The organism is Azotobacter bryophylli, assembly GCF_042643485.1.
Taxonomy (GTDB): Bacteria; Pseudomonadota; Gammaproteobacteria; order Pseudomonadales; family Pseudomonadaceae; genus Azotobacter; species Azotobacter bryophylli.
Genome location: NZ_JBHRSJ010000035.1, coordinates 1 through 54,359 on the forward strand (window position 1 = coordinate 1; position 54,359 = coordinate 54,359).

Genomic DNA, 54,359 nt, shown 5'->3' on the forward strand with positions numbered 1-54,359 from the left:
GTGTGGGGTTTCCCCATGTGAGAGTAGGTCATCGTCAAGCGCCTATCCCGAACCCCCGACTGGCACCTGCCGGTCGGGGGTTCGTCTTTGCGCCGGGAAAAAAGAGCGCAGCCCACCCGAGGTGACGGCCTCCATGGCTCGCCGTGTCGGCGGAGCAGACAAGGCCATCCGGAGATGGCCTTGGCGGGAGCATGCGGAATTATTCCTGGATGAGTTCGATCTTGTAACCGTTCGGATCGGTAACGAAGGCGATGATGGTGGTACCATGCTTCATGGGGCCAGGCTCCCGGATCACATTACCACCGCTTTTCTTGATGTCTTCGCATGCTTTAAAGATGTCATTGACGCCAATAGCGATATGACCGAACCCAGTACCTAGTTCATACTCCTCTACTCCCCAATTGTAGGTTAGTTCGAGAACGCTATTCTCTTCTTCTCTTCCATAGCCGACAAAAGCCAGTGTGAATTTGCCTTCAGGATAGTCGTGCTTTCGAAGAAGGGTCATGCCTAGGATTCGTGTATAAAAGTCGATGGATTTATCGAGATCGGCAACGCGAAGCATGGTGTGAAGAATACGCATATTAATCCCCAATGTCTGATCCAACTTGGGTGGATAATATATCGCATGAAAAGCAAATCCGAGGAATGCCTCGGATTTGCGTTCAGTCTTCTAGCCCTGGGGCTAGAGATGAGAGGTCTCTTATGGAGGAGAGGAAACTGACAGTCAGATATCGAAATCGTAATCGGCAATATCTTTCTGGAGACGACGTTCCTCAAGGTAGTTGTCGATAATCCGGCGCTTGGTCAGATTAGTCTTGGCAACTTCGACTTCACTTTCGGTGTCCTCTGCATCGTCAGCAACAAAGTCATCATCGAGTTCAATTTCGGCTTTGTCAGTGGCCATATTTTCACTCCTGGCTACGGGCGCTATGGCGCACCTTATAGCGACAAAGTTAGAGTGGGTAAAAAAGATTTTTTCAATTGAAATCTGCTGGTTGTAAAGAAAATTCAATCATCGGATGTCTTGTGTTTGTACTCGCAGAGATCCTCGATGCGGCAACTACCGCATAACGGTTTGCGAGCCTTGCAGACGTATCGGCCATGGAGAATGAGCCAGTGATGGGCATCCAGCAGGTACTCCTTGGGTACCAGCCTCACTAGCTTGCGCTCTACTTCTAGGACGTTCTTGCCTGGCGCGATGTTGGTACGGTTGCTGACTCGGAAAATATGCGTGTCCACGGCCATGGTGAAGTGTCGGAAGGCCGTGTTGAGCACGACGTTGGCGGTCTTGCGACCTACCCCGGGCAGGGCTTCTAAGGCCTCGCGATTGTCCGGCACCTGGCTGCCGTGCTTCTCGATCAGGATGCGGCAGGTCTCGATGACGTTTTTCGCCTTGCTGTTGTAGAAGTTGATGGTCTTGATGTACTCGCTCAGGCCCTTGACCCCAAGGGCATAGATTGCTTCCGGGGTATTGGCTATCGGAAAGAGCTTGGCGGTTGCCTTGTTGACTCCCACGTCGGTTGCCTGGGCGGAGAGGATCACGGCGATCAGCAGCTCGAACGGCGAGTTGTAGACCAGTTCAGTGGTGGGGTGGGGATTGTCTTCCTGGAGACGGCGGAAGATCTCCCGACGTTTTTCAGCATTCATGAATCGTCAATACGCTCCGGGCTAGGACTGCATAAACATAAATAAGCTCTGCTTTCCACCCACTGGATACACGCCGTGGGTCATTCGATCACTCCGGTGACCCGAACCCGGCGACTTTCGGTTGTGGCGGGCCTGGGCTGGGGCTTGGCCTGTTCGGCCAGACGCTCGTCGATGCGGTTCTTCAGGGCGATCAGGAGGCCGAGGGCGATGAAGGCACCGGGAGGCAGAATCGCCAGCAGGAATCCCTGGTAATCGCCGATCAGGGTGATCTTCCAGCTTGCGGCCAGCGGGCCGAACAACAGTTGCATGTTGGCGAACAGCGCTCCGGTGCCGAGCAATTCGCGCAACCCGCCCAGAACTAGCAGAACCGTGGCAAAGCCGCAGCCCATCATCAGCCCGTCGAAGCCCGCCTGCAGCGGGTTGTGTCGGGCAGCGAAACCATCGGCCCGTCCGAGGATCACGCAGTTGGTGGTGATCAGCGGAATGAAGATGCCGAGGATCTGGTAGAGGTCGTAGGTGAAGGCCTGCATCAGGAGTTCGATGCAGGTGGTGAGCCCGGCGATGATCATCACGAAGACCGGCAGGCGCACTGCAGTATTGGTCACGCTGCGTACCAGGGATACGGCGATGTTGGAGCAGGCCAGTACCAGGATGGTGGCAAGGCCCAGGCCGACGGCGTTGACCGTGGAATTGCTCACCCCGAGCAGCGGGCAGAGGCCCAGCAGCTGCACCAGCGCCGGATTGTTTCGCCACAGGCCGTTGAGGCCGAGTTCGCGGTAGCTGGTATCGCTCATGGCTTGCTCCCTTGCGGCTCGTCAGTTGGTGGGTTGTGCGGGGCCTTCGCGCTCAGCAGCGTAGCCCGGTTGGCGGTGAAATACTCGAGGGCCTGGTGAACTGCCTTGACCACCGCGCGCGGGGTGATGGTGGCGCCGACGAACTGATCGAACTGTCCGCCGTCCTTCTTCACGGCCCAGCGCGCTTCGCCTGGATCGTCCAGGGACTTGCCCGCGAAACCGAGGATCCAGGGACTCTTCGCCAATTCGATCTTGTCCCCCAGGCCCGGGGTTTCCCGGTGGCCGATGACACGCACTCCCGCCAGTCGCCCATCGGTTAGGATGCCGATCAGCAGCTGAATGGCACCGCTGTAGCCGTCCGGGGCAGTGGCACGCAGGATGACGGCACTGGGTTGTCCGTCCTTGAAGGCGATATACGCGGACTGCGGACCCCGATGGCCGAGCATGGGCTCGTTGAGCTGGATGCTGTCGGCAAGCAGGTCATTGTCATAGCTGCCGGGCGGCAGGATCTCGCCCAGCGCCCGAACCTGGGCGTGGTGCTCGGCGGCACGGATGCGCTCGGCGGTGGCCTGGCGAAGCAGGGTGACGCTGCCGACCGTGATGATCGCGAACAGGCCCAGAACCAGGCTGTTCTTCAGTATCGAGCGGCCGACTTCGGGCATGGGCATGGCTTAGTCTCCCAGCTTGAAGCCGCGTTCGGGCTTGCTGTGGCCGTAGGTGCGGGGGCGGGTGTAGTAGTCGATGGTCGGCGCGGCGAGGTTCATCAGTAGCACGGCGAAGGCCACGCCGTCCGGATAGCCGCCCCAGGTGCGGATCACGTAGACGAGGATGCCCACTCCGGCGCCGAAGATCAGCCGTCCACGGTTGCTGGTCGCGCCGCTGACCGGATCGGTGACGATGAAGAAGGCGCCCAGCATGGTCGCGCCGCTGAACAGATGGAACAGGGGCGAGCCGTTGGAATCCGAGCCCGAGCCGTTCCAGAACAGCAGACTCATGACGAAGAGTGCGGCGAGCATTCCGACCGGGGCGTGCCAGCCGAACAGCCGCTTGTGGAGCAGGAACAGGCCACCGGCGAGAAAGGCCAGATTCACCGTCTCGGCGCCCCATCCCCCGATCAGGCCGAAGGCCGGGCTCTGCCACAGCTCCTCGACGGTCAGGCTCTTGTTGGTCTTCAGCACGTCCAGCGCGGTCGCCTGACTCCAGCCATCGGGCAGTGCGGTAATGCCGAGGATATGCCGGATGCCTTCGAGCATGCCCACACTATGGGGCGTGGGCCAGGCCGTCATCTCTTGGGGGAAGGAAATCAGCGCCACGACATAACCGACCATGGCCGGGTTGAACGGGTTCTGTCCGAGTCCACCGTACAGTTGCTTGGCGAAGGCGATGGCGAAGGCACAGGCGACGCAAGTCAGCCACCAGGGCGAGTAGGGCGGCAGGGCGAGGGCCAGCAGCACGGCGGTGACCAGGGCGCTGCCGTCGCTGAGGAAGAAGCGCACCGGGCGCTTGCGCAGGGACAGCACCGCCGCTTCCGCACCCAGCGCGACGGCGCCGGCCCAAACCAGATTGATCAGGGTGCCGATGCCATACAGCCAGGTGAGGGCAAGCACCCCGGGCAAGGTGGCCAGCAATACCTGTTGCATGACCTTCTGGGTGCGGTTGCTGCCCTTGGTGTGGGGCGACGTGATGCGGGGCAGGGCCATTGGCTCTCCGGAGATTCAGTCTGTTCGCGGGCGGTCGATGCTTGGTTCTGCCAGGCAGGCGTCAGTCGCCCTTTGGATCGGCTTCAGTGTGGGCCTGCAGCCTGTGCTCGACACTGGCCAGTCGTGCCCGTGCGGCGTCCAGCGCGGCCGGATCGGCGTCCACCTTGCGCTCCAGCCTGTGCAGGTCGGCACGGGCGTAGGCCAGTTCGGTCTTCAAGGCGCGACTCGTTTCGTCGATCGGTCGTTTGTCGACGCGTACCAGTTGTGGCACCGGTTTGCCCGAGGCTTCCTCGGCGGCATGCAGAGCCTGTTCGGCGCTGGCGAGGGCCGCTCGCAGCGGGGCCCGTTCGGCTTCGTCGGTGCCCGCACGTTCGGCTTTCTTCAGCTCGCTCCGCCGCAGCGCCAGCTCGATCTTGGCCTTTTTCAGCGCCTCTTCGCCCTCGCTCCGGACGACCGGAGCCGGGCTCTGTGCAGCGAGGGCCCTGTCGACGGCGGCCAGTTGATCGCGCAACCGCTCCAGCTCCGCCGCCTGTTCGGCGCTCGGCTGTTCGAGTTTCTCGAGCTTGCGGACCTGCACGCGCAGCATCGCCGCCTCGATCTTGGCCTTCTTCTGCGCCGCCTCGTCGGCAGGCTGGGCTGCCGACGGCAGGGGTGGCGGCGCCTCCTGCATGGCGGCCTCGAGTGCTTTCCGTGCGGCTTCGGCGGCCTCGCGCAGATCCTTGACCTGGGCTTCCAGCTCGGCCGTGGCGTGCAGGGCCAGCTGCTTCTCGGCCTTTTTCAGGGCGACCTGGGCCATGCTAGCCTCGATCTTCAGCTTCTTCTGCCGCTCGGCCAGCTTGTCCGGAACTGAGGCGACGGTGTTCGGCTGATGCGGTACGGAAGCGCTTTCCGCCTGGCTCGCCTTGACCCGGGTGGCCCGCTCGGTGCGTGCCTTGCGCTCGGCCTCCTTCAACTCCTCGGCCTTGCGCAGGCGCTCCTGGCGCGACTCGAAGCGCTGCCGGGAATGCTCGGCCTTCTGCTGGCGATGCTCCAGCTCGCGGATCTCCGCCTTGGCTGCGCGGTAGTACTGCACCAGCGGCAGGTTGGACGGGCAGACATAGGCGCAGGCGCCGCATTCGATGCAGTCGAACAGGTCGTGCCGCCGCAACTGCTCGTGTTCGTGGCCGAGGGCGAAGTAATGCAGCTGCTGCGGCAGCAGGCTGGCCGGGCAGACGTCGGAACAGTCGCCGCAGCGAATGCAGGGCAGAGCCGGCGGCGGAGGCGGCAGTTCGCTGCGGGTGGGCGCCAGAAGGCAGTTGCTGGTCTTGATCAGCGGCACGTCCATGGAGGGCAGGGTGATGCCCATCATCGGGCCGCCCATGATCAGGCGATCGAGCTTGCCCGGCTCCAGCCCGGCGAAGGCGAGCAGCTCGCCCACCGGGGTACCGAGCAGCGACTCGACGTTCATCGGCCGTGCCAGGGCTTCGCCGGTCAGGGTGACGATGCGCGAGATCAGGGGCCGGCCGAGGATGACCGCGTCGTGCACGGCGACGCAGGTGCCGACGTTCTGGCAGAGCATGCCGATATCCGTCGGCAGTCCGCCGGAGGGCACCTCGACGCCGGTGAGGACCTGGATCAGCTGCCGCTCGCCGCCGGAAGGATACTTGGTGGGAATCGCGCAGACCGCGTAGGGGCGTTCCCCGACCGCCGTGCGCACCGCGGCGATGGCCTCGGGCTTGTCGTCCTCGATGCCGATCAGTACCCGCTCGGGGCCGAGCAGGTGGGCGATGATCTCGATGCCGCTGACCAGTTCGGCGGCTCTTTCTCGCATCAGGACATCGTCGGCGGTGATGTAAGGCTCGCACTCGGCGCCGTTGACGATCAGGGTATGGATCTTTTCGTCGTGCGGCCGGGCCGCCAGTTTCACCGCGGTGGGAAAGCCGGCCCCGCCCAAGCCGCTGATGCCGGCCTGGCGGATCTTCTCCAAGAGAACTTCGGGCGCCAGGGCGCGGTAGTCGGCGCAGGGTTCGAGAGCGATCCACTCCTCTCGGCCGTCGCTGTCGATGACGATGGCCGGCGCGAGCATGCCGGAGACGTGAGGGTAGGGCTGGGGCCCGACGAAGCTCACGCTCCCCGAGGTCGGGGCGTGCAGCGGCGCGCTCACCAGGCTGCCGGCGGCGGCGATGGGCTGGCCCTTGAGCACGCGCTGGCCGACCTCGACCAGCGGCTCGGCCGGCGAGCCGACATGCTGGCTGAGCGGCAGGACCAGCCGGCGAGGCAGCGGGGCCCGCTGGATCGGCGTGCGGGTGGATTGTTCCTTGCACGACGGCGGATGGATGCCGCCATGGAAATCCCAGAGTCGTTGCCTGTCGCTCATGCCGCTTGCTCCCGATCGCTGGCGATCAGCCGGCCGGGCGGCAGGGGCTGCTCCCATTTCCAGTTCTGCACCGTGCCGGCCAGGGGAAGCATGTCGATGCAGTCCACCGGACAGGGCTCGACGCACAGATCGCAGCCGGTGCATTCGGCGGCGATCACCGTGTGCATCTGCCGCGCGGCGCCGACGATGGCGTCCACCGGGCAGGCCTGCAGGCACTTGGTGCAGCCGATGCACTCGGCTTCTCGGATGTAGGCGACCCGCGGCGGTCGCTCGCCTTCTGGCGCATCCAGCGGTTCGGGCACCACATCCAGCAGTTCGGCGAGTGCCTGTATGGTGGCCTCGCCGCCCGGCGGGCACTTGTTGATCTTGTCGCCGCCGGCGATGGCCTCGGCGTAGGGCTTGCAGCCGGGATAGCCGCACTGGCCGCACTGGGTCTGCGGCAGCAGGGCGTTGATCCGCTCGGCGATCGGGTTGCCCTCGACCCGGAAGCGCACCGCCGCATAGCCGAGCAGCGCCCCGCAGACCAGGCACAGCAGGAGCAGGGCGAGGACGGCGGTGAGGACCGGGCTCATGGCTTGATCAATCCGGAAAAGCCCATGAAGGCCAGGGACATCAGCCCGGCGGTGACCAGGCCGATGGCGGCGCCGCGGAACGGCTTGGGCACGTCGGCGATGGCGATGCGCTCGCGCATGGCGGCGAACAGCACCAGCACCAGGGAGAAGCCCAGACCGGCGCCGAAACCGTTGGCGGTGGCGGTGAGGAAGCCGTATTCGGCCTTGTTGGCGTTGAGCAGAGCCACCCCGAGGACGATGCAGTTGGTAGTGATCAGCGGCAGGAAGATGCCGAGTACGCGATAGAGCAGCGGGCTGGTCTTGTTCACCATCATCTCGGTGAACTGCACGACCACGGCGATCACCAGGATGAAGCCGATGGTGCGCAGGTACTCCAGGTCCAGCGGCTTGAGCACGTACTGCTGCAGCAGATAGCTGCATATGGAGGCCAGGGTCAGGACGAAGGTGGTGGCCAGGGACAGGCCGATGGCGGTCTCGATCTTCTTCGATACGCCCATGAACGGACACAGGCCGAGGAACTGCACCAGCACGAAATTATTGACCAGGATGGCGCTAACCATGATCAGGGCGAGTTCGGTCATCGCGATGTCCGGGGGCTGGCAGAGGGGCTGGGGTAAAGGGGATCCATTATCCGGAAGCGCCGGGGGGCGGACAAGCTGGCGCGGTCGTCCGCAAGGGCGTGCGGACACGCCCGGTGCCGGGTGGCGCGCGGGTCGGGCGAAGGAGGCCGACCCGCGTACGGGGCTTACATCACCCGCTGGCCCGGCTTGGCGCCGGCATCGGGGCTGAGCAGGAAGATTTCCTTGCCGCCGGGGCCGGCCGCCAAGACCATGCCCTCGGAAACGCCGAACTTCATCTTGCGCGGGGCCAGGTTGGCCACGTAGAGGGTCAGGCGGCCCTCCAGTTCAGCCGGGTTCGGATAGGCGCTCTTGATCCCGGAGAACACGTTGCGCTTCTCGTCGCCGATGTCGAGAGTCAGGCGCAGCAGCTTCTCCGCCCCCTCGACCAGCTCGGCCTTCTCGATCAGGGCGATGCGCAGGTCCACGGCGGCGAAGGCGTCGAAGTTGATCTGCGGGGCCAGCGGCTCCTTGAGCAGCTCGCCGTTGCCCTGCTTCGGCGAAGAGCCGGTTTCCGCCGCGGCCAGATCTTCCTTGGAGGCTTCCACCATGGCTTCGATCTTGGCCGGCTCGATGCGGGTCATCAGCGGGGTGAAGGCATTCAGCGGGTGGTTGGCCAGCGGGGTCGCCAGGTCGGCCCAGGTCAGCGGGGCAACGTTGAGGAAGGCCTCGGTGGCCTCCGCCAGCTTCGGCAACACCGGCTTGAGCAGGATCACCAGCTGGCGGAACAGGTTCACGCCGAGGGCGCAGATGGCCTGCACCTCGGCCTGCTTGCCTTCCTGCTTGTTCAGCGCCCAGGGCGCCTTGTCGGCGATCCAGGCGTTGGCGCGGTCGGCCAGAGCCATGATCTCGCGCATGGCGCGGGCGAAGTCGCGGGCCTCGTAGGCCTCGGCGATGGACGGCGCGGCGTTCTGGAAGGCGGCCCACAGCTCGGGCTCGGGATTGGCCTCGACCAACACGCCGCCGTTGCCCTTGTGGATGAAGCCGGCGCAGCGGCTGGCGATGTTGACCACCTTACCCACGAGATCCGAATTGACCTTCTGCACGAAGTCCTCGAGGTTGAGGTCGAGGTCGTCGACGCCGCGGGACAGCTTGCTGGCGTAGTAGTAGCGCAGGTACTCGGGATTCAGGTGTTCCAGGTAGGTGCGCGCCTTGATGAAGGTGCCGCGGGACTTGGACATCTTCTGCCCGTTCACCGTCAGGTAGCCGTGCACGTTGAGCGCGGTCGGCTTGCGGTAGCCGGCGCCTTCCAGCATCGCCGGCCAGAACAGGGCGTGGAAGTTGATGATGTCCTTGCCGATGAAGTGGTACAGCTCGGCCTCGGAGTCCTTGCCCCAGAAGGCGTCGAAGTCCAGCTCCGGACGGCGTTTGCAGAGGTTGGCGAAGCTGGCCATGTAGCCGACCGGCGCGTCCAGCCAGACGTAGAAGTACTTGCCCGGCTCGTCGGGGATCTCGAAGCCGAAGTAGGGCGCATCGCGCGAGATGTCCCACTCCTGCAGGCCGGCGTCCAGCCATTCGGCGATCTTGTTCGCCACCGATTCCTGCAGGGCGCCGCTGCGGGTCCATTCCTTGAGCATGGCCTCGAAGTCCGGCAGCTTGAAGAAGAAGTGCTTGGACTCCCTGAGCACCGGGGTGGCGCCGGAGATGGCCGAGCGCGGGTCCTTCAGTTCGGTCGGCTCGTAGGTGGCGCCGCACTTCTCGCAGTTGTCGCCGTACTGGTCCTCGGCGCCGCATTTCGGGCAGGTGCCCTTGATGAAGCGGTCCGCCAGGAACATGCCCTTTTCCGGGTCGAAGTACTGGGTCACCGAACGGGTGGCGATGTGCCCGGCATCGCGCAGACGGGTGTAGATCAGCCCGGCGAAATGGCGGTTCTCTTCCGAGTGGGTCGAGTGGAAGTTGTCGAAGTCGACCAGGAAGTCGGCGAAGTCGGCGCTGTGCTCGGCCTGCACGTTGGCGATCAGCTGCTCCGGGGTGATGCCTTCCTTCTCCGCGCGCAGCATGATCGCCGAGCCGTGGGCGTCGTCGGCGCAGACGTAGACGCACTGGTTGCCGCGCAGCTTCTGGAAGCGCACCCACATGTCGGTCTGGATGTACTCGAGCATGTGGCCGAGGTGGATCGAACCGTTGGCGTAGGGCAGAGCGCTGGTGACGAGAATCTGACGGGCTTCGGACATGGTGTTCTGCAGTCGGGATTGCGGGAGGAAAGTCGTCAACTATAAAGGCGCGACGCTTTTTTTTCATCCGCGGCCGCATTGGGCGCCGGCGCTTTAGCGGCTAAGATACCTGCCAGTTTTACTTGGTCTTTTGGGGAGTCACCATGTCCGTCACCCGCGAAGCGATCGAAGGCGCCCTGCGCCAGTACACCGATCCGCACCTGAACCAGGACCCGGTCAGCGCCGGCTGCGTCCGCGACATCGCCATCGCCGGCGACCAGGTGCGTGTGCACCTGGTGCTCGGCTACGCCGCCGGGCTGTTCAAGAGCGGCCTGGCCCAACTGCTGCAGATGGCCCTGGAAAAGATCCCCGGCGTGGCCCGGGCCGAAGTCCGCGTCGATTGCGTGATCGAGCCGCACAAGGCCCAGGACCAGGTACCGGCGCTGGCCAGCGTGAAGAACGTCATCGCCGTGGCTTCCGGCAAGGGCGGAGTGGGCAAGTCCACCACCGCGGCCAACCTGGCCCTGGCCCTGGCCCGCGAGGGCGCGCGGGTTGGTGTGCTGGACGCGGACATCTACGGCCCGAGCCAGGGCATCATGTTCGGCATTCCCGAGGGCACCCGGCCGCAGGTGAAGGACCAGAAATGGTTCGTGCCGCTGGAGGCCCACGGCGTGCAGGTCATGTCCATGGCCTTCCTCACCGACGACAACACCCCCATGGTCTGGCGCGGGCCGATGGTTTCCGGCGCCCTGCTGCAGCTGATCACCCAGACCGCCTGGAACGACCTCGATTACCTGGTGGTGGACATGCCGCCGGGCACCGGCGACATCCAGCTGACCCTGGCGCAGAAGGTGCCGGTGGCAGGCAGCGTGATCGTCACTACGCCCCAGGACCTGGCCCTGCTCGATGCCAAGAAGGGCGTGGAGATGTTCCGCAAGGTCAACATCCCGGTGCTCGGCGTGGTGGAGAACATGGCCGTGCACATCTGCTCCAACTGCGGCCATGCCGAGCACCTGTTCGGCGAGGGCGGCGGCGAGAAGCTGGCGGCCCGCTACAACGTCGAGCTGCTCGCCTCCCTGCCGCTGTCCATGGACATCCGCAGCCAGGCCGACGCCGGCCGGCCGACGGTGATCGCCGATCCGGACGGCCCGGTGGCGCAGATCTATCAGCAGATGGCGCGCAAGGTCGGCGCGCGCATCGCCCAGAGCGGGCAGATCGTCGCCCAGTCCATGCCGAAGATCGTGATCAGCGAGGATTGAGCCCCGCGCCCGGCCGCCGCTGCGCCGCACCGGCCGGGCTTTGAACCCGAGGGGCCGGCCCGGTAAGATGCGCCCTCCCTTTCGTCAACAGCCCAGTCAGGACCCGTCGCCATGAGCATCAAATCGGACAAGTGGATACGCCGCATGGCCCAGGAACACGGCATGATCGAGCCCTTCGTCGAGCGCCAGGTGCGCACCCAGGGCAGCGCGCCGCTGATCTCCTACGGCGTGTCCAGTTACGGCTACGACGTGCGTTGCGCCGACGAATTCAAGGTGTTCACCAACATCCACTCGGCCACCGTCGATCCCAAGCACTTCGACGAGAAGAGCTTCGTCGACGTGAAGGGGCCGGTCTGCATCATCCCGCCGAACTCCTTCGCCCTGGCGCGCACCGTCGAGTACTTCCGCATCCCGCGCAACGTGCTGACCATCTGCCTGGGCAAGAGCACCTACGCCCGCTGCGGCATCATCGTCAACGTCACCCCGCTGGAGCCGGAGTGGGAAGGTCACGTGACCCTGGAGTTCTCCAACACCACCACCCTGCCGGCGAAGATCTACGCCAACGAGGGGGTGGCGCAGATGCTCTTCCTCGAGTCCGACGAGCCCTGCGAGGTCTCCTACAGGGACCGCGGCGGCAAGTACCAGGGCCAGACCGGCGTCACCCTGCCCAAGGCCTGACCGGGCCGCTCGGCGGCCCGTCGGAATTCCCGGCGGGCGCCGGACTCTACCGACTGTAGCTCTGGGCGGCGCATCGCCCACAACCGTCGGAGGTCGTCATGGATATCCCGAACCCGTTCGAACCCCTCCTTCGCCAGTCCTGGCCGCCCGCTGCCTCGCCGCGCGATCAGCAGGAGCCCGGCGAGCCGACCCAGCCCACCGAACCCGGCGAACCCACCCGTCCCGACCAGCCGCCGCCGGCGCCTGTGGCCTGAGTCCTGGCATTCAGGCGGCGTGCTGTGCCTCGGCGAGCAGGTCGATCGCTTCCTGCTCGCTGGTTTCGGGGAATTCGGCATAGTGCTGGCCGACCGACACGAAGGGATCGGGCATGGCCAGGCAGATCGCCTCGTCGGCCAGCTGCCGCAGATCCTCGATGACCGCCCGCGGCGCCACCGGCACCGCCAGCACCAGATGCTGCGGGCCGGCCTTGGCCAGGCCGCGCAGCGCGGCGCGCAGGCTGCCGCCGTGGGCGATGCCGTCGTCGATCAGGATCACGCAGCGGTCTTTGGCCTCGGGCACCGGACGTTCGCCGCAGTACAGCTGGCGGCACTGCTCCAGCTCCCGCAGCTGACGCTGCGTCTGTACCTCCAGCCAGCCGGCCGGCGGGTGAAGCTGACGCATCACCTCCCGGTTGAGCACCAGTTGCGGGTCGGCGCCGTAGACCAGTGCCCCGATGCTTAGGGATTGGTAGCCGGGCGCGCCGATCCGGCGCACCAGCAGCAGATCCAGATCGGCCTCCAGCTGGCGGGCGACCTCGAAGGCGACCGGAATGCCGCCCGGCGGCTGGGCGAGTACCAGCGGATGTTCTTCGGCATGCGGCGCCAGGGCTTCGGCCAGTTCCAGGCCGGCGCTGCGGCGGTCGCGAAACCGGTGGGGAAGAGGGCCGTTTCCGGGCATGTCCTTATTCTCCGAACGGGTAGGTTTCGGCTTCCCCCGCATGCGGCCGGCGCGGCCCCAGGGGAGTGACGGCGTGGGTTTCCTCCAGCCAGATCCAGGCATCGAACTGTTCGGCCAGCACCGCTTCGAAGTAATGGCTCTGGCGCTCGCTCTCGGGCCGGTAGATCACGCCGATGGCCCGCTCCAGCAGGGTCTCCGACAGGACGTCGCGCAGCTCGTCGCGGCCCTCGCCGCGCCAGTCGGTGAAGGAGGCGGACAGGCCGGTGCGCAGGAAGCGCTGTTCCCAGCTGTCCCGCCGCGAGGGGCGCACCCACTTGATCTGCATCGGTTCGTCCCAGTTGCTGGCGGCGGCTACTTCGCCGCGGTCGGTGCCCATGCCGATCAGTACTGCCTCCCCGCCCCAGGCCGTGCGGCAGAGTTCGCCGATGTTGAATTCGCCGGCCCAGCCCATGGCCGTCGCGCCGGCATTGCCGATGTGCGAGTTGTGCGCCCAGACCACCGCCCTGGCCTGCGGGCCGCGGTGCTCCAGGAGGCTGCGCAGGGTGTCGAACATGTGCCGGTCGCGCAGGTTCCAGGAGGCGGTCGAGCCGTGGTACATGGTCCGGTAGTAGTGCTCGGCGGCCCGCACCACGCGGGCATTCTGCGCGGCGTCGAAGAACGCCTCGCCGTTGTGGCCGAGCCGCTCCAGGCGCTGTTCGAGCAGGCTGCGCAACTGCTCGACCACCTGATCCTCGCAGGACTGCTGGCCATACAGCACGCTGCGACCGTATTGCGCGGGGGTGTCCTGCCAGGGCGTCAGGCAGCCGTAGCGCTGCCGGGCGGCCTGCGCCGCCTGCGGATCGATCTTGTCCAGATAGGCCAGCACGGCTTCGATCGAGGCGCCCAGGCTGTAGACGTCCAGGCCGCGGAATTCGACGCGCCGCTCCAGGGGCAGGGCCTGGTTGTGGCCGGCCAGCCAGTCGCAGAACGAAGCGACCTCGCGGTTGCGCCACATCCAGGTGGGGAAGCGTTCGAAGGCGTCGTACTTCCAGTCGGCCGGCTCCTGCCAGCGCACGTGGCGGTCGATCTGCGCGGCGTCCGGCCAATCCGCCTCGACGGCGACTATATTGAATCCATGCTGTTCGATCAGCCGGCGGGTGATGGCCGCGCGGGTGCGATAGAACTCGGAGGTGCCGTGGCTGGCCTCGCCGATCAGCACCACGCGGGCATCGGCGTAGCGGTCGAACAGTTCGGCGAACGCCTCGGTTTCGAGGGCGGGCAGGGGGCAGGCGCTGCGACGCAGGACTGCCAGGCATTCGTGCTCGCCGGGCGGAACGGCATACCGGGTGTCGGAACGAAGATTCATGGCAACCTCCGCAAGCTCTTTTCCCTGCTGACCGGGCCCGGGACGCAGGGTTCCGGGCAGTACGGGATTACCAGAAAAGCCTAGTCATTGTTGGCGGCTTGGCGAACCGATCGATTCGAGCGGGTCTAATCCTTGGCACCTGGCCGAGACCGGGAGCGTCTACATCAGGGGTTACAGCGGAGGAGCATGCTATGGCTAAGTGGACGATCACCTTCAACAAGGACGGTAATACGGTGAAGATGGAAACCGAGTCGGCGACCAAGCCCAGCGTTGACGAGGCCAACGTCAAGGTGCTGGAGCTGGCCGAACGCGAGGGCTACGAGCGGCAGGGCGAGGCGGAGTCGCCCGAGGCCGAGAAGGAACCGGCCGTGCGCCTGCTCGAGCGCTACGGCATCACCCTGACCGGCATCGCCGAAGCGGAATCCAGTGAGTGATTGAATGATAAAGAGGCCGGACAGCCTCCCGGCCAAGCCATGGTCGACGCCACTTGCTTTGCCGCTTCGTCATCGGATCAGAGGGTGCGCCGGGGACGCACCCTCGTCTGACGGAGAAGTCGCTCCCGGCGGCAAGCCCCTCCCCGAATCCGTCCCCTTCCGCCCGTCACCGTCCGGTCGGCACCAGTAGCAGCCGCCGAGTGCCGTATGCCTTGTCCAGGTTCTGCGCCTTGAAGGGGAAGCTCGCGTATTGCCCCTTGAGCCAGGCGTCGATGCCGTCGGCATAGTGCGGACTGGCCGGGTTGCCGGACTGGCCGGTGCCGATCTGGCCCAGCATGGGTTCCTCGCGGGCGAAATCGACGACCAGCCGCATGGACGGCGCCAGCCAGACGTCGAAGTCCTGGCCCCAGCGATAGGCCGCGGCGTTCAGCGTGTCCTGGTCGCCGCCGGCCGGGACCGGGCCGCGATCGAGGAGGCCGCCCAGCGCATGCAGTTCGCCGCGCTGGCCGACGCTCAGGTAGGGCGCCAGACGGGTGCCGTCGCTGATCCAGCGGTAGGGGTGCAGCTTGCCCCATTGCCAGGCGCTGTGCTGGCTGCCGAGTCGCTGCTCCAGGTATGCCGTGGCGGCCGCCAGGCTGCGCGCCAGGATGGCCGGCTTGTCTTCCTTCTGCGGGGTGCCGACGTCGTCCCAGAACGGGCTGTCCTCGCGGCCGAGCAGGTGGTCGGCTTGGGCCGAGTAGGAGAGGTCTGACATCTGCAGCAGCGCCTGCCAGGCGGCGCCGTCGTCCGGCCCGAGCTCGTCGAGGAATATCTGCCGGGCGCTCTCGCGGAGGAAGGCACTGTACAGGGCGGCATCGGCCGAGTCGGCGGCGAGCCGGCCGTCGAACGCCAGCAGGCGGGTCAGGGCTTCGCGGGCCTGGCCGGCCTTGGCCGGCGGCAGCGCGTCGATGGCCTGCCGCAGGGCTCCGGCCATGCCGGGGGCTTCGAGCATCGCCTTGAGCCTGGCGGCGAAGGTCGAGGTCTGGTCGTACTGCATGGCGATCATGCTCTGGGTGTCGTGGCGGCCGCGCCCGGCCAGTTCGGCGATGCGCTCGGCGCGCCCCGGCGAGTACCAGGAGTTGGACAGCTGCATGCCGTAGCCGCGCGGCACCGGGCGCTGGTTGGCGGTGCCCAGCCAGCCCTGCATCGGGTCCTGGTCGTAGGGGTGGAGCATGGGGTCGGCGAAGCCGTCCCAGTCGTAGCGGCCGTCCCAGCCGGGCGAGGGCAGCAGGCCGATCCCGGCGCGGCGGTTGGGATAGCGGCCGGTGACCTGCCAGCCGATGTGCCCGGCGTCGGCGAACACCAGGTTCAGGGCCATGGCGCGCAGCTCGCCGGCGGCGGCGAAGGCCTGGTCCACCGAGCCGGCCTGGGACAGGCGGAAGAAGGCGTCGAGGCTATTGTCGCCGTCGAACGGGATGCTCTGCAGCGCCAGACCGTAACGGCTGCTCAGCTGCAGTTCGTGCCTGCGCTCGCCGAGCGCATCGTTCAGCAGGGGGCCGTGGGCGGTCTCGTAGAAGGTCTCGCGGCGCGGCTTCTCGCCCTTGACGAGGAAGGTCTCCTGCCGTTCGCGCAGCGGCTGCCAGCGGTCGCTGGAGCGATAGTAGAGGCGTCCGCCCTCCTGCTTGAGCTGTTCGAGGAACAGGTCCTGGGTGTCGGCCATGACCATGGTCATGCTCCAGGCCAGCTTGCCGTTGAAGCCGGCGGCTACCGCCGGCAGACCGGCGACGGAAACCCCGGCGGCCTGGAATTTCGGCGAGCGGATCTGCACGAAGCTCCACAGCGAAGGCAGCGTCAGCGGCAGGTGGGTGTCGTTGGCCAGCAGGCTCTTGCCGTGGCGGCTCTTCTGCGGGGCGATGGCCCAGTTGTTCGAGGCGGCGACGCCGAGCGGGAGCAGGCCGGCGATCCGGGTCCTGGTCCGGCTCAGCTCGGCGAGGCCTGGAACCCGGCCGCTCAGATCGAGTCCGGCGAGCTTCTTGGCTTCCTCGAACGGCAGCGGCTCGTCGGGATAGCTCGGCGTCAGCCAGGCCAGCTTGTCGGCGCCGACCTTCTGCGCCAGCGACAGGGCGGCGAGCTCCTCCTGCAGGTTGGTCGACAGGCTGAAGTTGACCAGGCAGAACAGCAGCGCCGAATCCTGCGCCGTCCAGTATTCCGGTCGATAGCCGGTCGCGGCGATATCCGCCGGCAGCTTGCCGCGGTGCTGGTACAGGTAGGCGTTGACGCCACGGGCATAGACCTCGAAGACCTGCCGGGTCTGTGGCGAGGCGCTCTTCAGCAGCGCCTCGGCGCTGCGCTTGAGGCTCAGCGCGCGCATGAAGCGGTCGATCTCGAGCACGCCGGGGCCGTGCATCTCGGCCAGCCTGCCGCCGGCCAGCAGGCGCATGCCGAGCATCTGGCTCAGGCGGTCGCTGGCATGCACGTAGCCCAGGGCGAACATGGCGTCATGGTAGTTCCGGGTCTCGATCAGCGGCATGCCCTGGGCATTGCGCCGGACCGCCACGCTGTCGGCCAAGCCCTGGAGGCGCACGATGCCCTGTTCCGGCGGCAGGCTGTCGGCATAGCGCCGCTCGACCAGCGACTGGCAGCCGCCGATGCCGAGCAGGGACACGAAACCGGCGCCGAGCGCCAGGCGGGACAGGGGACGAAACAGGCGCGATCGCATGCAGCAAGCTCCTTGATACGGTGGGCTCGAGCTGTCGGGGAGAGGGGCCGGCCGCAGGCCGGTCTCGGCGGGCGCCTAAGGTAGGGAGCCGACGTGCCGCTGGCAAGCGGTACGGGGCTTTATTTGCGCGGCGGCAGGGCCTCCTCGAGCAGCCAGTGGGCGCAGTTGCGCGCGGCGGCTTTGTGCTGCAGTTCGAGGGCGTTGAACAGGGCCTCGAAGTGCCGCCGCTCGGCCTTGTCCAGGGCCGACCAGTCGGCATGGGTGGGCACGTGGGCGCTGGCCTCGTAGAGCTGCTGGAAGACCTGGCAGCGCTCGCTCTGGCTCAATTGCGGGTCGTAGTGATCGAGGAGCACCTTGATGCGGATGGCCCCCTCGATCAGTGGTACCTGCTCGTCCAGAAGACTGCCGGCGAGCAGGCGCAGATGACCGGCGAGCAGGGCGCGGCGCTCCTGCTCGGCGGCCGCCAGGGCGCTCTGCCGGCTCCAGACCTGACGCCAGAGCGCGAACGCCACGCTGCTCAGCGCCAGTACGATCAGCAGGGCGCTCAGCAACAGGCCGACGACCAGCGTGCTCATGCCGGCGGTTCAGTGGCGGTTCAGGCGCCGTGGCACTTCTTGAATTTCTTCTGGCTGCCGCAGGGGCAGGGATCGTTGCGCCCGACGTCCTTCAGCGGATTGCGTGTCGGTTCCTGGGCGTGGTTGCAGTCCGGCCCGTGCACGTGATGGTGGTGATCGTGGTCATGGTTGCAGTGCGGACCGTGGACATGGGGTTCTTGGCTCATAGCGGGGCCTCGTCGGTTATGAAGTCGCCCGGCATTATCTCTCCATTGTGGGTAAGCCGCACCGTACGTCCGAACAGCAGCCCGGTCTTGGCCTCCCCGCGCAGCCGGTAGGGGATCGGTCTGTCGCGGTCCTCCAGCAGTTTCACGATTGACCGCAGATGCCGCCAAAGGTTGGTTCTGACCGGCACTTCGAACTCTTCGTAGCTGCGGCCCGGGATGGTGAACCAGTGGCTCCATTCGCCCTCGGCCAGCTTGATGTCCTTCAGGTACAGGGTGTAGTTCAGACCGCGCACGAGCAGACGCCCGCTCCCCGGGTTGTCCATGCGAAAGCGCAGGACGAAGGACTGCTCGAGCAGGCGGGCCTTGACCAGCTCGACTCTGACCAGTTGCAGCTCCGGGTCATCCGCGCGCTCGGCAGCCCGGACGGCGCTGGTGCACATGCCCCAGAGCGTGCTGCAGAGCAGCATGAAGCCGAGTAGTCGCGAGATGTGCACCCGAAAAGACATGCAGAACTCCAAAGGGGACCTCAGTGTATCAACAAGCGGTTGCCTGATCGTCGTGCGCGTCAGGAAAGGACCCGGGCATGACTCGTGGGTCGGCTTATCTTACAGCATGGTAGCTTTTTGACGGCAGCGTGCCGCGTCAATGAAATGCTTCGCAGAACCTCGCTCCAGACGTGTTTGACCCGGCGGGACTGCGCCATACTTCCGGGCGAATGGGACAAGAGTATGACCATGAGCCGTTATCAGATCGTTTTCTCCGGCCAGACGGCCGCCGGCGCGGTGCGGGCGCAGGTCCAGGCCGACCTGGCGCGCCTGTTCCGCGCCGATGCCGCCCGCATCGCCACGCTGTTCTCCGGCCGCCGGATCGCCATCAAGGGCAACCTGGACGCCGCCGAAGCTGAGAAGTACCGCACCGCCCTGGCGCGGGTCGGCGCCCTGGTGGAGGTGCTCCCCGAAGGCGCTCCGGAGGCTGCGGTCTCGGCGCCGGCAGCTGCCGATGCCGGTCGGTCGGCGGACTCCGCACCGGTCGCGCGGGGCAGGCTGCAGGTGCAGCCGCGGGACGAGTACATGGCCGCCTTCGCCGCGGTGGACGCACCGGACTTCGGCGTCGCTCCGCTGGGTGTCGATCTGCAGGAGGCCCGGCCCGAGTCGCCGGCCCCCGAGCTGGACCTGGACCGGTTCAGCCTGGCGCCGGTGGGCAGCGACATGGGACAGGCGCCGGCGAAGCCCGCCGGGCCGCCGCCGGACATCTCCCACCTCAGCCTGCAGCGGCCCTGAGCGCTGGCGGCACAGTAGCTGGGGTCAGCTCGCGTGGCCGGCCGAATTGCAATGGATGCAGCCGCTGGCCGCCCCGTATCCCCTGGCCTTGGCTATCTGCACGGCCTGTCTGCCGGAGAGGAAGGTGCCCAGGAATTCGTACTCGTCGGGGAACTGTGGGCAGCCGTAGCGATGCACCCGGTAGTTCCCCTGTTCGTCCGGGCGAACGTCGACGCAGAACAGCTCGAAACGGCTTCGTCCGTTCATGGCTCGTCGTGCCGGGTTCCCTTGGCCTTCATCCGGTAAAGGCGAAGGCGCAACACTTCTTGAACTTCAGACCGCTGCCGCAGGGGCAGGGATCGTTGCGGCCGGTTTTCAGCGGCACGGTCGGGTCGATGAAGTACCAGCGGCCGGCATGCTGCACGAAGGCCGAGCGTTCGTGGTGGGCATGTTCGCCATGGACGTCGTGCCAGCGTGCAGTGAAGCTGACGAAGGCGTGTTCCGGCTGGCCGCCGATCAGCTCGGCGCTTTCCACCTCCAGCCCGAGCCAAGTGCTCTGCGTGCTCCAGGCGCGGATCGCCTCCAGGTCGAGGGCTGCCTGCTGGGCGGGCAGGGTGGTGTCCCGCAGATAGTCCACGTCGCCCAGTACGTAGGCGCTGTAGCGCGAGCGCATGAGGCTCTCCGCACTGGGAGCGTGGGCGCCGGCCAGGTAGCGGCCGCAGCAGTCGGCGTGCGGGTTGCCGCTGCCGCACGGGCAGCTCGGGCCGGGGAATCGCTCGGGGGATGTCATGGGCTTTTCACCACCAGTACTTGCCGAAGTTTTCCGGGTTGGCCCAGAACTTGGCGTTCAGCCAGTCCGGTACCTGCTTGTAGTCGAGAATGTCGTAGGTGAACAGGGTCAGGATCTGCTCATCGCGCTGGAAGCGTTCGCTGGCCTGCAGGCCCAGGGCGAACAGGTTGGTTTCCTTCCAGCCGCAGGCGGCCAGGTCGACCAGTACGGCCAGACGGCTGGCGTTCAGGTTGCGGATGCCGCCCAGCAGCTCCAGGCCGGTGCGCTTGGGCAGGTGCTCCAGGCAGTCGGCCAGTATCGCCAGCTCGAAGCGTCGGCCGGCCAGTTCGGCCGGCAGCTGCCCGGCCGGGCAGCGGGCGACCTGCGCCTGCGGGTGGGTCTGGCAATAGGCCGCGAGGGCGGGCAGGTCGGTGGCGCCGACCAGTAGCAGGCGCTCGGGGGCGTAGCGCTCGAGCAGGGCAGCGAGGGCCTGCTGGGGCGTGCGGGAGGAAAAACTGTCGGTCATCGATAATCCTCGGTGATCTGCGCAGACTAGCCTAGTGGCCGGTGGAGTGCGCGGTGGGGCGGGGCGGTGCCGGGGCCGGCTCAGAACTGCGGACGGGCGGCGGCGATGGCCACCACCAGCAGGCCGAGCAGCAGGTTGGTCCCCACCACCCGGCGAATCCGCGCCAGTGCCGCGCCGCCGGTCGGCCAGTCCTGCGCCGCCACCGCTCGGCGCAGCTGCGGCAGTTGCAGTAGCTGGACGCGCAGGAACAGGGCGAGCATGACGATGTACAGCCCCATCATCACGTGCACGTAGCGCGGCATTCCGCCGAAGCCGGCGAAGCGCAGGTGCAGCAGGGCGACGCCGCTGGCCGGCAGCAGCACCACCGCCAGCCAGACCCATTGGAAGAAACGGCGGAACACCTCGGGCCAGAGCGTCAGGCGCGCCGGCGCCTCCAAGGTGGCGACCGTGGCGGGGCGCAGGATGGTCCAGGCGAAGAACATGCCGCCGACCCAGATCAGGGCGGCCAGCACATGCAGGGCGTAGGCGAGGGCAAAGGGCGTCATTCGGCAATCTCCGGTGGCGGTCAGCGAAACCCGCGCTATCATAGCCGCCCATCGCGAACCCTGAAAATTTGTCCAGTCGATGCTCAGCGCCGAACTCAAGTCCCAGATCCAGGGGGCCTACTCCCGCTTTCTCGAAGCCAAGGGCTTGAAGCCGCGCTACGGCCAGCGCCTGATGATCGCCGAAGTGGCCAAGGTGCTGGGCGACATCCCGGTGGACGACGAGGGCCGCCGCACCGGCGAACCGGCGGTGGTGGCGGTGGAGGCCGGCACCGGCACCGGCAAGACCGTGGCCTACAGCCTGGCGGCGATTCCCGCGGCCAAGGCGGCCGGCAAGCGTCTGGTGATCGCCACCGCGACCGTGGCCCTGCAGGAGCAGATCGTCCACAAGGACCTGCCCGACCTGATGCGCAACAGCGGCCTCAGCTTCAGTTTCTCCCTGGCCAAGGGCCGCGGCCGCTACCTGTGCCTGTCCAAGCTCGACCTCCTGCTGCAGGAGGGCCAGGCGCAGAGCGCCACCGCCCAGCTGTTCGAGGAGGAGGGCTTTCGCATCGACGTCGACGAGGCCAGCCAGAAGCTGTTTTCCGAGATGATCGAGAAGCTGGCCGGCAACCGCTGGGACGGCGACCGCGACGCCTGGCCCACGGCCATCGAGGATGCCGACTGGGCGCGCCTGACCACCGACCACAGCCAGTGCACCAACCGCCATTGCCCCAACTTCCAGCAGTGCGCCTTCTACAAGGCGCGCGACGGCATGACCAAGGTCGACGTGATCGTCACCAACCACGACATGGTCCTGGCCGACCTCGCCCTGGGCGGCGGCGCGGTGCTGCCGGACCCGCGCGACACCCTCTACGTGTTCGACGAAGGCCACCACCTGCCGGACAAGGCCATCGGCCATTTCGCCCATTTCACCCGCCTGCGCTCCACCGCCGACTGGCTGGGGCAGATCGACAAGAACCTCACCCGACTGCTGGCGCAGAACCCGCTGCCCGGCGAACTGGGACGGCTGATCGAGCAGATTCCTGAGCTGGCCCGCGAGCTGCGCACCCAGCAGCAGTTCATGTCCGCCGCCTGCGAACAGCTCGCCGACTTCCGTCCGGGCGAGGACATGGAGGGCCGCGAGCGGCCGCGGCACCGCTTTGTCGGCGGCATAGTGCCGGCGCATCTGCGCGAGCAGGGCATCGAACTGAGGAAGGGATTTTCCCGCCTCTCCGACCTCTTAACCCGCCTCACCGAGCTGCTCAAGGAAGCGATGGACGGCGAGGCCGGCGTGGGCGCCGCCAGCCACCAGGCCGAGGAGTGGTATCCGCTGTTCGGCAGCCTGCTGGCCCGCGCCCAGGGCAACTGGGAGCTGTGGGGCGCCTTCAGCGCCGAGGACCCGGAGGACAGCCCGCCGATGGCGCGCTGGCTGACCCTGGTCGAGAACGGCGCGCTGCACGACATCGAGGTCAACGCCAGCCCGATCCTCGCTGCCGAAACCCTGCGCCGCAATCTGTGGAACGTCGCCTTCGGCGCCCTGGTGACCTCCGCCACCCTGACTGCGCTGAACAGCTTCGACCGCTTCCGCATGCGCGCCGGCCTGCCGAAGAACGCCGTCACCGCCGTGGTGCCGAGCCCCTTCGCCCACGCCGAGGCGGGCCTGCTGCGGGTGCCGGACCTGAAGGCCGATCCGCGGGACGCGCAAGCCCACACCGCGGCCATCGTGCGCGAACTGCCGCGTCTGGTGGAGGGCGCACGCGGCACCCTGGTGCTGTTCTCCTCGCGCCGGCAGATGCAGGACGTGTTCGACGGGCTCGACCGCGACTGGCGCAAGCGGGTGCTGATCCAGGGCAACCTGTCCAAGCAGGAGACTCTGAACAAGCACAAGGCGCGGGTCGACGACGGCGAGTCCAGCGTGCTGTTCGGCCTGGCCAGCTTCGCCGAGGGCGTCGACCTGCCCGGCGCCTACTGCGAGCACGTGGTGATCGCCAAGATCCCCTTCGCCGTACCGGACGACCCGGTGGAGGCGGCCCTGGCCGAATGGATCGAGGCGCGCGGCGGCAATCCGTTCATGGAGATCGCCGTGCCCGACGCCTCGCTGCGCCTGGTCCAGGCCTGCGGGCGCCTGCTGCGCACCGAGCAGGACCGCGGTACGATCACCCTGCTCGACCGCCGCGTCGTCACCCAGCGCTACGGCAAGGCGATCCTCAACGCCCTGCCGCCGTTCCGCCGGGAGATCGAGTAGCGCCGGAGCGCTCCGCCGGGATCGGACCCCGGCGCGCGGCATGGGTGGAGCAGGATCATTTCCGCCGGATCTGGTCTTCTGTAGGTTGCAATGGAGAGCTGACCGAATGATGCGCCCCCTGGCTTCCCTCTTTCTTGCCTGCTGCCTGACGGCGCCTGCGGTCGTCACGGCCGGCAGCGAGTCCGAGCAGACGCTGTTCAATCTCGCGCGGCCCACCGACGTGGTGCAGGTGTCCGGCAAGGACGCCTACCTGCCGGAGCTGACCGCGGAGAGCACGCCGGAGGGCGAAGTTTTGCGCCGCGTCGTGTTCAACCCGGCGCCCGAGCCGAGCCTGCGCCTGACGCCGCAGCAGGGCAGCTGGGACTGGTCGAAGGCCGGGGCGGTCAGTCTGCGCATCCAGAACGGGATGGACTGGGCGCTGACCCTGCTGGTGAGCCTCGAGAGCGCCGACGGCAAGGTCCTCAGCGGCAGCGTCGGCCTGCCTTCCGGACCGGCGCAGACCCTGCTCCTGCCGCTGCACGCCGTTTCGCCGCGGGCCCAGGGTATGCGCGCCGGCCCGCCGATGCCGCTGAATCTGGACGGGCGGCGGCTGTTCCTGGTCACTACCCTCGAGGGCGATCTGGACCCCGCTCGGGTCGTCTCGCTGACCCTCTCCCTGAGCCGGCCCGACGTGCCCCAGAGCCTGCTGCTCAGCCGTCTCGGCCTGCGCGCGGACGACGGGCTGCAGGCCGCCTACCAGGGCATCGTCGACCGCTACGGGCAGTACAGCCGCGGCGGCTGGCCGGAGAAGGTGTCCGGCGACGAGCAGCTGCAGGCCTCGGCGCGGCAGGAGCGGGCGCAGCTCGACCAGTGGCTGGCCAAGCCGGCCCAGCTGGATCGCTTCGGCGGTTTCCTGCAGGGGCCGGCGTTTCCGGCCAAGGGCTTTTTCCACACGACCAAGCAAGAGGGACGCTGGTATCTGGTGACGCCGGAGGGCCACCCGTTCTATTCCCTGGGCGTGAATACGGTCTCCTCCGACAACCACCGCACCTACGTGGAGGGCCGCGAAGCCATGTTCCAGGCCCTGCCCGGCGCGGACGACCCGCTGGCGGTCTTCTACGGGGCCAGCGACAGCCGCCACGGCAACGCCGCCGGCGAGGGGCGCGGCTTCGACCACGGGCGCTGGTACGACTTCTATCGCGCCAACCTCTACCGGGCCTACGGGCAGAGCTGCACCCCGGCACCGGCGCAGAGTTCCGCCGCGCCGGCCGGCGCCGCTACAGCGCTCGCCACCACCGCGCCGCCGCCCTGCGAGCCCCAGGCTTACGACGCCCAGCGCTGGCGCAGCCATACCCTGGACCGCCTGCAGGCCTGGGGCTTCAACACCCTGGGCAACTGGAGCGACCTGGCCCTGGGCGCCGAGCGGCGCATGCCCTACACGATCCCGCTGCTGATCCTGGGCGATTACGCGAGCATCCCCACCGGGCACGACTGGTGGGGCAGCATGCCCGATCCCTTCGACCCGCGTTTCGCCATGGCCGCCGAGCGGGCGATCGCCATCGCCACCCGCGATCACCGCGACGATCCCTGGCTGATCGGCTATTTCGCCGACAACGAACTGAGCTGGGCCGCGCCGGGAGTCGACCCCAGGTCGCGCTACGCCCTGGCCTACGGCACCCTGCGCCTGACCACCGATGTGCCCGCCAAGCGCGCCTTCCTCAAGCAGCTGCGCGACAAGTACCGCAACCAGCAGGGGCTTTCCGCCGCCTGGGGCATCGACCTGCCGGCCTGGGAACTGATGGAGGACCCGGGGTTCGAGGCGCCGCTGCCGAGCCCGGAGCACCCGGCCATCGAGGAGGACCTGCAGCGCTTCCAGCAGCTGTTCGCCGAGACCTATTTCAAGACCGTGGCCGACTCGCTGAAGTGGCATGCGCCGAACCACCTGCTGCTCGGCGGGCGCTTCGCGATCAGCACCCCGGAAGCGGTGGCGGCCTGCGCCCGGTACTGCGACGTACTGAGTTTCAACTTCTACACCCGCGAGCCGCAGCAGGGTTACGACTTCGCCGCGCTGCGCCAGCTGGACAAGCCGGTCCTGGTCGGCGAGTTCGGCTTCGGCAGCCGCGACCGCGGCCCGTTCTGGGGCGGCCTGCAGGAGTTGTACAAGGAGGAGGAGCGGGGACCGGCCTACGCCCGCTTCCTCGAACGGGCGCTGGCCGAGACCAGCATCGTCGGCGTGCACTGGTTCCAGTACCTGGACCAGCCGGTGACCGGCCGCCTGCTCGATGGCGAGAACGGCCACCTCGGTCTGGTCGGCGTCACCGACCGGCCGTTCGGCGGTTTCGTCCAGGCCGTGCGCCAGGCCAACCTGCAGGTCGGCAAGACCCTGCTGCCGGCGGCGCCCCAAGGCCAGGGAGGCACGGCCGGCGGCGGCAAGGGGGAAGCAGCCCCACCGCCGGCCGCGATGCCGGCTCGCTGATTCACAAGCAGGCCCCGGGCTGGGAGAATGCTTGCCAGACACTGGGTCCCAATGAGGTGAGACGTGCAGATTCAAGGATATTTCGATTTGCGGTTCGAGACCGTGGCGCAAGGATTCGCTGCCCTGTTCGACGATCCCCAGCAGCGCGGCGCCGCGCTGTGCATCCGGATCGGCGGCGAGACGGTGGTGGACGTCTGGGCGGGGGTGGCCGACAAGGACGGCCACGAGGCCTGGCATACCGACACCATCGCCAACCTGTTCTCCTGCACCAAGCCCTTCGCCGCGGTGACCGCGCTGCAGCTGGTGGAGGAGGGCCGTCTCGAGCTGGATGCGCCGATCGCCCGGATCTGGCCGGAATTCGCCGCCGCCGGCAAGGGCCAGATCACCCTGCGCCAGCTGCTCTGCCATCGGGCCGGCCTGCCGGCGATCCGCGAGAACCTGCCGGGCGAGGCCCTGTACGACTGGCAGGCGATGACCTCCGCGCTGGCCAACGAGGCGCCTTGGTGGGATCCCCGCAGCGGGGTGCACGGCTATGCGCCCATCACCTACGGCTGGCTGATCGGCGAGCCGATCCGGCGCGCCGATCGCCGCGAGCCGGGCGTTTCGGTGGCGCAGCGGGTCTCCCGGCCGCTGGGGCTGGATTTCCACATCGGCCTGGACGACGCGGAATTCCACCGGGTCGCGCACATCTCCCGCAGCAAGGGCAACCTGGGCGACGCCGCCGCCCAGCGCCTGATCCACGTCACCATGAGCGATCCGCATGCTCTGGCCACCCGCGCCTTCACCAACCCGCCGTCGATCATGACCAGCACCAACAAGCCCGAATGGCGGCGCATGCAGCAGCTGGCGGCGAACGGCCACGGCAACGCGCGCTCCCTGGCCGGCTTCTACGCGGCCCTGCTCGACGGCCGCCTGCTGGTGCCCGAGCTGCTCAACGAGATGACCCGGGAGCACAGCGTCGGCGAGGACCGCACCCTGCTCACCTCGACCCGCTTCGGCCTGGGCTGCATGCTCGACCAGCCGCGGGTGGCCAATGCCACCTACGGGCTCGGCCCGAAGTCCTTCGGCCATCCCGGCGCCGGCGGCTCCTGCGGCTTCGCCGACCCCGAGCGGGAACTGGCGTTCGGCTTCGTCACCAACAGCCTCGGTCCTTATGTGCTGATGGACCCGCGGGCGCAGAAGCTGGCGAGACTGGCGGGTGAATGCCTGGGTTGAGACCACTCGTCAGTTTTTCGATCCAAAACTTCTCCGTATCGAATGTTGCATCCAGAATTTCAACCGAAACATCAACTCGAGCATTCGATGCTCGGCACTTCGGCACCGGTCTCCACTCAACGCGAGTCCTCTCGATGAAACGGCTCCTTCTCAACACCGCCACCTTACTTCTCTGTGCGGGTATCGCCGCCTGCAGCTCCGTCAAACAGCCCGACGACGCCAAGTCCGTGGCCAGGGCGGAGCAGAAGGCGAGCACCAAGGCTTGGCTCGACGCCCAGGAGCCGCGTCTGCGCGACGCCCTCAGGGGCAGCCACTTCGAAGTGAGCCGCCGCGACGACCTGCTGGTCGTCACCGTGCCGGTGGACGCCTCCTTCAACCCGGATCGTCCGAGCATGCTGCTGCCGGTCACGCTCGGACCGGTCACCAAGGTGGCCAAGCTGGTGGAGAAGGACGGCAAGACCTCCGTGCTGCTGCTGGGGCACGGCGACAACAGCGGCACCGCCGCGGCCAGTCGCAAGCTGAGCGAGGAGCGGGCGCGGTCCGTGGCCGCGATCTTCCGCCTGAGCGGCCTGGGCGGCGACCGGCTGATGTACAAGGGCATGGGCTCCGATCTGCCGCGGGTCGGCAACGACAGCAAGGACGGCCGCGCGCGCAACCGTCGCGTCGAGATGCTGCTGACTCCGCGCGGGACGCTGCCGTCGGTGCTGGCTCAATACACCACGGCAGGGAAGAAGCTGGTTGTGGCAGATCAAGTCAAATGAGCCGGGGGATGGTTACACTTCTAAAAGTGTAACCATCAGAAGGAATCCGCCATGCCCCAGACTTTGGCCGATATGCGTCGCGACTATACCCGCCTGGGCCTCTCCGAGGACCAGGCGCCAACCGAACCCCTGAGCCTGTTCCGGCAATGGTTCGCCGAGGCGGTGAAGACCGAGCAGCTGCCGGTCGAGCCCAACGCCATGACCCTGGCCACCGTGGACGGCGAAGGGCGCCCGCACTGCCGGGTATTGTTGCTGAAGGGCCTGGACGAGCGCGGCTTCACCTTCTTCAGCAACTACGACAGCGCCAAGGGCCAGGAACTCCAGGCCCGGCCGTTCGCCGCCATGACCTTCTTCTGGCCCGCCCTCGAGCGTCAGGTGCGCATCGAAGGCCGGGTCGAGCGGGTCGCTCCAGAAGAATCCGACGCCTATTTCCAGGTGCGCCCGCTGGGCAGTCGCCTGAGCGCCTGGGCCTCGCCGCAGAGCCGGGTGATCCGCGACCGCGCCGAGTTGGAGGAACTGCTGGCGCAGACCGAGAGCCGTTTTCTCGACAGCGCGCCGCACTGCCCCGAGCACTGGGGTGGTTACCGCCTGCTGCCGGAGCGCGTCGAATTCTGGCAGGGCCGCCCCAGCCGGCTGCACGACCGTCTCAACTACCGCCTGCAGGACGGCGGCTGGCTCCGCGAGCGCCTGGCCCCCTGATTCCCCGCCGACTCCCTCGTCCCATCCGCCCCGTCGCCTCCTTCGGCCCGGCCCGCTTCGCCCGAACGCCGTCGGCGCGCCGGGGTCGGAATGGGTAAGCCACAGACGGCGGACCGTCCGGTCCGCGAGGAGCCGACGATGGGCTACGACTGGGATCTGATGGAGCGCCTGCTGCAGCGCGCCCGGGACTGCGCCGGGGTGAACTTCACGCCCCGCGCCTACGCCGAGGAACTCGCCCGGGAGAAGGAGGAGCGGGAGGGACGGATTCCCGGCGACATGGACGACATGCGCCTGCGCGCGGCGGATTACGAGGCCCTGCTGCTGGAGGGCGGCTTCATCGAGCCGCGCCCGCAGGCGCTGGGCGGCACTGGCGAGAACTTCATGCCGACCCAGCGGGGCGTCCGGCTGCTGGAGATGCTGCAGCAGCCGAACGGCCGCGCCCTGCTGGACGAGCAGGGAAACAACGCGCTGACCCCCGAAGTCTTCGACGGGCTCTCCGGAACCCGGCCGGTGGCCAGCAGCGGGCTCGGCTAGCCCGCCGCTCCGCTGGCGGCTTCACTCCCGCTGCAGGTAATGCACGCTGAACAAGCCCTGCGGATCGGTCCACAGGGCCAGGGGACGGAAGCCGGCGCCGCGGGCCAGATCGCGGAAGCCGTCCACGCTGTACTTGTAGGAGTTCTCGGTGTGCAGGCTTTCCCCCTCGGCGAAGCGGAAGCGCTCGCCTTCGACGCGGACCTCCTGCGTTCGCCGGCTGACCAGGTGCATCTCGATGCGCGACGCCGCTTCGTTGTAGAAGGCGCGATGGCTGAAGCTGTCCGGCTCGATGTCGCTGTCCAGCTCGCGGCGGATGCGCTCCAGCAGGTTCAGGTTGAAGGCGGCGGTGACCCCGGCTCGGTCGTTGTAGGCGGCTTCCAGCGTCCGCCGGTCCTTGCGCAGGTCGACGCCGATCAGCAGGCCGCCGTCTTCGGCCAGCAGGCCGTGCAGGTTGCCGAGGAAGGCCTGGGCTTCGTCCGGATCGAAGTTGCCGATGCTCGATCCGGGGAAGAAGGCCAGCGGATGCCGGCCGTCGAAGTCCTCCGGCAGGCGCATTGGCTGCGAGAAGTCGGCGCAGGCGGCGTGCACCTCCAGCCAGGGGTAGTCCGTGGCCAGGAGCTCGGTGCTGCGGCGCAGGAACTCCTCGGAGATGTCGATGCCGAGGTAACGGGGCGGGTGCAGGGCCTCCAGCAGCAGGCGCACCTTGCGGCTGGCGCCGCTGCCCAGCTCCACTAGGCTGGCGTCCGCGCCGGCGATTTCGGCGATGTCGTTGGCGGCCCGGCGCAGGATCAGTTCCTCGGTGCGCGTCGGATAGTACTCGGGCTGCCGGCAGATGCTGTCGAACAGCTCCGAGCCGCGGCGATCGTAGAAGAACTTCGGGGCGACGTGCTTGGGGGTGTCGGCGAAGCCGGCGAGCACCTCGTCGCGCAGGGAGAGGCCGGCCTCGGTCCGGCGCTGATCGTGAAAGTGCAGGGCGGCGGACACGCTCAGGCCTCCTTGGCCAGGCGCAGCCCGGCGAACGGCCAGCGCATGGCCGGGTAGAAGAAGTTGCGGTAGCTGGCGCGCACGTGCCCCAGCGGCGTGGCGCAGCAGCCGCCGCGCAGGACCATCTGCCCGCACATGAACTTGCCGTTGTACTCGCCCAGGCTGCCCGGCAGCGGGCGGAAGCCGGGGTAGGGGCGGTAGGCGCTAGCGGTCCATTGCCAGACGTCGCCGTACCATGGGCCGCCGCCGGCGACGGGATGCAGGAAGCCGCTCTCCAGGAAGTTGCCGTGCACCGGGGCGTCCTGCGCCGCCGCTTCCCATTCCGCTTCGCTGGGCAGGCGCGCGCCGGCCCAGCGGGCGTAGGCGTCGGCCTCGAAGAAGCTGACATGGCAGACCGGCGCCTGCAGGTCGAGCGGGCGCAGGCCGCCGAGGGTCATCTCCAGCCACTGGCCTTCCTCGCGCCGCCAGTACAGCGGCGCCTGCCAGCCGGCCTGCTGCACTAGGCTCCAGCCGTCGGCCAGCCAGAGCTCCGGGCGGGCATAGCCGCCGTCCGCGATGAAGGCGAGGTATTCGGCACAGCTCACCGGCCGGCTGGCCAGGCGGAAGTCCTCGAGGAACTGGCGGTGGCGCGGGGTTTCGCAGTCGAAGGCGAAGCCGGCGCCGGCATGGCCGATCTGCCGCAGGCCGCCGGGGAACTCCAGCCAGCGCAGCTCGCTCGGGGCGTGCCCGGCGGTGCCCAGCAGATCGTCGCGATAGGCCGGCTGCAGCGGGTTCTGCGCGAGGATGTGGAGGATGTCCATCAGCAGCAGCTCCTGGTGCTGCTGCTCGTGCTGCAGGCCGAGCTCGACGCGCCGGGCGATCTCCGCCGCGTGCTCGGCCGGCGGGCGTTCCAGCAGTTCCTCCATGGCCGCGTCGACGTGGCCGCGGTAGCGGTAGATCTCGCTCACCCCGGGACGCGAGAGCAGCCCGCGCCCGGCACGGGGAAAGGGCCTGCCGTGGGTCTCGTAGTAGGAGTTGAACAGGTGGTCGTAGGCCGGGTCCTGCTCCCGGTAGCCGCGCAGGAAGGGCTTGAGCAGGAAGGCCTCGAAGAACCAGCTGACATGGGCCAGATGCCATTTCGGCGGGCTGACGTCGGGCATGCTCTGGACGACGTAATCCTCGATCTGCAACGGTGCGCAGATCTCCTCGCTGAGGGCGCGGATCCGACTGTAGCGTTCGCTCTGGGAGGCTGGCGGCGGGGGGGAGGCGGTGGCTTGCGGCTTGCTGGCCGTATCGGGCATCGGCGTGCTGCTCCTATGGTCGGGGTCGCAGTAGTGGTCGCGTTCGGCCTTAGGTTTAGACGGATATTTCCGCCTCTGCCCGTACGTTGGTCAGTTTCCGCCGCGGCGCGCCGTCAGCCTCTGCGCATTTTCGGCCGGGCGGACGGCGGGGCAGGGGCCTCGCCTTGCGCGCGCTTCCCGATCGGGCCAGCATAGCGGCCCGCCATTCACCGGCCGGCCGCGACCGGCCCGCATCACGAGACGCCCGATGAACCAAGCCTCCGAGGATGTCACCGTCAACCCCGTCCAGCGTGCCCGCGAGGCCCGCGGCGACGTAGCGGTGATCCGCGATCTGCTGCCCTACCTGCGCCCCTATCTGGGGCGCATCCTCCTGGCCCTCGGCCTGGTGTTCGCCGCCAAGCTGCTCAACCTGGTGGTGCCGCTGGTGCTCAAGCACATCGTCGACGGCCTCAACGTCGAGCCGAGCCTGCTGATGCTGCCGGTCGGCCTGCTGCTGGCCTACGGCGGCGCGCGGATCGGCGTGACCCTGTTCACCGAGCTGCGCCAGGTGGTGTTCGCCCGGGTCATGGCGCGCACCTCGCGGCAGGTCACCCTCAAGGTGTTCCGTCACCTGCACGGACTCAGCCTGAAGTTCCACCTCGGCCGGCGCACCGGTGGCGTGGCCCGCGACGTGGAGCGCGGCGGCAGCGCCATCGCCGACCTGCTCGACTGGACCCTCTACTCGATCATCCCGATCCTGCTGGAGGTGATCCTGGTCACCGCGGTGCTGGTCTGGGCCTACGACTGGCGCTTCGCCGCCATCACCCTGGCCACCCTGCTGGCCTACGCCGCCTGGACCTTCGCCATCACCGAATGGCGCACCCGCTACTACCGCGCCTCGGTGGAGGCCGACACCCGCGCCAACGAGCGGGCGGTGGACTCGCTGCTCAACTACGAGACGGTCAAGTACTTCAACAACGAGGAGCACGAGGCGGCGCGTTACGACGAGAACCTGCGCCATCTGGAGAACGCCAAGGTCAAGGCGACCACCAGCCTGGCGCTGCTCAACCTGGGCCAGGCGGCCATCGTCTCGCTCGGCGTCACCGCGATGATGTGGCTGGCCGCCGCCGGGGTGGTGGCCGGCAGCCTGACGGTGGGCGACCTGGTGCTGGTCAACACCTACCTGCTGCAGCTCTCCGCGCCGCTGTTCCTGCTCGGCATGATGTACCGCGAGGTGAAGCAGGCGCTGACCAACATGGAGCGCCTGTTCGGCTTGCTCGACGAGCGCCAGGACGTGCAGGACGCACCGGGCGCCCGGCCGTTGAAGGCCAGCCGGCCGAGCGTGAGCTTCGAGTCGGTGCGCTTCGGTTACGACCCGCGCCGGCAGATCCTCCACGACCTCAGCTTCGAGATCCCCGCCGGCGGCACCGTGGCGGTAGTCGGCCACTCCGGCTCCGGCAAGTCGACCCTGGCGCGGCTGCTCTACCGCTTCTACGACGTCGACGGCGGGCGCATCGCCATCGACGGCCAGGACATCCGCCAACTGACCCAGGCCTCGCTGCGCGGCGCCATCGCCATCGTTCCCCAGGACACCGTGCTGTTCAACGACAGCATCTTCTACAACATCCACTACGGCCGGCCCGACGCCAGCCCCGAGGAGGTGGAGGAAGCGGCCCGCGCCGCGCACATCCACGACTTCATCGACTGTCTGCCGGACGGCTACCAGACCCAGGTGGGCGAGCGCGGCCTGAAGCTCTCCGGCGGCGAGAAGCAGCGCGTGGCCATCGCCCGGGCGATCCTCAAGAACCCCGGCATCCTGATCTTCGACGAGGCCACCTCGGCGCTGGATTCCCAGTCCGAGCGCGCCATCCAGGCCGAGCTGGAGCGCATCCAGGTCGGCCGCACCACCCTGGTGATCGCCCACCGCCTGTCCACGGTGATGAACGCCGACCAGATCCTGGTGATGGACCGCGGGCGCATCGTCGAGCGCGGCACCCATGCTGCGCTGCTGGCCAGCGGCGGGGTCTATGCCCAGATGTGGCGCCTGCAGCAGAGCGAGGCGGAGAGGGAAGAGGCCCAGCAGGCGCACTGAGGCCTGCCGGGTGCCCGCGGTTTGCGCCGCGGCGCCGATGGATGACAATAACCCTGCGGCCGAGCGCGGATGAGGGGGTACGGCCGGACGGACGTCTCACTGCCAATCGAGGGAAACGCATGAACGAACTGGAAACCATGCTGCTGGTGATCGGGATCGGCTTCGTCCTGCTCGGGGTCGGCTTCGCCAATCGCGCGCAGAACTGGGGCGTCGCGCTGATCGCCGTCGGCTGGGCCTGCATGCTGTCGACCATCGCCTACAAGATGTACATCACCTTCGGCTGAGAGCCGCTCCACGATCCGCTGCGCGGCGTCGAGATCGGGCTCTGGCTCTCTGGATCGCGACCGGGCTGAGAGGCGCAGAGGCCCGTCTCGGCCCGCTCAGAAATCCAGCTTCGCGTCGCTGAGCTTGACCCCCGGCGGGACGAAGTCGCGGTCCGGGTCGTAGTCGGGTTTGAGGTATTGCGACAGATCCTGCAGATCCTCCGGGCTGAGCACGCCGGCGGCCTGTTTCAGGCGCAGCTGGTTGAGGATGTAGTCGTAGCGCGCGTCGTTGTAGCTGCGCACGGCGCTGTACAGCGAACGCTGCGCCTCGAGCACGTCGACGATGTTGCGCGTGCCGACCTGGTAGCCGAGCTCGGTGGCTTCAACGGAACTCTGGTTGGAGACGATGGCCTGCCGGCGCGCCTGCACCTGTTCCACGTCGGTGTTCACCGCCCGGTGGAAGTTGCGGGTGTCCTGCACCACCTGCCGGCGTTGCCCCTCGCGCTGTTGCTCGCTCTGCGACAGGCGCTGGTAGGACTCGCGCACCTGCGAGCTGGTCAGGCCGCCGGTGGAGATCGGGATGTTCAGCTCCACGCCGATGCTGCTCTGGGAGACGGTGCCGCTGTAGTTGATAAAGCGGTTGGTGAAGGGGTTGTTGACGTAGCCGAGGCTATCGTTGTTGCCGCGCTCGTAGCGCGCCACCAGATCGACGGTCGGCGCGTGGCCGGACTTGCGCTGGCGCAGGGTTTCCTCGGCGCTGGTCACGGCGTACTGGCTGGCCCGCAGGTTGAGGTTGCTCTTGACCGCGATGTCGACCCAGGACTGGGCGTCGACCGGCGTCGGCGGCGCCACCGGCAGGGTATGGCGGATGCCCTGGACGAAGTGGTAGTCGCGATTGGTCAGGGTGGTCAGCGCCTGGAAGGCGTCCTGCACCTGGCGCTCGGCGACGATCCGGTTGGCGCGGGCGGTGTCGTAGCCGGCCTGCGCCTCGAGCAGGTCGGTGCGGTCCGACATGCCGACGTCGAAGCGCTCCCTGGCCTGCTCGTACTGGCGCTTGAACGCCGCTTCCTCGGCCTTGTTGGCGGCCAGGTTGTCCTGGGCGCGCAGCACCGCGAAGTAGTTCTCGGCGCTCTGCATGATCAGGTTCTGCTCCAGCGCCGCCAGCTGCAGCGCCGCCTGTTTGTCCACCGCCTTGGCGGCGCGCAGCTGGAACCAGCGGTCGGCGCGGATGATCGCCTGGTTGAGGCTGGCCTGGAAGAGCATGCCGTTGCGGTTGAGCGTGTGCCCGTACTGCTTCACGTCGTAACGGGTGTCGGTGTAGCTGCCGCCGGCGTTGATCTGCGGCAGCAGGCCGGCGCGGGCCTGCGGCACCACTTCCCGGGTGGCCTGGTAGTCGGCGCGGGAGGCGGCGATATTGGCGTTGCTCAGCACGGCCTCCCGATAGACGCCGATCAGGTCGGTCTTCTCCGGTGGTGAGGGTTCCTCCGCACGCAGCGGCTCGGGCAGGCTGCCGAGGGCGATGCTCAGAGCGAGGAGAAGTAGAGAGCCGCAGGTCCTGTTCATGAGGGCAGTCCTTGTCCGTTCACGGGTAGACAGACGCATGGTGCTTGGTTTCCTTGTACTGCTACTGCAGCGACTTGCGCAGCCGCGACAGCGCGCCGACGAAGAACAGCGAGCCGATCACGGCCAACGTCAGCAACTGCGGCCAGACGGTGGAGACTCCGGCGCCACGGAACAGTATGGCCTGCGCCAGCATGATGAAGTGGGTGGTGGGGGCCACCAGCATGATGTTCTGCACGAACTCGGGCATGCTCTCGCGCGGGCTCATGCCGCCGGAGAGGACCTGCAGCGGCATCAGCACCAGGACGTTGAGCAGGCCCAGCTGCGGCATGGAGCGGGCGAGGGTGCCGAAGAAGATGCCCATCGAAGTGGTGGCGAACAGGTGCAGGACGGCGCCGCCCAGGAACAGCAGCATCGAGCCCTGGATCGGCACCCGGATCCAGTCCTGGACGATGAAGCGCAGGGACAGGGCGGCGGCGACCAGCACCACCAGGCCCATGGACCAGACCTTGGCGGCCATGATCTCGAAGGGGGTCACCGGCATCACCAGCAGGTGCTCGATGGTGCCGTGCTCGCGCTCGCGGATCAGCGTGGCGCCGGTGAGGATGATCGACAGCATGGTGATCTGGTTGATCACCGCGTTGATCGCGCCGAACCAGGTGCTCATCAGGTTGGGGTTGTACAGGACCCGCACCACCGACTCGACCGGCGTCGGCGTCTCGCCCCGGTAGCGCTTGAGGAACTCGGCGATCTCGCTGGCGATGATGTTCTGGATGTGCCCGGCGCCGGTGTAGGCCTGGCTCATCTGGGTGGCATCGATGTTGAGCTGGATGGCCGGCTGGCGGCCGGCCAGCAGGTCCGACTGGAAGTCCGGCGGGATGCTCAGGGTGAAGGTGTAGAACCCCTCGTCCATGCCCTTGTCCATTTCCGCCAGGGTGATGTGCTCGGGCCTGAGGAAGTAGGGTTCCTGGAAGGCGTCGATGATGCGCTCGCTGACCGGCGAGCGGTCCTCGTCGACCACGGCGATGGTCGCCCGGTACGGCTCCTCCGGGGTACCGGTGGCCTGGGAGTACACGTCCAGGGTGAAGGAGTAGATGATCAGCAGCAGCAGCGCGCCGTCGCGGTAGAGGCTGCGCAGCTCCTTGATGCCGAGCTGCAGGATGTTGCTGGGGCGGGCCAGGCGCATGTCACTTCTCCTGCTTGCGCAGGCCGGCGATGCTGAGCAGGGTCAGCACCGGCACGGCCACCAGCAAGGGGACAAAGTAGGGATACAGGTCCATCAGCCCCAGCGCCTTGGAGAACACGCCGCGGCTGATGGTGAGGAAGTAGCTGGTCGGGTAGATGTGCCCGATGAAGGCGCTCATGCCCTGCAGGGTCGAGATCGGGTGGTACAGGCCGGAGAACTGCACCGCCGGCACCAGGGTGGCGATGGCGGTGCCGAAGACCGCGGCGGTCTGGCTGTTCAGGAGCGAGGAGATCAGCAGGCCTAGGCCGGTGGAGCAGGTGACGTAGAGCACGGCGCCGATGATCAGGGTCGGCAGGTTGCCCTTGACCGGCACGCCGAAGACGAACACCGCCAGTAGCGTCAGCATGAAAAAGTTGAAGATACCGAGGCAGATGTAGGGCAACTGCTTGCCGACCAGGAATTCCAGCCGGGTGGTCGGGGTGACGTAGAAGTTGGTGATCGAGCCCAGCTCCTTCTCGCGCACCACGCCCAGGGCGGTGAGCATCGCCGGGATCATCATCAGGAGGATCGGGATCACCGCCGGAACCATGGCCGGCAGGCTCTGCACGTCGGGGTTGTAGCGGTAGCGCTCGGCGATCTGCGCCGGGCGGGCCGGCAGGGGCTCAGGCGCCTCCCGGGCGAGTTCTTCCAGGTAGCTCTGGTGCAGGCCCTGGGCATAGCCGCGGATGGTATCGGCGCGGGTCGGCATGGAGCCGTCGATCCAGAAGGCCACCTCGGGCTGGTCGCCGTGCTTGAGGTCCTTGCCGAAGTTCGGCGGGATCTCCACCGCCAGGCTGATCTGGCCGCTGCGCATGCGCCGGTCGAGATCCTGGTAGTCGGTCAGCGGCGGCTGCTCGTTGAAGTAGCGCGAGCCGGCGATGTTCAGCGCGTATTCCATGCTGGCGGTGCTCTGGTCGCGGTCGAGCACGGCGTAGCGCAGGTTCTCCACGTCCATGTTGATGCCGTAGCCGACGATGAACATCAGGAGCACGGTGCCGAGCAGGGCCAGGGTGCCGCGGATCGGGTCGCGCTGCAGCTCCATGGCCTCGCGCTTGCTGTAGGTGAGCAGGCGACGCAGGCTGAAGCGGGAATGGTCGGCCGCGGCGTCGTGCTGGATCTGCGGCGGCAGGGGCGGCGTTTCCTGCGGCGCCACGGCGTCGCCGGCGGCGTCCACCAGATAGGCGATGAAGGTTTCCTCGAGGCTCTGCAGGCCGCGCTTCTCTATCAGCCGCCGCGGGCTGTCGCTGTCCAGCACCTTGCCGTTGTGCATCAGCGAGATGCGGTCGCAACGCAGCGCCTCGTTCATGAAGTGGGTGGAGATGAAGATGGTCACCCCGTCCTCGCGCGAGAGCTGGATCAGCAGCTCCCAGAAACCGTCGCGGGCGATCGGGTCGACGCCCGAGGTGGGCTCGTCGAGGATCAGCATCTCCGGCTCGTGGATCACCGCCACGGCCAGCGACAGGCGCTGGCGGATGCCCATCGGCAGGTCGCCCGGCAGGCTGTCGATCACCTCCTGCAGGGCGAAGCGCTCGACCATGGCGTCGATGCGCGCCTGGCGCCGCTCCTCCGGCACGTGGAACAGGCGGGCGTGCAGATCCAGGTTCTGCCCCACGGTCAGCTCGGAATAGAGCGAGAAGGACTGGGACATGTAGCCGACCCGCTGGCGGATCGACATGTCGCTGGAGTCGACCTCCTTGCCGAACAGCAGGGCGCGGCCCTCGCTGGCCGGCAGCAGGCCGGTGAGCATCTTCATGGTGGTGGTCTTGCCGCAGCCGTTGGAGCCGAGGAAGCCGAAGATCTCCCCGCGTTCGATGCGGAAGTCCACATGGTCGACGGCGACGAAATCGCCGAAGCGGCGGGTCAGGCCGTGGGCCTCGATGGCCACCTCGTTGTTCGCCGGCCGCGGCGGGATGACCAGGGCATGGTGCCCGTGGCGCTTCTCCTCCGGCATCAGGGCGATGAAGGCTTCCTCCAGGTCCTTGCAGGCGGTGCGCTCGAGCAGCTCCTGCGGGCTGCCGGTGGCGAGGATGCGGCCCTCGTCCATGGCCACCAGCCAGTCGAAGCGCTGGGCCTCGTCCATGTAGGCGGTGGCCACCAGCACGCTCATGCCCGGGCGATGCTCGCGGATGTGGTCGATGAGATCCCAGAACTGGGTGCGCGACAGCGGGTCGACGCCGGTGGTGGGCTCGTCGAGGATCAACAGGTCGGGATCGTGGATCAGCGCGCAGCAGAGCCCCAGCTTCTGCTTCATGCCGCCGGAGAGCTTGCCCGCCGGGCGGTCGGTGAAGGGGGCGAGGCCGGTGCTGCGGGTCAGCTCGGCGATGCGCGCCCGGCGCTCGGCGGCGTCCTGGCCGAACAGGCTGCCGAAGAACTCCAGGTTCTCGAAGACGGTCAGCGTCGGGTAGAGGTTCTTGCCCAGGCCCTGGGGCATGTAGGCGATGCGCGGGCAGACCGCGCGGCGGTGCCCGGCGTCGGCCATGTCGCCGTCGAGCACCCGGACCGTGCCTTCCTGGATCTGCCGCGCGCCGGAGATCAGCGCCAGCAGGCTGGACTTGCCGACCCCGTCCGGGCCGAGCAGGCCGACCATGCGTCCGGCCGGGATCTCCAGGCTCAGGGAGTCCAGCGCGCGGGTCTTGCCGTAGCGCAGGCCGACGCCCTCGAGCTGCGCCACCGTCGAGTGGGGCGCGCTCATGGCGACAGGTTCACCTGCAGCTGGGCGGGCCATTCGGCCTTCTCATCGAGCTTGACGTAGGCCACGCCGGGCAGGCCGGTCTTGATCTGCCTGAGGTGCTTGCGCAGCAGCTCCGGGTCGATGCGCGCCTTGATGCGGAACATCAGCTTCTCCCGCTCGACCTCGGTTTCCACGGTCTTCGGGGTGAACTGGGCGACGCTGGCGACGTAGGTCACCTTGGCCGGCAGCACGTACTGCGGTATGGCATCCAGCACCAGGTGCACGTCGCTGCCCATGGCCACCCGGCCGGCCTGGCGGGTCGGCAGGAAGAAGGTCATGTAGACGTCGGACAGATCGACCAGGTTGAGCACCTTGCCGCCGGACTGCAGCACTTCGCCGGGCTCGGCCACGCGGTACTGTACGCGGGCGGTGCGGTCGGTCTTCAACTGGCTGTCGTCGATGTCCACCTGCAGCCGGGTCACCGACGCCTGCATGGCGGCCAGGTTCGACTCCGCCTCGATCACCTGGGACTCGGCCGCCTTGATCGCGGACTGGGCCGAGAGCACCTGGGAGCGGGCGGCGGCCAGGGCGGCGCGGGCGCTGAGCATGCTGGCGCGGTCGTCGTCGAGCTGCTGGTGGGCCAGGGCGTTGCGCTGGACCAGCACGTCGCTGCGCCGGAAGCGCTTGTCCGCCGCGTCCAGTTCGGCTTCGCGCTGGAGCACCACGGCGACGGCGGTGTCCTTCTCGCTCTGGCGCTGGGCGACCAGGGCGCGGGCGGTGAAGATGGCGTTCTGCGCCTTGGCCACGTTGGCCCCGGCCTGGGTCAGCTGGGCCTCGAGGGACGCGGTATCCATGCTGGCGAGGATCTGCCCGGGCTGGACGAAATCGCCCTCGTCGACGTTGATGGCCGCGATGCGGCCCGAGAGCTTGGTCGCCACGTCGATCTCGGTCGCCTCGATGCGCCCGTTGCCGCTGGCGAAGCCGTCGCCGAGCCCCTTGGGGCGCAGCTCCAGCCAGGCGAAGACGCCCGCCGCGACCAGCGCGCCGGCGACGAGGAGCCACTTGAGCGGCACTTTCTTTCTTTCCTGCTGCATGCTCGATTCCTGGTACGGAGAGGGGCCGACGGCCAATGCTCGACCGCCATCCGGTCCGGCCGTCCGCGCCTGGACCCGGTGCCGTGGCGCAGGCCGGTTCGATCAGTGCTGCAAGAACGAGCTGCCAGAAGAGTGTCCGGCGGCGAAGGAGGTACTGCCGTGCCTAGTATATCGGCTCGCAAGGCCTCGCCACCATGGTCGAGTCGGACTGGCGTCCGGCCGCCGAAGTGCGACCCAGAGCGTCCGCCCGCCGGCTGGCGGAGTCGCGCGGGCGCTCCCTAAGGATCATTTGTAGCTCCAGTTTGGCGGTTCTGCCCGTGGGCGTCAGTTGTCGCGGACGCCAACGGCTTCGCGCCAGGCGTCAGGCGGGCGGCGGCCCTCAGTGCTCGGTCACGCGGTTGGCCATGGCTCCGGTGCGCCAGGCAGCGACGTTGTCCAGCGTGGTGGCGGCGATCGCCGCCAGGGCCTCGCGGGTGAGGAAGGCCTGGTGGGCGGTGACGATCACGTTGGGGAAGGTCAGCAGGCGCGCCAGCACGTCGTCCTGCAGGGGCTGGTCGGAGTGGTCCTCGAAGAACAGGCCGGCCTCTTCCTCGTACACGTCGAGGCCGAGGTAGCCCAGCTGGCCGCTCTTCAACGCGTCGACCAGCGCCGGCGTCTCGATCAGCGCGCCGCGCCCGGTGTTGATCAGCATGGCCCCGCGCTTCATCCGCGCCAGGCTCTGGTGGTCGATCAGGTGGTGGGTTTCCGGGGTCAGCGGGCAGTGCAGGCTGACGATGTCGTTGCCGGCCAGCAGTTGGTCGATCCCGACGAATTCGATGCCCAGGGCGGCCAGTTCGGGGTTGGGGAAGGGGTCGTAGACCTGCACCCGGCAGCCGAAGCCCAGCATGATGCGGGCGAACGTTGCGCCGATCTGCCCGCCGCCGACCACCCCGACGTGCTTGCCGTACAGGTCGAAGCCGGTCAGTCCGTGCAGCGAGAAATCGCCCTCGCGGGTACGGTTGTAGGCCCGCGGCAGGCGCCGGTTGAGGGCCAGGACCAGCGCCACCGTGTGTTCGGCCACCGCGTGCGGCGAGTAGGCCGGCACCCGCACCACCGGCAGGCCGAGGCGGTCGGCCGCGGCCAGGTCGACATGGTTGTAGCCGGCCGAGCGCAGGGCGATCAGCCGGGTGCCGCCGGCGGCCAGGGCTTCGAGCACCGGGGCGGAGAGGTCGTCGTTGACGAAGGGGCAGACCACCTCGGCGTTCGCCGCCAGGGCGACGGTGTCCCGGTCGAGCCGGGCCTCGAGGAAGTGCAGGTCGAAGCCGTGCTTCGGATTGGCGGCGACGAAGCTGTCGCGGTCGTACGGCTTGCTGCTGAACAGGGTGATGCGCATGGAGAGACCTCGGGGTGGATCGGGCGGGCCGCTGCGCCTGCCGGCCGTGCCAGCCGCCGACGTCGCTCAGGCGTTGTGGGCGCTGGTGAAGGTTTCCAGCAGGTGCAGGTAGTTGGCCCGGATGTAGTTGTCGTGCTTCTTCAGCCTCGACCAGCTCATGTTGCCACGGATCTGCGCCAGCGACTCCAGGCGGCGGGATTCCAGCCAGGCCTCGAGGTCTTCCAGCAGCGTGCGCACGTAGGTCGGTCCGTGGCGCAGGATCGCCGCGGCGAGCATCACCGTATCGGCGCCGGCGAGCAGGTACTTCAGCACCTGATCGACGTTCTCCACGCCGGTGGAGGCGGCCAGCGAGGCCTCGATCCGGCCGGCCAGCAGGGCGGTCCACATCAGCGGCAGGCGCATCTCCCCGGGGCGGCTCAGGACCAGCTCGCTGGACAGCTCCATGCGGGTCAGGTTGATGTCCGGCTGCAGGTAGCGGTTGAACAGCACCAGGCCATCGGCCCCGGCCTCGACCAGCCGCTTGGCCATGTGGCCGACCGAGCTGAAGTAGGGCGGCATCTTCACCGCCACCGGGATCTTCACCGTCTGCCGCACTGCGCCGAGTACGTCGAGGTAGCGCTGCTCGACCGCCGTGCCGGGCTCCTCGATGTCCACCGGCACGAAGTAGATGTTGAGCTCCAGGGCGTCGGCCCCGGCCTCTTCGAGCAGTGCGGCGTAACGGGTCCAGCCGCTGAGCGAGCTGCCGTTCAGGCTGGCGATCACCGGCACCGACAGTTCGCGCTTGGCCCGCATGACCAGCGCCAGATGGTGCTCCGGACCCAGGCCGTAGGGGCCGCTGTCGATCGGCGGCAGGTAGCTCTCCGCCTCCGGCGAATGGTTCGGCTGCTGCGCCAGCAGGCTCTCGAAGTCGCTCTGCTGCGCCTCGAGCTGTTCCTGGAACACCGATGGCAGGACCACGGCACCGATGCCGGCGTCGTCGAGCCGGCGCAGGTGGTCGATGTCGCCGTTCTGCGACGACGACGAGGCGATCAGCGGGTTGCGCAGTTCGAGGCCGAGATAGGGGGTGGCAAGGTTCATGTTCGGCTCCCGGGTTCGTCGGTGCCGCGACGGCCTGCTTGCCGGCGTGTCGCGGATCCCGTGGTAGACGTAGTCCTAGAGCGGCCTGCTCGGGCGCAGTGGGGCCCGAGGCAAGGGGGACATCAATTCAGTGCCGGGCCGGTTCGCCCGGCGCGGATGGCTCCGTTCGAGGAAAGTGTAGGGGGCTCGCCGCCGTGCAGAGCGCCATACGGCGGAAGGCCCCGCGCGGGGCCATACAGGCGGGGCCACCAGCGCGGGAGGCCCGGTTCGGCTCAGATGTCCAGGCAGATCTTGCCGAAATGGCGCTTGCTCTCCTCGTAGCGGAAGGCTTCGACCATCTCCTCCAGCGGGAAGTGCCGGTCGATGACCGGGCGCATGCCGGTCGCCTCCAGGGCGCGGATCATGTCCTGCTGCTGGCGCCGGTTGCCGACGATCAGCGCCTGCAGGCGCAGCTGCCGGGTCAGCGCCGTGATGACCGGCAGACGGGCTTCGGTCCCCGACAGGATGCCGATAATGGCGATGTGTCCGCCGATGCGCGCGGCGATCATCGACTGCTCCAGGGTCTCCGGGCCGCCCACCTCGATCACGTGATCGACCCCGCGTCCGCCGGTCAGTCGGCGCACGGTCTCGCCCCAGCGCTGGTCCTTGCGGTAGTTGATCAGGTGGTCGGCACCCAAGGCTTCCAGGCGGGCGAGCTTGTCGTCGCTGGAAGAGGTGGCGATCACCGTGGCTCCCGCCAGCTTGGCGAGCTGCAGGGCGAATACCGACACGCCGCCGCTGCCCTGTACCAGCACGCTGTCGCCGGGTTTCAGGCCGCCGTCGCACATCAGGGCACGCCAGGCGGTCAGGCCGGCGGTGGTCAGGGTCGCCGCCTCGGCGTGGCTCCAGCCCGCGGGCGCGAGGGTGAAGGCGGTGGCCGGCATGGACACCTCTTCGCGGGCGAAGCCGTCGATGCCGTCGCCGGGCACGGTGGCGAAGCCGTCGACTTCGGGCTCGCCGTCCAGCCAGGTGGGGAAGAAGGTGCTGACCACGTGATCGCCCACGGCGAACTCGGTGACGCCTTCACCAACCGCGATGACTTCACCGGCGCCATCGGAGAGGGGGATGCGTGGCTGGGTCGGCGCCATCAGTCCGGTGACCACGGCATAGTCGTGGAAGTTGAGCGAGCTGGCTCGGATGCGCACCTGGATTTCGCCGGCCTGCGGCTTGGCGGACTCGCCGACTCCCAGGGTCACGCGGTCGAAACCGCCGCCGGGCTGCACGTGGATGATCTTGATGCTCATGTCTTCCTCATCAGTCGCAATGGAGAATCTCGAGGCCCGTCCCGGGCGCTGCTCTCGGGCGACATGATAGCCCCCTTTGCGGGACTTTCCCCTCCAGCATAGCTGCGCCGCCTGGGGCGATCGTTCCTATTCGCCCGGAGCCCTTGACCTGCCCTGGGGAATCGCCTTATCTGTCAGTGTTGCTGGTTGTTCCTCAGGCACTTGCGTTTTGGGCCGTTTCGAAGCCACCGGGGAGAGGTAGGCAGATCCAGAACGAAGAACTGGCAAGGGAGAATCGGGGCATGCTGCGCATCAACGAAGGTTCGGTCCGCTCCAGGCTGCTGGACGCCATCCTCACCGGGAGCCTGGAAATAGGCATATTGCTTCTTTACGGCGCCGCCCTGTTGAGCGTCATCCTCTGACCGGCCCGACCATCTGGACGGGCGGCGAAACCAGCGGCAAGGGATTGCTGTCAGTATGAAACCATCACGCCATGGAGGGCCTGCAGATGTCCGCTCTGCACATTTTCCTGCTGTCGCTGGCCGGTTGCGTCCTGTTTTCGGCCGGTCTGTACATCGAGCGTCTCACTCGTCCCCGGAACACCGAGGATTCCATCGGAACCGGTGGGTTCGGGCGGCGCTGACGACCCGGCCGCCGAGGATTGGCGATCTGTTCCCGGCTAACCCCGTCCGGCCGACTGTAATGGCCTAGTGCTGGCACCGATCATCGTTTACTGGTTCCGAAAAGTCTCTTTCTGAGACGTTTCACAACCGGTTACGCATACCATTTGCCCAACGCCGCTTCGCTCGCGACAATACGCATGTTTTATCAACCCCTCCCTGAGGTCAGTAACATGCGTAAGACTTTTTCTGTGTTGACCCTGAGCCTGCTGTTCGCCCAAGGCGCCATGGCCGAAGGTGGCACCCAGGCCGCCGTCGGCGGCGGTGTCGGCGGCGCTCTGGGTAGCGTCGTCGGTCAGCAAATGGGCGGCGGTGCCGGCGGCGCTGCGATCGGCGCCGGTCTGGGCGCCGCGGCGGGCGGTGCGATGACCGCCAAGCACGGTCAGAAGACCGAAGCGGCCGTGGGTAGCGGCCTCGGCGCCGCCGGCGGCTCGCTGCTGGGCAACCAGCTCGGCGGCAGCACCGGTGCGGCCGTCGGAGCAGGCCTGGGTGGTGCGCTCGGCGGTGCCATCGGCGGGCACAAGAAGCACCATCATCACAAGGACTGATCGTAGCAGCTGCGCTCGCAGCCCTGTGAACAGCGAAAAACCGGGACCCTCGTGGTCCCGGTTTTTTTTCGGGCGATTGCGCCCCCTTATTCGATCACCTTGCCGGTTCCCGGCGACCGCCATTCCCAGGGCGGGACGATCCTGCCTTCCTGCTGGCTCCACAGGCCGCGCTTCTCCTCTCTGGCTTCCTGCTCCAGCCGTGGCAATTCGGGGTCGTGATTGTATTGGTGGTACACCCAGGCGCCGCCGCGGCTGACCATTTCCTGTCCGATGTCCCTGTCGCCGCTCGTCACCCGGGCCACCAGCTGCTGGTAATCGTTGGTGCTGAGGGGCGTCAGGACCACCTTCTTGCGGAAGATCAGGTCCGCCAGCAGCAGGAGCGATTGATAGCCGAACGGCTGGGTGCGTTCGGGGGCGTCGATGTAGGCCAGGCGAACCGCGATCTGCTGTCGCTGCGCCGTGAGGCAGGTGAAACCGTTGCCATCGGTGATTCCATTGACTTCGCAGTCCATGGGTTCGGCCAGGGCCGTCGGGAGGAATGAGGCGGAGATGAGAGAGACGAGCAGGATCTTCAACGGGCGCTCCTTACGTACAGGCGAGCGAAAGCGTAACTAAGCAGCCGGCAAGCATACGGCACGATCGTGCTATTCGTCGGAGAAATTGGTCGCTTCTTATTTCAATTTTTTCAATTTGGTGCGCGGCCGGCACCAGGTTGGCAGAGCCGCTCGGTTTGCCCGGTGTGCTGTAAGCATTTTCCTACAGCCTTTGTAGGCAGGTTGGAAGTCAGCCGGAAGGCGTATCGCCCCTTACTTGGTTTTTATGATTCAACCAATTGATTTGTAAGGATTTATTTTCTGTCGTCGGCGCCGGTACGATTTTGGGGCGCGTATGGGGATAGGTTGTCCTGCGCCCCATGGACGCTAGTATCTCGCCTGTGTCGACGGAGAGACGCAGGCTGGCAAGGAATGTCGGCCCCTGGAAATCGCAGGATGGCGATTCATCAAGGAAGATGAGCAGGAACAAAAGGGAATTGCGAAAAAGAGAATAGGCGAGGTCTTCCTCGCCTCTTTTTTGGGATCTCGAAAAAGCTCCCCGCGCAATGCGGGGCCCATGGAAAGCCATGCTGCGCATCTATTTCGCCATTTTGCTGGGGTTGCTGACCGGATCGGCGCAAGCCAGCCATTCGCTGCGGTTCGTGACGGGGGAATTCAATTCCTTCGGCACTGCTATTGCGGATCAGGCACCTGCCACCTCCGGTCCGTTCGCCGAGGTGGTGCATGAGGTCTGTGCCTACATCCATTATCGCTGCGTGATCGATCAGGCGCCCTGGCGTCGAGCCCTGATGATGATCGAAGAGGGCAAGGCGGACGCCATCTTCGCCGTTTTTCCGACGCCCCCCCGGGAAGGGACGATCCGCTTCACGCCGCCCCTGGTGACCTCCAGTCTGAACGTCTACGCCCATCGGAGCACGCCGCTGCGCTACCGACGGCCGCAGGACCTGACGGGACGCCTCGTCCATGTGTTCGGCCCCTCCGGCGCTTCTTATGCGGTGGGGGAGCGCCTGCGGGGGATCGCCTCGGTCCACGAGGAGAGCGACAATCTGCGCCTGATCCGCAAGCTGAATGCCGGGCGCTACGGCAATGATCCCGCGATCATGAGCGCCGATTCGGCCCGCCTGCTGATCGGCCGGCTGGGGCTGTCCGACGTCGAGGACGTGGGGGTGTTCGAGTATCGGGGCTTCGGCTTCGGCTTTTCGCGGATGACCGGGAAGGACGCCGAATTCCAGGATTTCATGGCCGGGCTCCGGGCATTGATGGCCGACGGCACCATTCCTGCCATCATCCATCGCCACCATTTGCGGCTGGCCGATTCCGAATGGTCTCTACCGATCGCGCGCAAGAGCGGGTCGAAAGCCGACTGAGCCGCCGGCTGCGGCGTTCAGTGAAACAGGCCGGCGATATCCACCGACGAATGCCGGCCGATGGCCCGGAAATGCCGCGACAGCCACTCCAGCGCCCGTGAGCGGCCCTGGTCGCGCAGCATTTCCAGAAAGGGCAGGCTGGTGGTCAGCTTGGATTCCACGGCCAGCCGGTTGGCCAGATCGTCGGTGGCGATCAGGTGCATCCGCAGCTCCCGCAGCCGGCGCTCCAGCCGGCCCAGCGGCATCAGCGAGCGGCCGACGAACTCGCGGGCATGGGAGAAGCTGCGCATCTCGCGCAGGAAGGTGGACTTGAACGCCAGTTCCTGCGCCCGCCGGCGGATGTCTTCGCCGGTCCGCGGAGTCGTGCCGTGCACCGGCGGGCTGAGCAGCACTAGCAGGATGTCGGCGCTGACGCATTCGTAGAACAGCGGGAAGACCGCCGGGTTGGCGGAAAAGGCGCCGTCCCAGTAGGGCTCGCCTTCGATCTCGATGGGGTGGTGCAGCGAGGGCAGGCAGGCCGAGGCCAGCAGGCAGGCCGCGCTCAATTCGCTGGTGCGGAACAACCGGAGCCGGCCGGTGTTGGCGTTGGTGGCGGCGATGAAGAGCTTCAGTGGGCTGGCCGCGCGCAGGCGTTCGAAGTCGATCTGGGTCGCGATGATTTCCCGCAGCGGATTGAGCCCGAACGGGTTGAACTGCTCCGGCGAGAGCTGCTGGGTCCAGTACAGCATGATGCGAATCGACGGCGGCAGGCTGCCATCTTCGGCATCGGCACCGGCGCTGAGGATCGGCGCGCTGCCGGCCACCGCCCGCCAGAACCGCTCCAGCGCCTCGCGCGCGCCATCGCGGCCGCCTTTCAGCAGGCCGTGGGCGAGTACCGCGGCGTTCATCGCCCCCGCACTGGTACCGCTGATGCCCTCGAATTCGAGCCGGCCGTCCTCCAGCAAGGCGTCCAGCACCCCCCAGGTGAAGGCGCCATGGGCTCCGCCGCCCTGCAGGGCGAGATTCACGGGGCGGGGTTTGTGCAAGCGAAATAGCATGACGTGTCCCTGTAGCTGGCCGAGGTCCTCCCATCAGACCTGCAAATTCCGCTTCATCTCCGCTTCGCTGCACGATGCGACCGGCTGGCGGGCGAAATCCGCGGTCGACCATGGGCGGCTTATAGTCGAAGCAGCCCATCCCGCATCCGGAGCCTGCCATGTCGCGTCCGCTGGCCGTCCTCCTGTTCGTATCGGCGATCCTGGTCGTCGGATCGGCCGCGGCGCGCGAGCCCGGATCGCCGGGAACGGCCACGCCGCGCCCATACGGCCAGTCGTCGCCGCGCTTCCCGCCGCCGGCGAATCCCGGTGGCTTTCCCTCCCTGCCGCCGGCGAGAGCGACGGAAGCGCCGCCCCAGCGCTCGCTGCCCCTGATCGAGCAGCAGCAACAGCGCAGCCGCCGGCAGCCGGAGATTCCAAGGAGCTACCAGTACGGGCCGCCCAACCAGAGGAATCGTCGAAGCCAATAGCCGTCCGGCGGTTACTCCTCCGGCGGTGCTTCCAGCAGCGGCGCCAGCACCGCACGCATGCTGCGCCAGTGCGAGCCCTCCCAGTACAGGCGCTGGCAGGCGTCGCAGCCGAGAAAGCGCGAATAGAGGGCGCCGATCCGCGGCGGCAGGCGTTCCCGGGCCTGCTCGGCGGCCACCTCGTGCAGCGGCAGGTTGCAGTGGGTGCAGAGGCTGAACGGCCGCGCGCTGCGGGCCAGATCCAGACGCTCGAAGAGCTCGCGCAGCTGCAGCGCCGGCTTTAGGGCGTGCACGTAGCAGCCGTGGGTGACGATGCGCCGCTTGAGCAGCTCGCGGTCGCGGCTCAGCACGATGCGGCCCTGGCTGGCAGCGATCTCGGCGATCTGCGCATCCTCGAAATGGTTGTCGTAGAGGGTGTCGAAGCCGCTCATGCGCAACAGGCTGGCCAGCCCGCCGAGGTGGGCGTCGGCGACGAAGCGCAGCGCGCGCAACGGGCGGGCGCGGATGCGCAGGAGCGGCGTGACGTCCAGCGCCTCGAACTTGGGATAGACGGCCACCCGGTCGCCCTCGCGGATCGGCCGCTCGAACCCCACCGACTCGCCGTTGACCAGCACCAGCTCGACCTCGGTGTGCGGCACGCCGAGCGCCTCGATCATGTGCTTGACCGTCGCCGCCCGGGCGCAGGGGCAGGTGAACGACTGCCGGCGCCGTTCCGCCGGCAGGAAGTCGTTGAGCTCTTCGTAGAAGCGGAAGGTGGCGCTGACCATGCCGTTCAGTATGGCAGCTCTGGGCCGGACGGCGGGCTGGTAAGATGCCCGACCGGCCTGCCAAGGGAATCCCCATGCCATCGTCGTTTCCCCGCCTGCGAACCCTGCTGCTGATCGTCCTGCCGATTCTGCTCGGCCTGCTGGGTAGCGTCTGGCTGGCCGGGCGCTATGCCGAGCGGCGCCAGTGGGGCGAGCTCGGCGTCGAGGCCCAGGGCCAGCTGGAGCTGTACGCCCAGTCGCTGCGCATCCTGGTCGAGCGCTTCCGCGCGCTGCCGGCGATCCTCGCCCTGGACACCGAGATCCAGGCGCTGCTGCTGGAATCTGCCGATCCCGGCGCGCGCGACCGGCTCAACCGGCGCCTGGAGCGCCTGAACCGGGAGGCGGGGGCGGGGGTGATCTTCCTGCTCGACCTGCAGGGCAAGGCCATCGCCGCCAGCAACTGGCAGGAGCCGGACAACTTCGTCGGCGGCAACTACGCCTTCCGCCCGTATTTCCAGGACGCCCTGCGCGAAGGCAGCGCTCGCTACTTCAGCGTCGGGGTGACCACCGGGGTGCCCGGCTACTTCCTGTCCCGCGCGGTGCGCGACGGCGAAGGACGTATCCTCGGCGTGCTGGTGCTCAAGCTGGTGATGGAGGACATGCAGCGCGACTGGGCCGGGCAGCCCGGCATCCTGCTGGTCACCGACCGGCAGGGCATCGCGATCCTCTCCAGCCGTCCGGCCTGGCGTTTCCATTATCTGCAGCAGGCGGGCAGCGACCGGGCGCCCGAGTTCGATGCTCGCCAGTACGCCGGCCATGCCCCGCGGCCGCTCGCCGGCCAGCCGTTGCGGGCGGTCGGCGACGGCGAGCTGCTGCGCATCGCCGGGCCGGACGGACCGCGCAACTACCTGCGCCTGCGCCAGCCGCTGGCCGACGAAGGCTGGACCCTGCTGCTGCTGCGCGAGGCCCAGATCGCCGGCGGGGTGGTGCGCGGCTACCGGCTGGCGGCGGCCGGCGTCTGGCTGGCGCTGGCCTTCCTGGCCCTGTTCCTCGGCCAGCGCCACAAGAACCGGCATCTGCGCCAACTTCGCCGGGTCGAGCTGGAGCGGCTGGTCGAGGCGCGCACGGCCGAGCTGCGCAAGGCCCAGGACGAGCTGGTGCAGGCGGCCAAGATGGCCGCGCTGGGGCAGATGTCCGCGGCCCTGGCCCATGAGATCAACCAGCCGCTGACCGCCCTGCGCATGCAGCTGGGCAGCCTCGGACTGCTGCTGCAGCGGTCCGACCCGGCGGCGCTGCAGACCTGCCTGACGCGCATGGACGGTCTGCTCTCGCGCATGGCGGCGCTCACCGGGCATCTCAAGACCTTCGCCCGCAACAGTCCGGGCGGCCTGCGCGAGCGCCTGCAGCCGGACACGGCGATCGACCACGCGCTGCTCCTGCTGGAGGCGCGCATCCGCCGCGACGGCGTCCGGGTGCTGCGCCGGAACGCGCCCGGGGCCTGGGTCGAGGGGGACGCCATCCGCCTGGAGCAGGTGCTGGTCAACCTGCTGCACAACGCCCTCGACGCCATGGCCGACCGGCCGCACCGCGAGCTGCGCATCGACCTGCTGCGAGATGGCGGCGACTGGCTGATCAGCGTCGGCGACAGCGGCGGCGGCATTGCCGCCGAGCATCTGTCGCGGGTGTTCGAGCCGTTCTTCACCACCAAGCCGGTGGGCGAGGGGCTGGGGCTCGGGCTCGCCGTGTCCTACGGCATCATCCGCGAGCTGGGCGGTCAGCTCGAGGCGCGCAACCAGGACGGCGGGGCGCTCTTCGTCATCCGGCTGCCGGCCGCCCCGGCGCCCGCTACACTGCGCGTCGGACAGCAGGAGTGAGCATGCAACAGATCATCTTCATCGACGACGAGGCGTCGATCCGCGAGGCCGTGGAGCAGTGGCTGGAGCTGTCCGGCCTGTCGGTGCGCACCTGCGCCCGCGCCGAGGAGGCGCTGGCGCTGCTGTCGGCGGACTTCCCCGGGGTGGTGGTCAGCGACGTGCGTATGCCCGGCATGGACGGCCTGGCCCTGCTCGAGCGCCTGCGCGCGCTGGACGCCGAGCTGCCGGTGATCATGGTCACCGGCCACGGCGACGTGCCCATGGCGGTGAGCGCCATGCAGCAGGGCGCCTACGACTTCATCGAGAAGCCGTTCACCCCCGAGCGCCTGCTCGGCACCCTGCAGCGCGCCCTCGACAAGCGCCGGCTGGTCTGCGAGAACCGCGCGCTGCGACGCCAGGCGGCGCAGCAGGGCAGCATCGAGGCCAGCCTGCTCGGCATCTCGCCGGCGATCCGCGAGCTGCGCCGGCAGATCCTCGAACTGGCCGACACCTCGGTCAACGTGCTGATCCGCGGCGAGACCGGCAGCGGCAAGGAGCGCGTGGCGCGCTGCCTGCACGACTTCAGCCGGCGCGCCGGCAAGGCCTTCGTCGCCCTCAACTGCGCGGCGATTCCCGAGCAGCTGTTCGAGAGCGAGCTGTTCGGCCACGAGGGCGGCGCCTTCACCGGCGCCCAGGGCAAGCGCATCGGCCGCATCGAGCACGCCGACGGCGGCACCCTGTTCCTCGACGAGGTGGAGAGCCTGCCGCTGGCGCAGCAGGCCAAGCTGCTGCGCGTGCTGCAGGAGAAGAGCCTGGAGCGGCTCGGCTCCAACCGCAGCATCGCCGTCGACCTGCGGGTGATCGGCGCGGCCAAGCCGGATCTGGCCGCCGAGGTGCGCGCCGGGCGCTTCCGCGAGGACCTGCTGTACCGCCTCAACGTCGCCGAGCTGCACATCCCGCCGCTGCGCGAGCGGCGCGAGGACATCCCGCTGCTGTTCGAGCACTTCGCCCGCGCTGCTGCCGAGCAGCATGGCCGCGAGCCGCGGCCGGTGGGCCCCGACCTGCTGGCGCAGCTGCTCGGCCACGACTGGCCGGGCAACGTCCGCGAGCTGGCCAACGCCGCCGAGCGCCATGCCCTCGGCCTGGGGGCCGGCGGGGCCGCCGGCGCGGCGCTGCCGGCGCAGTCGCTGGCTGCCCAGCTGGAGGCCTTCGAGGCCCAGTGCCTGCGTCAGGCCCTGCAGCAGTGCCGCGGCAACATCGCCGAGACCATGGCCCTGCTGCAGCTGCCGCGGCGCACCCTGAACGAGAAGATGCAGCGCCACGGCCTCAACCGCAGCGACTTCCTCGCCGAGGGCGAGGCCTGAGCGATCGGCGGATTCTTGCCGATGCCGCTTCGGTGATCGGCAGAAATCCGCCGATCCATTTCCCCCGCCTGGGCCGAAGCCCGCATGGCCCGGGGCTTTCCGCGTCTGGCGCGGATCCTGCTATCTCCGTTTCGCGCAGCCGCGCGCTCGTTCGCGTGCGGCGCTTACAACTCTAAGAATCGGAGCAGTAGCCATGATTGATCTCCTGCGGCCCCATGGCCGTTCCCTCGGCATTTCCCGCCATATCCGCCGCCGCGATCCGTTCGATGCGTCCTCCGGGGCCCGGGCCCGCCGCCCGAGCGAAGCCCGCTGACAGCCGCCATGCCGATCCGGCCCACGCGGCCGTGCTCGACTCCATTTTCCCGGTGAGACCTTCAACATGACCGCACAAGAACCTCTGTACACCGCCGCCGAGCGCCGACAGCGCATCTTCGCCATCGTCGGTGCCTCCTCCGGCAACCTGGTCGAATGGTTCGACTTCTACGTCTACGCCTTCTGCGCCATCTATTTCGCCCCGGCGTTCTTCCCCTCCGACGACCCCACCGTGCAGCTGCTGAACACCGCCGGCGTGTTCGCCGCCGGCTTCCTGATGCGCCCGATCGGCGGCTGGCTGTTCGGCCGCATCGCCGACAAGCACGGGCGCAAGAGCTCGATGATGATCTCGGTGCTGATGATGTGCGCCGGCTCCCTGGCCATCGCCTGCCTGCCCACCTACGCCAGCATCGGCGTGGCCGCCCCGGCGCTGCTGCTGGTCGCCCGCCTGTTCCAGGGGCTCTCGGTCGGCGGCGAGTACGGCACCACCGCCACCTACATGAGCGAAGTGGCGCTCAAGGGCCGGCGCGGCTTCTACGGCTCCTTCCAGTACGTCACCCTGATCGGCGGCCAGCTGCTGGCCGTGCTGGTGGTGGTGATCCTGCAGCAGCTGCTCACCACCGAGGAGCTGCGCGCCTGGGGCTGGCGCATCCCGTTCGTGGTCGGCGCCCTAGCCGCGGTCATCTCCCTGCTGCTGCGCCGCTCGCTGGAGGAAACCAGCAGCGCAGAGACCCGCGCCAGCAAGAAGGCCGGCAGCCTGGCCGAGCTGTTCAAGCACCACAAGGCGGCCTTCATCACCGTGGTCGGCTACACCGCCGCCGGCTCGCTGATCTTCTACACCTTCAGCACCTACATGCAGAAGTTCCTGGTCAACACCGTCGGCATGCACGCCAAGACCGCCAGCGGCGTGATGACCGTGGCGCTGCTCTGCTTCATGCTGATGCAGCCGCTGTTCGGCATGCTGTCCGACCGTATCGGCCGGCGCGCCTCGATGCTCTGGTTCTGCGCCCTGGGCGCGGTGTGCACCCTGCCGATCCTGATGGCGCTGAAGAGCGTCGACAGCCCGGTGATGGCCTCCCTGCTGATCGTCCTGGCCCTGGCCATCGCCAGCTTCTACACCTCCATCAGCGGCCTGGTGAAGGCCGAGATGTTCCCCACCGAAGTCCGCGCCCTGGGCGTCGGCCTGTCCTACGCGGTGGCCAACGCCGTGTTCGGCGGTTCCGCCGAGTACGTGGCCCTGAGCCTGAAGGCCATCGGCCATGAAGAGGCCTTCTACTGGTACGTCTCGGGCATGCTGGTGATCGGCTTCCTCTTCAGCCTGCGTCTGCCGAAGCAGGCCGCCTACCTGCACCACGACCGCTGATCGCGGTTCCCCGGCTCGCCTCCGCGAGGAGTGCGAGCCGGCCGCCGGTTCTCCCGCGCTGGCTCGCCGCCGCCCCCTGTCTGGCTCTATGGCCAGTTCGCCATTTGTTTCTATCGTGAAGACGTGCAGAGGGTCGGCGGGCGCCGGCCGTCGTCATGTTTCCGCGAGCGGGGGAGTCATCATGCAAAGGGCGTCGAGTCCTACCAACGAATACGTCTACGAACTGGACCGCCAGTACGTCTTCCACTCCTGGTC

At 67.9% G+C, this 54,359-nt stretch carries 54 protein-coding genes (1 of these 54 running past the window's edge); 21 read left to right on the forward strand and 33 right to left on the reverse strand.

From position 1 onward, the window contains the following. Window positions 1-199: 199 nt before the first annotated feature. The 10 genes from gloA to metG form a co-directional block, all read right to left on the reverse strand. A complete protein-coding gene (gene gloA / locus ACFOJE_RS18855) occupies window positions 200-580 on the reverse strand; it encodes a lactoylglutathione lyase (protein ID WP_377816350.1) in 381 nt (126 codons plus the stop codon). 144 nt (window positions 581-724) lie between these two features. After that, window positions 725-904, reverse strand: a complete 180-nt coding sequence (locus tag ACFOJE_RS18860) for a PA3496 family putative envelope integrity protein (protein ID WP_377816351.1) — start codon at window positions 902-904, stop codon at window positions 725-727. Window positions 905-1,008: 104 nt separating this feature from the next. After that, entirely contained in the window at window positions 1,009-1,647 is a 639-nt protein-coding gene (gene nth / locus ACFOJE_RS18865) for an endonuclease III (RefSeq protein ID WP_377816352.1), read from the reverse strand. Between the two features lie 80 nt (window positions 1,648-1,727). Further along, window positions 1,728-2,441, reverse strand: coding sequence for an electron transport complex subunit E (locus ACFOJE_RS18870; RefSeq protein WP_377816353.1), 714 nt, complete (start codon window positions 2,439-2,441; stop codon window positions 1,728-1,730). Beyond that, window positions 2,438-3,109 (reverse strand): electron transport complex subunit RsxG, encoded by a 672-nt coding sequence (gene rsxG, locus ACFOJE_RS18875; protein ID WP_377816354.1) that lies wholly within the window; start codon window positions 3,107-3,109, stop codon window positions 2,438-2,440. The genes ACFOJE_RS18870 and rsxG overlap by 4 nt, the downstream gene beginning before the upstream one ends. A gap of 3 nt (window positions 3,110-3,112) precedes the next feature. Beyond that, window positions 3,113-4,141 (reverse strand): RnfABCDGE type electron transport complex subunit D, encoded by a 1,029-nt coding sequence (locus ACFOJE_RS18880; RefSeq protein WP_377816355.1) that lies wholly within the window; start codon window positions 4,139-4,141, stop codon window positions 3,113-3,115. Between the two features lie 61 nt (window positions 4,142-4,202). After that, window positions 4,203-6,497: an electron transport complex subunit RsxC gene (rsxC, locus tag ACFOJE_RS18885; protein ID WP_377816356.1), complete on the reverse strand. Its 2,295-nt coding sequence runs from the start codon at window positions 6,495-6,497 to the stop codon at window positions 4,203-4,205. Then, a complete protein-coding gene (gene rsxB, locus ACFOJE_RS18890; RefSeq protein WP_377816357.1) occupies window positions 6,494-7,069 on the reverse strand; it encodes an electron transport complex subunit RsxB in 576 nt (191 codons plus the stop codon). Before rsxB ends, rsxC begins: the two co-directional genes overlap by 4 nt. Further along, the gene (gene rsxA / locus ACFOJE_RS18895; protein WP_377816358.1) at window positions 7,066-7,650 is read right to left on the reverse strand and encodes an electron transport complex subunit RsxA; all 585 of its coding nucleotides are present in this window, start codon (window positions 7,648-7,650) and stop codon (window positions 7,066-7,068) included. The genes rsxB and rsxA overlap by 4 nt, the downstream gene beginning before the upstream one ends. Before the next feature lie 164 nt (window positions 7,651-7,814). Further along, window positions 7,815-9,860, reverse strand: coding sequence for a methionine--tRNA ligase (gene metG, locus ACFOJE_RS18900; RefSeq protein WP_377816359.1), 2,046 nt, complete (start codon window positions 9,858-9,860; stop codon window positions 7,815-7,817). A 143-nt stretch (window positions 9,861-10,003) separates the two neighbouring features. Here metG and apbC point away from each other — a divergent pair, with 143 nt between their 5' ends. From apbC to ACFOJE_RS18915, 3 genes are all read left to right on the forward strand, one after another. Beyond that, entirely contained in the window at window positions 10,004-11,098 is a 1,095-nt protein-coding gene (apbC, locus tag ACFOJE_RS18905) for an iron-sulfur cluster carrier protein ApbC (protein ID WP_377816360.1), read from the forward strand. A 111-nt stretch (window positions 11,099-11,209) separates the two neighbouring features. Further along, window positions 11,210-11,776 (forward strand): dCTP deaminase, encoded by a 567-nt coding sequence (dcd, locus tag ACFOJE_RS18910; protein WP_377816362.1) that lies wholly within the window; start codon window positions 11,210-11,212, stop codon window positions 11,774-11,776. 98 nt (window positions 11,777-11,874) lie between these two features. Then, entirely contained in the window at window positions 11,875-12,030 is a 156-nt protein-coding gene (locus ACFOJE_RS18915; protein WP_377816363.1) for a hypothetical protein, read from the forward strand. 10 nt (window positions 12,031-12,040) lie between these two features. Here ACFOJE_RS18915 and ACFOJE_RS18920 read toward each other — a convergent pair whose 3' ends face one another. Both ACFOJE_RS18920 and ACFOJE_RS18925 read right to left on the reverse strand, forming a co-directional pair. Beyond that, window positions 12,041-12,712 (reverse strand): phosphoribosyltransferase, encoded by a 672-nt coding sequence (locus ACFOJE_RS18920; protein ID WP_377816364.1) that lies wholly within the window; start codon window positions 12,710-12,712, stop codon window positions 12,041-12,043. Between the two features lie 4 nt (window positions 12,713-12,716). Further along, window positions 12,717-14,057, reverse strand: a complete 1,341-nt coding sequence (locus tag ACFOJE_RS18925; RefSeq protein WP_377816365.1) for an erythromycin esterase family protein — start codon at window positions 14,055-14,057, stop codon at window positions 12,717-12,719. A 191-nt stretch (window positions 14,058-14,248) separates the two neighbouring features. On the opposite strand from ACFOJE_RS18925, the gene ACFOJE_RS18930 reads away from it, so the two are divergent. Further along, a complete protein-coding gene (locus ACFOJE_RS18930) occupies window positions 14,249-14,491 on the forward strand; it encodes a hypothetical protein (RefSeq protein WP_377816367.1) in 243 nt (80 codons plus the stop codon). A 166-nt stretch (window positions 14,492-14,657) separates the two neighbouring features. On the opposite strand, the gene ACFOJE_RS18935 is transcribed toward ACFOJE_RS18930, so the two are convergent. From ACFOJE_RS18935 to ACFOJE_RS18950, 4 genes are all read right to left on the reverse strand, one after another. Further along, a complete protein-coding gene (locus tag ACFOJE_RS18935; RefSeq protein WP_377816368.1) occupies window positions 14,658-17,189 on the reverse strand; it encodes a penicillin acylase family protein in 2,532 nt (843 codons plus the stop codon). 119 nt (window positions 17,190-17,308) lie between these two features. Continuing rightward, a complete protein-coding gene (locus ACFOJE_RS18940) occupies window positions 17,309-17,764 on the reverse strand; it encodes a DUF2489 domain-containing protein (protein ID WP_377816369.1) in 456 nt (151 codons plus the stop codon). A gap of 20 nt (window positions 17,765-17,784) precedes the next feature. Further along, the gene (locus ACFOJE_RS18945) at window positions 17,785-17,970 is read right to left on the reverse strand and encodes an SEC-C metal-binding domain-containing protein (RefSeq protein WP_377816371.1); all 186 of its coding nucleotides are present in this window, start codon (window positions 17,968-17,970) and stop codon (window positions 17,785-17,787) included. After that, the gene (locus ACFOJE_RS18950) at window positions 17,967-18,476 is read right to left on the reverse strand and encodes an LEA type 2 family protein (protein WP_377816372.1); all 510 of its coding nucleotides are present in this window, start codon (window positions 18,474-18,476) and stop codon (window positions 17,967-17,969) included. The genes ACFOJE_RS18945 and ACFOJE_RS18950 overlap by 4 nt, the downstream gene beginning before the upstream one ends. Window positions 18,477-18,704: 228 nt before the next feature. On the opposite strand from ACFOJE_RS18950, the gene ACFOJE_RS18955 reads away from it, so the two are divergent. Then, window positions 18,705-19,250, forward strand: a complete 546-nt coding sequence (locus ACFOJE_RS18955) for a hypothetical protein (RefSeq protein ID WP_377816373.1) — start codon at window positions 18,705-18,707, stop codon at window positions 19,248-19,250. Window positions 19,251-19,274: 24 nt separating this feature from the next. Here ACFOJE_RS18955 and ACFOJE_RS18960 read toward each other — a convergent pair whose 3' ends face one another. The 4 genes from ACFOJE_RS18960 to ACFOJE_RS18975 form a co-directional block, all read right to left on the reverse strand. Continuing rightward, window positions 19,275-19,496, reverse strand: coding sequence for a hypothetical protein (locus ACFOJE_RS18960; RefSeq protein ID WP_377816374.1), 222 nt, complete (start codon window positions 19,494-19,496; stop codon window positions 19,275-19,277). Window positions 19,497-19,524: 28 nt separating this feature from the next. After that, window positions 19,525-20,019 (reverse strand): YchJ family protein, encoded by a 495-nt coding sequence (locus ACFOJE_RS18965; protein ID WP_377816375.1) that lies wholly within the window; start codon window positions 20,017-20,019, stop codon window positions 19,525-19,527. 7 nt (window positions 20,020-20,026) lie between these two features. Continuing rightward, window positions 20,027-20,524: a DUF6231 family protein gene (locus ACFOJE_RS18970; RefSeq protein WP_377816376.1), complete on the reverse strand. Its 498-nt coding sequence runs from the start codon at window positions 20,522-20,524 to the stop codon at window positions 20,027-20,029. 80 nt (window positions 20,525-20,604) lie between these two features. Continuing rightward, window positions 20,605-21,069 carry a CopD family protein gene (locus ACFOJE_RS18975; RefSeq protein WP_377816377.1) on the reverse strand — a complete coding sequence of 155 codons (465 nt, stop codon included), beginning with the start codon at window positions 21,067-21,069 and terminating at the stop codon, window positions 20,605-20,607. Window positions 21,070-21,148: 79 nt separating this feature from the next. Between ACFOJE_RS18975 and dinG the strand changes: the two genes are divergently transcribed. The 6 genes from dinG to ACFOJE_RS19005 all read left to right on the forward strand — a co-directional run bounded on the left by dinG (window position 21,149) and on the right by ACFOJE_RS19005 (window position 28,957). Beyond that, window positions 21,149-23,293 (forward strand): ATP-dependent DNA helicase DinG, encoded by a 2,145-nt coding sequence (gene dinG / locus ACFOJE_RS18980; protein ID WP_377816378.1) that lies wholly within the window; start codon window positions 21,149-21,151, stop codon window positions 23,291-23,293. Window positions 23,294-23,399: 106 nt separating this feature from the next. After that, window positions 23,400-25,748: a beta-agarase gene (locus ACFOJE_RS18985; RefSeq protein WP_377816379.1), complete on the forward strand. Its 2,349-nt coding sequence runs from the start codon at window positions 23,400-23,402 to the stop codon at window positions 25,746-25,748. A gap of 63 nt (window positions 25,749-25,811) precedes the next feature. Then, entirely contained in the window at window positions 25,812-26,963 is a 1,152-nt protein-coding gene (locus ACFOJE_RS18990) for a serine hydrolase domain-containing protein (protein WP_377816380.1), read from the forward strand. A 134-nt stretch (window positions 26,964-27,097) separates the two neighbouring features. Next, window positions 27,098-27,724: an OmpA family protein gene (locus tag ACFOJE_RS18995; protein WP_377816381.1), complete on the forward strand. Its 627-nt coding sequence runs from the start codon at window positions 27,098-27,100 to the stop codon at window positions 27,722-27,724. A gap of 51 nt (window positions 27,725-27,775) precedes the next feature. Continuing rightward, the gene (pdxH, locus tag ACFOJE_RS19000) at window positions 27,776-28,423 is read left to right on the forward strand and encodes a pyridoxamine 5'-phosphate oxidase (RefSeq protein ID WP_377816382.1); all 648 of its coding nucleotides are present in this window, start codon (window positions 27,776-27,778) and stop codon (window positions 28,421-28,423) included. A gap of 90 nt (window positions 28,424-28,513) precedes the next feature. Next, on the forward strand, window positions 28,514-28,957 hold the full coding sequence (locus ACFOJE_RS19005; protein WP_377816383.1) for a transcriptional regulator: 444 nt from the start codon (window positions 28,514-28,516) through the stop codon (window positions 28,955-28,957). Window positions 28,958-28,978: 21 nt separating this feature from the next. Here the strand turns inward: ACFOJE_RS19005 and egtD are convergent, their stop codons facing one another. Together egtD and egtB are read right to left on the reverse strand one after the other, a co-directional pair. Beyond that, window positions 28,979-29,941, reverse strand: coding sequence for an L-histidine N(alpha)-methyltransferase (egtD, locus tag ACFOJE_RS19010; RefSeq protein WP_377816384.1), 963 nt, complete (start codon window positions 29,939-29,941; stop codon window positions 28,979-28,981). Window positions 29,942-29,943: 2 nt separating this feature from the next. Further along, on the reverse strand, window positions 29,944-31,221 hold the full coding sequence (gene egtB, locus ACFOJE_RS19015) for an ergothioneine biosynthesis protein EgtB (RefSeq protein ID WP_377816385.1): 1,278 nt from the start codon (window positions 31,219-31,221) through the stop codon (window positions 29,944-29,946). A 247-nt stretch (window positions 31,222-31,468) separates the two neighbouring features. Between egtB and ACFOJE_RS19020 the strand changes: the two genes are divergently transcribed. Next, a complete protein-coding gene (locus ACFOJE_RS19020) occupies window positions 31,469-33,292 on the forward strand; it encodes an ABCB family ABC transporter ATP-binding protein/permease (RefSeq protein WP_377816387.1) in 1,824 nt (607 codons plus the stop codon). 119 nt (window positions 33,293-33,411) lie between these two features. After that, a complete protein-coding gene (locus ACFOJE_RS19025) occupies window positions 33,412-33,576 on the forward strand; it encodes a hypothetical protein (RefSeq protein WP_377816389.1) in 165 nt (54 codons plus the stop codon). A 96-nt stretch (window positions 33,577-33,672) separates the two neighbouring features. Here the strand turns inward: ACFOJE_RS19025 and ACFOJE_RS19030 are convergent, their stop codons facing one another. The 7 genes from ACFOJE_RS19030 to ACFOJE_RS19060 all read right to left on the reverse strand — a co-directional run bounded on the left by ACFOJE_RS19030 (window position 33,673) and on the right by ACFOJE_RS19060 (window position 43,837). Continuing rightward, window positions 33,673-35,118 carry a TolC family outer membrane protein gene (locus ACFOJE_RS19030; protein WP_377816391.1) on the reverse strand — a complete coding sequence of 482 codons (1,446 nt, stop codon included), beginning with the start codon at window positions 35,116-35,118 and terminating at the stop codon, window positions 33,673-33,675. Between the two features lie 61 nt (window positions 35,119-35,179). Beyond that, window positions 35,180-36,301 carry an ABC transporter permease gene (locus ACFOJE_RS19035; RefSeq protein WP_377816393.1) on the reverse strand — a complete coding sequence of 374 codons (1,122 nt, stop codon included), beginning with the start codon at window positions 36,299-36,301 and terminating at the stop codon, window positions 35,180-35,182. 1 nt (window position 36,302) lies between these two features. Then, window positions 36,303-39,032, reverse strand: coding sequence for a ribosome-associated ATPase/putative transporter RbbA (gene rbbA / locus ACFOJE_RS19040; protein ID WP_377816395.1), 2,730 nt, complete (start codon window positions 39,030-39,032; stop codon window positions 36,303-36,305). Beyond that, a complete protein-coding gene (locus tag ACFOJE_RS19045) occupies window positions 39,029-40,105 on the reverse strand; it encodes an HlyD family secretion protein (protein ID WP_377816396.1) in 1,077 nt (358 codons plus the stop codon). The genes rbbA and ACFOJE_RS19045 overlap by 4 nt, the downstream gene beginning before the upstream one ends. A 379-nt stretch (window positions 40,106-40,484) precedes the next feature. Then, window positions 40,485-41,477 carry a 2-hydroxyacid dehydrogenase gene (locus tag ACFOJE_RS19050; RefSeq protein ID WP_377816398.1) on the reverse strand — a complete coding sequence of 331 codons (993 nt, stop codon included), beginning with the start codon at window positions 41,475-41,477 and terminating at the stop codon, window positions 40,485-40,487. Between the two features lie 66 nt (window positions 41,478-41,543). Further along, entirely contained in the window at window positions 41,544-42,554 is a 1,011-nt protein-coding gene (locus ACFOJE_RS19055) for a dihydroorotate dehydrogenase-like protein (RefSeq protein ID WP_377816400.1), read from the reverse strand. Window positions 42,555-42,826: 272 nt separating this feature from the next. Continuing rightward, window positions 42,827-43,837: a zinc-dependent alcohol dehydrogenase family protein gene (locus ACFOJE_RS19060; RefSeq protein ID WP_377816401.1), complete on the reverse strand. Its 1,011-nt coding sequence runs from the start codon at window positions 43,835-43,837 to the stop codon at window positions 42,827-42,829. Between the two features lie 487 nt (window positions 43,838-44,324). Between ACFOJE_RS19060 and ACFOJE_RS19065 the strand changes: the two genes are divergently transcribed. After that, on the forward strand, window positions 44,325-44,459 hold the full coding sequence (locus tag ACFOJE_RS19065; protein ID WP_377816402.1) for a hypothetical protein: 135 nt from the start codon (window positions 44,325-44,327) through the stop codon (window positions 44,457-44,459). Between the two features lie 210 nt (window positions 44,460-44,669). Further along, a complete protein-coding gene (locus tag ACFOJE_RS19070; protein ID WP_377816404.1) occupies window positions 44,670-45,044 on the forward strand; it encodes a glycine zipper domain-containing protein in 375 nt (124 codons plus the stop codon). Between the two features lie 86 nt (window positions 45,045-45,130). On the opposite strand, the gene ACFOJE_RS19075 is transcribed toward ACFOJE_RS19070, so the two are convergent. Both ACFOJE_RS19075 and ACFOJE_RS19080 read right to left on the reverse strand, forming a co-directional pair. Beyond that, complete coding sequence (locus tag ACFOJE_RS19075; protein ID WP_377816406.1) at window positions 45,131-45,619, reverse strand: thermonuclease family protein; 489 nt, start codon at window positions 45,617-45,619, stop codon at window positions 45,131-45,133. Between the two features lie 208 nt (window positions 45,620-45,827). After that, window positions 45,828-46,175 (reverse strand): hypothetical protein, encoded by a 348-nt coding sequence (locus ACFOJE_RS19080; RefSeq protein ID WP_377816408.1) that lies wholly within the window; start codon window positions 46,173-46,175, stop codon window positions 45,828-45,830. On the opposite strand from ACFOJE_RS19080, the gene ACFOJE_RS19085 reads away from it, so the two are divergent. Continuing rightward, complete coding sequence (locus ACFOJE_RS19085; protein WP_377816409.1) at window positions 46,165-46,965, forward strand: substrate-binding periplasmic protein; 801 nt, start codon at window positions 46,165-46,167, stop codon at window positions 46,963-46,965. The genes ACFOJE_RS19080 and ACFOJE_RS19085 overlap by 11 nt on opposite strands. A gap of 17 nt (window positions 46,966-46,982) precedes the next feature. Here ACFOJE_RS19085 and ACFOJE_RS19090 read toward each other — a convergent pair whose 3' ends face one another. Then, on the reverse strand, window positions 46,983-48,002 hold the full coding sequence (locus ACFOJE_RS19090; protein WP_377816410.1) for a patatin-like phospholipase family protein: 1,020 nt from the start codon (window positions 48,000-48,002) through the stop codon (window positions 46,983-46,985). 158 nt (window positions 48,003-48,160) lie between these two features. Here ACFOJE_RS19090 and ACFOJE_RS19095 point away from each other — a divergent pair, with 158 nt between their 5' ends. Then, window positions 48,161-48,469: a hypothetical protein gene (locus tag ACFOJE_RS19095; RefSeq protein ID WP_377816412.1), complete on the forward strand. Its 309-nt coding sequence runs from the start codon at window positions 48,161-48,163 to the stop codon at window positions 48,467-48,469. 11 nt (window positions 48,470-48,480) lie between these two features. On the opposite strand, the gene ACFOJE_RS19100 is transcribed toward ACFOJE_RS19095, so the two are convergent. Beyond that, complete coding sequence (locus ACFOJE_RS19100) at window positions 48,481-49,233, reverse strand: Mut7-C RNAse domain-containing protein (protein WP_377816414.1); 753 nt, start codon at window positions 49,231-49,233, stop codon at window positions 48,481-48,483. A gap of 74 nt (window positions 49,234-49,307) precedes the next feature. Here ACFOJE_RS19100 and ACFOJE_RS19105 point away from each other — a divergent pair, with 74 nt between their 5' ends. The 4 genes from ACFOJE_RS19105 to ACFOJE_RS19120 all read left to right on the forward strand — a co-directional run. Next, the gene (locus ACFOJE_RS19105; RefSeq protein WP_377816415.1) at window positions 49,308-51,086 is read left to right on the forward strand and encodes a sensor histidine kinase; all 1,779 of its coding nucleotides are present in this window, start codon (window positions 49,308-49,310) and stop codon (window positions 51,084-51,086) included. A gap of 2 nt (window positions 51,087-51,088) precedes the next feature. Next, the gene (locus tag ACFOJE_RS19110; RefSeq protein ID WP_377816417.1) at window positions 51,089-52,429 is read left to right on the forward strand and encodes a sigma-54-dependent transcriptional regulator; all 1,341 of its coding nucleotides are present in this window, start codon (window positions 51,089-51,091) and stop codon (window positions 52,427-52,429) included. 379 nt (window positions 52,430-52,808) lie between these two features. Continuing rightward, entirely contained in the window at window positions 52,809-54,104 is a 1,296-nt protein-coding gene (locus tag ACFOJE_RS19115) for an MFS family transporter (RefSeq protein WP_377816418.1), read from the forward strand. A 181-nt stretch (window positions 54,105-54,285) separates the two neighbouring features. Further along, window positions 54,286-54,359, forward strand: partial view of an aspartate aminotransferase family protein gene (locus tag ACFOJE_RS19120; RefSeq protein ID WP_377816420.1) — the 5' end (the start) only. Its footprint extends 1,243 nt past the window's final position; 74 of the gene's 1,317 nt are visible here — the first part of the coding sequence; the start codon lies at window positions 54,286-54,288; its stop codon lies beyond the right edge, outside the window.

What these genes read in the sequence shown, in the direction of transcription:
- gloA (WP_377816350.1), bottom strand. Translation starts at nt 580, where the DNA reads ATGCGTATTCTTCACACCATGCTTCGCGTTGCCGATCTCGATAAATCC.
- ACFOJE_RS18860 (WP_377816351.1), bottom strand. Translation starts at nt 904, where the DNA reads ATGGCCACTGACAAAGCCGAAATTGAACTCGATGATGACTTTGTTGCT.
- nth (WP_377816352.1), bottom strand. Translation starts at nt 1,647, where the DNA reads ATGAATGCTGAAAAACGTCGGGAGATCTTCCGCCGTCTCCAGGAAGAC.
- ACFOJE_RS18870 (WP_377816353.1), bottom strand. Translation starts at nt 2,441, where the DNA reads ATGAGCGATACCAGCTACCGCGAACTCGGCCTCAACGGCCTGTGGCGA.
- rsxG (WP_377816354.1), bottom strand. Translation starts at nt 3,109, where the DNA reads ATGCCCATGCCCGAAGTCGGCCGCTCGATACTGAAGAACAGCCTGGTT.
- ACFOJE_RS18880 (WP_377816355.1), bottom strand. Translation starts at nt 4,141, where the DNA reads ATGGCCCTGCCCCGCATCACGTCGCCCCACACCAAGGGCAGCAACCGC.
- rsxC (WP_377816356.1), bottom strand. Translation starts at nt 6,497, where the DNA reads ATGAGCGACAGGCAACGACTCTGGGATTTCCATGGCGGCATCCATCCG.
- rsxB (WP_377816357.1), bottom strand. Translation starts at nt 7,069, where the DNA reads ATGAGCCCGGTCCTCACCGCCGTCCTCGCCCTGCTCCTGCTGTGCCTG.
- rsxA (WP_377816358.1), bottom strand. Translation starts at nt 7,650, where the DNA reads ATGACCGAACTCGCCCTGATCATGGTTAGCGCCATCCTGGTCAATAAT.
- metG (WP_377816359.1), bottom strand. Translation starts at nt 9,860, where the DNA reads ATGTCCGAAGCCCGTCAGATTCTCGTCACCAGCGCTCTGCCCTACGCC.
- apbC (WP_377816360.1), top strand. Translation starts at nt 10,004, where the DNA reads ATGTCCGTCACCCGCGAAGCGATCGAAGGCGCCCTGCGCCAGTACACC.
- dcd (WP_377816362.1), top strand. Translation starts at nt 11,210, where the DNA reads ATGAGCATCAAATCGGACAAGTGGATACGCCGCATGGCCCAGGAACAC.
- ACFOJE_RS18915 (WP_377816363.1), top strand. Translation starts at nt 11,875, where the DNA reads ATGGATATCCCGAACCCGTTCGAACCCCTCCTTCGCCAGTCCTGGCCG.
- ACFOJE_RS18920 (WP_377816364.1), bottom strand. Translation starts at nt 12,712, where the DNA reads ATGCCCGGAAACGGCCCTCTTCCCCACCGGTTTCGCGACCGCCGCAGC.
- ACFOJE_RS18925 (WP_377816365.1), bottom strand. Translation starts at nt 14,057, where the DNA reads ATGAATCTTCGTTCCGACACCCGGTATGCCGTTCCGCCCGGCGAGCAC.
- ACFOJE_RS18930 (WP_377816367.1), top strand. Translation starts at nt 14,249, where the DNA reads ATGGCTAAGTGGACGATCACCTTCAACAAGGACGGTAATACGGTGAAG.
- ACFOJE_RS18935 (WP_377816368.1), bottom strand. Translation starts at nt 17,189, where the DNA reads ATGCGATCGCGCCTGTTTCGTCCCCTGTCCCGCCTGGCGCTCGGCGCC.
- ACFOJE_RS18940 (WP_377816369.1), bottom strand. Translation starts at nt 17,764, where the DNA reads ATGAGCACGCTGGTCGTCGGCCTGTTGCTGAGCGCCCTGCTGATCGTA.
- ACFOJE_RS18945 (WP_377816371.1), bottom strand. Translation starts at nt 17,970, where the DNA reads ATGAGCCAAGAACCCCATGTCCACGGTCCGCACTGCAACCATGACCAC.
- ACFOJE_RS18950 (WP_377816372.1), bottom strand. Translation starts at nt 18,476, where the DNA reads ATGTCTTTTCGGGTGCACATCTCGCGACTACTCGGCTTCATGCTGCTC.
- ACFOJE_RS18955 (WP_377816373.1), top strand. Translation starts at nt 18,705, where the DNA reads ATGAGCCGTTATCAGATCGTTTTCTCCGGCCAGACGGCCGCCGGCGCG.
- ACFOJE_RS18960 (WP_377816374.1), bottom strand. Translation starts at nt 19,496, where the DNA reads ATGAACGGACGAAGCCGTTTCGAGCTGTTCTGCGTCGACGTTCGCCCG.
- ACFOJE_RS18965 (WP_377816375.1), bottom strand. Translation starts at nt 20,019, where the DNA reads ATGACATCCCCCGAGCGATTCCCCGGCCCGAGCTGCCCGTGCGGCAGC.
- ACFOJE_RS18970 (WP_377816376.1), bottom strand. Translation starts at nt 20,524, where the DNA reads ATGACCGACAGTTTTTCCTCCCGCACGCCCCAGCAGGCCCTCGCTGCC.
- ACFOJE_RS18975 (WP_377816377.1), bottom strand. Translation starts at nt 21,069, where the DNA reads ATGACGCCCTTTGCCCTCGCCTACGCCCTGCATGTGCTGGCCGCCCTG.
- dinG (WP_377816378.1), top strand. Translation starts at nt 21,149, where the DNA reads ATGCTCAGCGCCGAACTCAAGTCCCAGATCCAGGGGGCCTACTCCCGC.
- ACFOJE_RS18985 (WP_377816379.1), top strand. Translation starts at nt 23,400, where the DNA reads ATGATGCGCCCCCTGGCTTCCCTCTTTCTTGCCTGCTGCCTGACGGCG.
- ACFOJE_RS18995 (WP_377816381.1), top strand. Translation starts at nt 27,098, where the DNA reads ATGAAACGGCTCCTTCTCAACACCGCCACCTTACTTCTCTGTGCGGGT.
- pdxH (WP_377816382.1), top strand. Translation starts at nt 27,776, where the DNA reads ATGCCCCAGACTTTGGCCGATATGCGTCGCGACTATACCCGCCTGGGC.
- ACFOJE_RS19005 (WP_377816383.1), top strand. Translation starts at nt 28,514, where the DNA reads ATGGGTAAGCCACAGACGGCGGACCGTCCGGTCCGCGAGGAGCCGACG.
- egtB (WP_377816385.1), bottom strand. Translation starts at nt 31,221, where the DNA reads ATGCCCGATACGGCCAGCAAGCCGCAAGCCACCGCCTCCCCCCCGCCG.
- ACFOJE_RS19020 (WP_377816387.1), top strand. Translation starts at nt 31,469, where the DNA reads ATGAACCAAGCCTCCGAGGATGTCACCGTCAACCCCGTCCAGCGTGCC.
- ACFOJE_RS19025 (WP_377816389.1), top strand. Translation starts at nt 33,412, where the DNA reads ATGAACGAACTGGAAACCATGCTGCTGGTGATCGGGATCGGCTTCGTC.
- ACFOJE_RS19030 (WP_377816391.1), bottom strand. Translation starts at nt 35,118, where the DNA reads ATGAACAGGACCTGCGGCTCTCTACTTCTCCTCGCTCTGAGCATCGCC.
- ACFOJE_RS19035 (WP_377816393.1), bottom strand. Translation starts at nt 36,301, where the DNA reads ATGCGCCTGGCCCGCCCCAGCAACATCCTGCAGCTCGGCATCAAGGAG.
- rbbA (WP_377816395.1), bottom strand. Translation starts at nt 39,032, where the DNA reads ATGAGCGCGCCCCACTCGACGGTGGCGCAGCTCGAGGGCGTCGGCCTG.
- ACFOJE_RS19045 (WP_377816396.1), bottom strand. Translation starts at nt 40,105, where the DNA reads ATGCAGCAGGAAAGAAAGAAAGTGCCGCTCAAGTGGCTCCTCGTCGCC.
- ACFOJE_RS19050 (WP_377816398.1), bottom strand. Translation starts at nt 41,477, where the DNA reads ATGCGCATCACCCTGTTCAGCAGCAAGCCGTACGACCGCGACAGCTTC.
- ACFOJE_RS19055 (WP_377816400.1), bottom strand. Translation starts at nt 42,554, where the DNA reads ATGAACCTTGCCACCCCCTATCTCGGCCTCGAACTGCGCAACCCGCTG.
- ACFOJE_RS19060 (WP_377816401.1), bottom strand. Translation starts at nt 43,837, where the DNA reads ATGAGCATCAAGATCATCCACGTGCAGCCCGGCGGCGGTTTCGACCGC.
- ACFOJE_RS19065 (WP_377816402.1), top strand. Translation starts at nt 44,325, where the DNA reads ATGTCCGCTCTGCACATTTTCCTGCTGTCGCTGGCCGGTTGCGTCCTG.
- ACFOJE_RS19070 (WP_377816404.1), top strand. Translation starts at nt 44,670, where the DNA reads ATGCGTAAGACTTTTTCTGTGTTGACCCTGAGCCTGCTGTTCGCCCAA.
- ACFOJE_RS19085 (WP_377816409.1), top strand. Translation starts at nt 46,165, where the DNA reads ATGCTGCGCATCTATTTCGCCATTTTGCTGGGGTTGCTGACCGGATCG.
- ACFOJE_RS19080 (WP_377816408.1), bottom strand. Translation starts at nt 46,175, where the DNA reads ATGCGCAGCATGGCTTTCCATGGGCCCCGCATTGCGCGGGGAGCTTTT.
- ACFOJE_RS19090 (WP_377816410.1), bottom strand. Translation starts at nt 48,002, where the DNA reads ATGCTATTTCGCTTGCACAAACCCCGCCCCGTGAATCTCGCCCTGCAG.
- ACFOJE_RS19095 (WP_377816412.1), top strand. Translation starts at nt 48,161, where the DNA reads ATGTCGCGTCCGCTGGCCGTCCTCCTGTTCGTATCGGCGATCCTGGTC.
- ACFOJE_RS19100 (WP_377816414.1), bottom strand. Translation starts at nt 49,233, where the DNA reads ATGGTCAGCGCCACCTTCCGCTTCTACGAAGAGCTCAACGACTTCCTG.
- ACFOJE_RS19105 (WP_377816415.1), top strand. Translation starts at nt 49,308, where the DNA reads ATGCCATCGTCGTTTCCCCGCCTGCGAACCCTGCTGCTGATCGTCCTG.
- ACFOJE_RS19110 (WP_377816417.1), top strand. Translation starts at nt 51,089, where the DNA reads ATGCAACAGATCATCTTCATCGACGACGAGGCGTCGATCCGCGAGGCC.
- ACFOJE_RS19115 (WP_377816418.1), top strand. Translation starts at nt 52,809, where the DNA reads ATGACCGCACAAGAACCTCTGTACACCGCCGCCGAGCGCCGACAGCGC.